The organism is Streptomyces aurantiogriseus, assembly GCF_014649375.1.
Lineage (GTDB): Bacteria > Actinomycetota > Actinomycetes > Streptomycetales > Streptomycetaceae > Streptomyces > Streptomyces aurantiogriseus.
Genome location: NZ_BMSX01000024.1, coordinates 55,911 through 112,297, shown reverse-complemented (window position 1 = coordinate 112,297; position 56,387 = coordinate 55,911). Strand labels below are relative to the sequence as shown.

Sequence of the window (56,387 nt, the reverse complement as noted above, 5' to 3'; positions counted from 1 at the left end):
CGCCGAACTCTTCGACGAACTCGAACTCCCCGACCGCGGCAGCCTCGCCGCCGACATCGAGGGCGTCGTGCTGCAGTTCGCCGCGATCCTCGCCCGCCCCGAGGCCAAGAGCGGCCTGATGGCGGTGGTCGCCGAATCCACCCGCGACGACGCCCTGCGCGAACGCATCCGCGCGTCCATCGTCGACCCCCAGAAGGACCTCGTCCTCGACGGCCGGGCCCGCGCCCAGGCCCGCGGCGAACTCCCCCCGGAAACCGACCCCGAGGAGGCCTCCCGCACCGTCGACCTCATCTTCGACGTCGTCGCCGGCGCGGTGGTCCACCGCACCCTGGTGAGCGCGGAACCAGCGGACGAGGAATGGGTACGCAGCTTCACAAAGGTGCTGCTCCTGGGCTTGACGTCAGCAGGCTCCTCAAACCTGTCCGGCATCTGAACCCGTCACCTTCGAAGCACCGGCCAGGGCAATCCAGCCCGACGGCGCCTGCCGAACGCCGGGTCAGGGCATCTCAGCCCGTCCGACGGCGCCTGCCGAGCACCCGGTCAGGGCACCTCAGCCCATCCGGGGGCGCCTGCCGAGCACCCGGTCAGGGCACCTCAGCCCATCCGGGGGCGCCTGCCGAGCACCCGGTCAGGGCACCTCAGCCCATCCGGGGGCGCCTGCCGAGCGCCGGGTCAGGGCATTTCAGCCCGTCCGGCGTTTGAGGACGAGGCCCGTTCAGGGCCGAAGCGGGGTGCGGGGCGGCAGCCCCGCGTGGGGTGCAGGGGCGCAGCCCCGCTGACGGTCCAGGGGGCGCAGCCCCTGGTGGGGTCCAAGGGGCGGAGCCCCTGGGGGATGGGACGGGTAGGGGCGGCGGGGGCGAGAACACCCTCGACGCCCCCGACCCCCGCCCCTAGAAGCCCGCCGGCTCCGTGTACACCCCCCACTCGTCCCGCAACACGTCACAGATCTCCCCCAACGTCGCCTCAGCCCGCACCGCATCCAGCATCGGCTCGATCATGTTCCCGCCGTCGCGCGCAGCGGCAATCAGCCCATCGAGTGAGCGGCGCACAGCGGCCTCGTCACGCGCCCCCCGCCGCACTCCCAACACCCGCACCTGCTCCCGCTCCACCTCATGACTGACCCGCAGAATCTCCAGATCCCCGGTCACGGAGCCGTTATGGGCGTTGACGCCGACAACCTTCTTCTCGCCCTTCTCCAGCGCCTGCTGGTACCGGAACGCCGACTCGGCGATCTCCCCGGTGAACCACCCGTCGTCGATCCCCCGCAGAATCCCCGACGTCACCGGCCCGATCGGGTGCCGCCCGTCCGGATGCGCCCGCAGCCCCCGCTCCTTGATCTGCTCGAAGATCCGCTCCGCGTCCGCCTCGATCCGGTCGGTCAACTGCTCGACGTACCAGGAACCACCCAGCGGATCCGCCACGTTGGCGACCCCGGTCTCCTCCATCAGCACCTGCTGCGTACGCAACGCGATCTCCGCGGCCTGCTCGCTCGGCAGCGCCAGCGTCTCGTCCAGCGCGTTGGTGTGCAGCGAGTTGGTGCCACCCAGCACCGCCGCGAGCGCCTCCACCGCCGTACGCACCACGTTGTTGTACGGCTGCTGGGCCGTCAGCGAGACACCCGCCGTCTGCGTGTGGAACCGCAGCCACTGCGCCTTCTCGCTCTTCGCCCCGTACACGTCCCGCATCCACCGCGCCCAGATCCGGCGCGCCGCACGGAACTTGGCGATCTCCTCGAAGAAGTCGACGTGCGCGTCGAAGAAGAAGGAGAGACCGGGGGCGAACACGTCGACGTCGAGCCCACGGCTCAACCCCAGCTCCACATACCCGAACCCGTCCGCCAGCGTGTACGCCAGCTCCTGCGCGGCCGTCGCGCCGGCCTCGCGGATGTGGTAGCCGGAGACGGACAACGGCTTGTAGGCGGGGATGCGGGTCGCGCAGTACTCCATCAGGTCGCCGATGAGGCGAAGGTGCGGCTCGGGCGGGAAGAGCCACTCCTTCTGCGCGATGTACTCCTTGAAGATGTCGGTCTGGAGCGTGCCGTTGAGGACGGACGGGTCCACGCCCTGCCGCTCGGCGGCGACCAGGTACATGCAGAAGACGGGCACCGCCGGCCCGCTGATCGTCATCGAGGTGGTCACATCCCCCAGCGGGATGTCCTTGAACAGCACCTCCATGTCCGCCGCGGAGTCGATGGCGACCCCGCAGTGCCCGACCTCGCCGAGCGAGCGCCGGTCGTCGGAGTCGCGCCCCATGAGCGTCGGCATGTCGAAAGCGACGGACAGACCCCCACCGCCGTTGGCGAGGATCATCTTGTACCGCTCGTTGGTCTGCTCGGCGTTCCCGAACCCGGCGAACTGCCGGATGGTCCACGTCCGCCCTCGGTACCCGGTCGGATACAGCCCGCGCGTGAAGGGGTACTCCCCCGGCCACCCGATCCGCTCGAAGCCCTCGTACGTGTCGCCGGGCCGGGGTCCGTACACCGGCTCCACGGGATCCCCGGAGAGCGTCGTGAAGTCAGCGTCGCGCTTGCGCGCGGCGTCGTACCGGGCCTGCCAGCGTCGGCGGCCCTCCTCGATGGCGTCAGCGTCCATACTGCCAATTTACTAGGACGTCCTAGTAAATGTCGACGGCAGACCGCCGCACGCGTGCGTGCGGCGGTGGTGACTACGCCTTGGCGACGGCCGCCGCGTCCTCGGCGACCTTGGCCTCCAGCTCGCGCGTGACGTTGCGCTCCACGAAGAAGGCGGCGGTGGGAACGGTCCCGGCCAGCAGCACCCACAGCTGCTTGCGAACCGGCCACTTCGCCTTGGACCCCAGGTCGAAGGCGAAGACGAGGTAGAGGACGTACAGCCAGCCGTGCGCGATGCCCACGACGCTGGTGAAGCTGTCGGCGCCGTCCATCTCGAGCAGGTACTTGGCGATCACGCCCAGGGTCAGCAGGACCAGCAGCACACCGGTGACGTAGGCCATGACGCGGTAGCGGGTCAGCACGCTCTTCTTCATGCCGTCGAGCGTAACCACCCGTTCCGGTAGATCTTGGGCCGGGGCACTCCTCATCCCACCGGGGCCGTCCTCACCCGCCAGGTCACTCCTCGTCGAAGTCGTGGGCCGCGATCCGCAGCGGCCGCAGCATCGCGAAGATCTCCCCGCACTCCTCCGCGTCGTACACCCCGAGCCCGAAGTCCATGGCCATCAGGTCGCGGGTGGCGGCCTCGACGACCTCGCGGCCCTTCTCGGTGATGGTGGCGAGGGTGCCGCGGCCGTCGTTGGGATTGGGGCGCTTGGCGACCAGGCCCGACCTCACCAGGCGGTCGACGGTGTTCGTCACGGACGTGGGATGCACCATGAGCCGCTCGCCGATCTTCGACATGGGCAGCTCGCCCTGCTGGGAGAAGGTGAGCAGCACCAGCGCCTCGTACCGCGCGAACGTCAGCCCGTACGGCTTGACCACCGCGTCCACCTCGGCGAGCAGGATCTGGTGGGCGCGCATGATCGAGGTGATCGCGGCCATGGACGGCACGTTTCCCCAGCGCTGCTTCCAGAGCTCGTCGGCGCGGGCGATGGGGTCGAAGGGGAGGCTGAGCGGCTTCGGCACGGCACCAGACCCTACCCGTCGGTCATATCGTGGTCAGCCCCGTCTCGGCTTTCGGTCTGCCGGGGGCCGCGGAACCGACGGCCGCACAGCCGTGCGCCGGCCCTTCCCACCGGCATCACGGGGCTCACCGTCCCCGACGACCCCTGTCGCCCCTGCTCGCCCCTAATAGATGCGGCGCAGCCCGAGGACGTCACCCCGGCCCAGAGTGCGGGCGGCCGTGGAGCACGCGAACGAGTTCGTGTACATGGTCTGGCCCTCGTGTCCGGGGCCGACGTGGGAGAGGCCGAAGACGTGGCCCGCCTCATGCGTGGCGACGCTGCGGATGTCATACGCGTTCTTGCAGTTGTCGGTGGGGTTGTTCGTGAAGGTGTAGTCGGTGGTGTTGAAGCGGACGTCGGCCTCCTTGAGCCAGTCCAGGCCCCCGTTACGCACCGTGCGGCTCCACGAGCAGGTCGTGGCGACGACGTCGCTGCTGAGGTCCCCGGCGTCCCAGACGCTCACCCCGTCCCGTGCGGTGCATTGGGCCTCACGGTCGATGTCGGCCTCGTGGAAGGTCTGGGAGTGGTACTTGGCCCGCGCTCCGACCGCGTCGCCGTACCCGCAGTCGTTGCGGGTGCCGGTGATGGTTCCGATGGCGTCCTCGAAGGTGCGGCGGGCCTCGGCGAGTGAGAGATTGCCGGGGAGGGCGTCGTCGCCGATCCACCAGTCGTACGTGCCGTACTCCTTGTGGTCGGCGACGGCGTAGGCGGTGTCGGCGCACGCGGCGCGGGCGGCGGCGGCCGGGGCGGCGGCGCGGGCGTGCCCTTCGGGCTCCGCGTCCGCCGTCAGGTCGTAGGAGACCGTGCCGTCGGTGGCGACCTCCAGGGTGAAGCCGTGCCGCGAGCCGTCCACCGACAGGGCGTCGACGGTGACCTTCATGCCCGGCTCGGGGACGGTGACGCCGGCGCCGGCGTGGGTGACGAGGCGTCCGACGGCGGCGCAGTCGAGCACGGAGGTTCCGGCGGGCAGGTCGTCGACGGTGAGCGCCCCGTGCCCGGGCCCGCATCCGCCGCCTCCCGCACCCGCGGGTGTGTCCCCGCCTCCCGCCACCGCCACGGAGACCGCCAGTGCCGTCGCCGCGATCACCCTGCCCACCAGCCCCGGCCCACGCCGCCCTGTCACTTCGCCTCCGTCTGAGTGCCTGCCCTTTGGTCGGGACGTGATCGATTGCCGCCGAGAGGTTAACCAGCCCGCGCAGTATGAAAACCTGCCTCACCACACCCGTTTGAGCGATCGCTCAAACGGGTGTACTGTCCCGTCGTGACGATTTGAGCGATCGCTCAAAGACCCGCCCGAGCTGGGGGATTCACATGGGGCTCTATGTAGAGGCGCGGATCCGCGCCGACCTGGACGACCTGTGGACGCGTACACAGGACCCGGCCCAGCACCAGCGCTGGGACCTCCGTTTCACCCGGATCGCCTATCTGCCCCGGGCGGAGGGCGAGCCGCAGCGCTTCCGCTACGCAACGCGCGTGCTGCCGTTCCTGACCATCGCGGGCACCGGCGTCTCGGCGGGGGAACGGGAGCGCCCCGACGGCACCCGCACCTCCGCCCTGCGCTTCTCCTCCCCGCACCCGCTCTCCCTGCTGGCCGAGGGCAGCGGCTACTGGCGCTACGTCCCCGACGGCGACGGGGTCCGGTTCCTCACCGGCTACGACTACCGGCCCCGCTGGGGCGCCTTCGGCGCGCTCGCCGACCGGCTGGTGTTCCGCCCCCTGATGGGCTGGGCGACGGCCTGGTCCTTCGACCGGCTGCGGCTGTGGCTGGAGCGCGGCATCACCCCGGAGCGCGCGCGGCTTAACTGGCTCACGGAACTCGCCGTGCGCGCCCTCGTCATCATCGTCGCCTGCACCGGGCTCGGCCTCGAGTCCTTGCTGCGGCTGCTCGGCCCGTTCGCGGCGTCGATGGCGTACCTGTGCCCGCTGTTGCTGAGCGTCCTCGTGTGCCTGGCGCTCTTCAAGGCGCCCCTGGCCTGCACCCCGGCCGCCCGCCGCTGCCTGCGCACGCCCCCGGCACGCGCGCGTGCGCCCCGTGTCCTGCGCACCCTGGAGAACCCGCGATGACCTCGATCTTCCGTACGGCGATGGGCGCCGACTTCGACCGGCTGCACCCGCAGCTGCGGCGCCGCTTCTCGGTGGGGCTGGCGAGCGGTCAGGCGTGCACGGGGCGGGGGGTGATGGACCGCATCTGGCACGGGCCGGCGTTCGTGAAGCCGTTCCTGGCGCTGGGCGCCACCCGCAACATCCTCGTCCCGCGCGCGGGACGCGCGGTGCCCTTCGTCATCGAGAACGTGCCGTACACCGACTCCTTCGGCCGTGAGACGGTGAGCTTCGTGCGTACTTTCGACCTGCCCGGCCGGGCCCGCCGGTTCGACGCCCAGATGGTGCTCGGCCCGAAGGGCGACCGCATCCTCGACTACCTCGGCACCCATCAGCACCTCGCCACCGACCTGCGCTTCCACGCCGAACCGGACGGCTCCCTGCTGATCCGCTCCGGTGCACACCGGTTCCGGGAAGGCGTGGTGGACGCGCGCGTGCCCGAGCTGATCGGGGCGACGGCGGAGGTACGGGAGTCGTACGACGACGCGGCCGGCCGCTTCCGGATCCGCGTCAGCGTGGTGAACCGGTACTTCGGCCCGTTGTTCGGCTACGAGGGCTCGTTCACCGCCACCTACACGGACGTCCGCCGCTGCGGTGTGCGGCCGGGACTGCGGCCCGTGCGCGAGGAGGCCCGCGCGTGAGCCCGGAGACCGCCAAGTCGCTGGAGACGAAGACAAAACTGCTGGAAGGGGCGCTGCGCACCCTCACCGAGCAGGGCATCGCCAAGACGTCGGCCCGGACGGTCGCGGCGGCCGCCGGGGTCAACCAGGCGCTGGTCTTCTACCACTTCGGCTCGGTGGACGAACTGCTCGCGGCGGCCTGCCGGTACGGGGCGGAGCGGACGGTCGCGCGCTACCGCGCCCGCTTCGAGACGGTCACCTCGCTGTCCGAGCTGCTCGTCGTGGGTCGGGAGATCCACGAACAGGAGCGGACCGGAGGGCATGTCATGCTCCTCGGTCAGCTCCTGGCCGGTGCGCAGACCCACGCGACGCTCGGGCCGGCCACGGCGGCGGGGCTCGACCTGTGGATCGCGGAGATCGAGAAGGTCCTCGACCGGGTGCTCGCGGGCACCCCGTTCGGCGAGTTCACGGACCCGAGGGGGCTGGCCCGGGCGGTGGCGGCCTCGTTCGTCGGCATCGAGCTGTACGAGGGGGTCGACGGGGCGGGGGCCGCGGCGGCGCTGGACGCGCTGGAGCAGCTGGGGGTGCTGGTGAGCGCGCTGGAGGAGCTGGGCCCGGTGGCCCAGCGAGCGGTGCGGCAGTACCTTCGGCGGGCTTCCGGGAAGCGGTGAACGCCGGGAGACGGTGACCACCGCTCCCGTGCCCGCCGGGAGACGGCGACCACAGCGACCACCGGGAAGCGGTGACCGACACCGCCTCCCGGCCGGCTCCCGCTACTCCCCCGGCTGGGCCAGGTGCCGCTCGACCGTCTCCACCTTCGAGGTCAGTGCGTCCGTCACGCCGGGCCGGATGTCCGCCTTGAGGACCAGGGACACGCGCGGTGCCCGCTGCTCGACGGCGGCGACGGCGCGCCTGACCACGTCCATGACCTCGTCCCACTCGCCCTCGATGGACGTGAACATGGCGTCCGTGCGGTTCGGCAGCCCGGACTCGCGGACCACGCGGACGGCGTCGGCGACGTACTCCCCGACGTCCTCGCCGACGCCCAGCGGCGTGACCGAGAAGGCGACGATCACGCGTTCACGGTCCCTTCCTTGCGGGCGCGCTCCGCGATCACCGCGTCCTCACTGAGGCGGCGCAGCTTGCGGTCGGCGATGAAACCGCCGCCGGGGATGATCGAGTACGAGAAGTAGAGGGCGCCGGTCTTCGCGTCCCACTTGGTGCGGTTCCAGGCGTCCAGCCAGAAGAGCACGTAGAGGATGAACAGCACGCCGTGGATCGGCCCGAGCACCGGGGCGACGTCGAAGCCCTCGGCGACGGTGTACTTGATGACCGTGCAGGCCGCGAGCACGATCCAGGAGATGCCCTCCGGGACGGAGACCAGGCGTAGGCGGCGGAGGGCGGAGGCTGTCTTGAGGTCCACGGGTCACCTTCGGTGGGAGACATCGACGGTCTGGCGTTTGTGAACGAACGCACAAGCGTCCGCCCATTGTGGCAAACGGGCGCGCGCCGACCGGCGCGGGGGTCCGGCCCGTCGCCCCTAGGGGGACGATCAGGGGTGATCTCCACCCGCGGGCTCTGTCGGCGGAGTCCCTCGGAGGCTACCTTCACAGCGTGGCGATGTTCCGACTGCAAGGCAGCAAGGTGCTCGCCGTCGACGTGACCGGGGACGCCGTGAAGGCGAAGAACGGCTCGATGGTCGCGTACGACGGTCAGATGGCCTTCAAGAAGCTCAGTGGTGGCGGCGAGGGGCTGCGCGGGATGGTGACGCGGCGGCTCACCGGCGAGCAGATGACCGTGATGGAGGTGAGGGGGCAGGGCACGTGCTGGTTCGCGGACCGCGCCTCCGAGATCAACCTCGTCAATCTCCAGGGGGACAAGCTGTACGTGGAGTCGAGCAACCTGCTCGCGACGGACGCGGGACTGCGCACGGGGACGAGCTTCACAGGCCTGCGCGGGGCCTCGCAGGGCAACGGGCTGTTCACGACCACCGTCGAGGGGCACGGACAGGCGGCGATCACCTCGGACGGGCCGGCGGTGGTGCTCAGGGTCAGCCCGCAGTACCCGCTGACGGTCGACCCGGGGGCGTACATCGCGCATCAGGGCAATGTCCGGCAGTCCTTCCAGTCCGGCGTGACGTTCCGCACGTTCATGGGGGAGGGCGGCGGCGAGGCCTTCCAGATCCGGTTCGAGGGGGACGGCCTGGTGTACGTGCAGCCGAGCGAGCGGAACACGATCGCGGGGGACGTCTGACATGCCCTTCCGTGAGATCAACTCCAGAATGGTCGAAGCGACCGTCCTGCCCGGTCAGCGCCTGTTCAGTCAGCGCGGTGCGATGCTCGCGTACAAGGGCGAGGTGTCCTTCACGCCCAACACGCAGGGCGGCCAGGGCGGCGTCATGTCGATGATCGGCCGGCGGCTCGCCAACGAGGACACCCCGCTGATGACGGTGGAGGGCAGCGGCACGGTCCTGTTCGGGCACGGCGGACACCACGTCCAGGTCATCCAGCTCACCGGCGACACCCTGTACGTGGAGGCGGACCGCCTCCTCGCCTTCGAGGGCACACTCCAGCAGGGCACGATGTTCATGGGCTCCCAGGGCGGCGTCATGGGCATGGTCCGCGGCCAGATCAGCGGCCAGGGCCTGTTCACCACGACCCTGAAGGGCCACGGCGCGGTGGCCGTGATGGCCCACGGCGGCGTCTTCGAGGTCCCGATCACCCCCCAGCGCCCGGTCCACGTCGACCCGCAGGCCTACGTCGCCCACCACGGCGACGTGCGCAACAAGCTGTCGACCGCCCTGGGCTGGCGGGACATGGTGGGCCGCGGCTCCGGCGAGGCGTTCCAGCTGGAGCTCAGCGGCAGCGGTGCGGTCTACGTCCAGGCGTCGGAGGAGAAGCTGTGACCACTTACCCGGGCACCGGCCCCACCGTCCTCGACCCGATGACCCTGCCCGTCGACGACAACGTCAACGCCTACACCTTCTGCGTGGAGCTCAAGGGGAGCCAGTGGTTCCTGCAGAAGGGGAAGATGATCGCCTACTACGGCTCGATCGAGTTCAACGGCGTCGGGCACGGCCGGCTGGACCGCCTCGTGCGCACGTCCTTCCATTCGCCTCTGCACGCGAGCGACTGGGTCGTCGCGGAGGGCTCGGGCAAGATGCTCCTCGCCGACCGGGCCTTCGATGTGAACTCGTACGACCTGGACGAGGGCAATCTGACCATTCGCTCGGGCAATCTGCTCGCTTTTCAGCCAAGTCTGTCGCTGAAGCAGTCGATCGTTCCGGGATTTCTCACGCTGATCGGAACCGGAAAGTTCGTCGCCGCATCAAACGGTCCGGTGGTGTTCATGGAACCCCCGATCCGGGTGGACCCGCAGGCGCTCGTCGGCTGGGCCGACTGCCCGTCTCCGTGCCATCACTACGACCACGGGTACATGACGGGCGTGATGGGCGGTCTACGTGCGCTGACGGGCCTGGGCGGTGCCTCCGGGGAGGAGCATCAGTTCGAGTTCGTCGGGGCCGGCACGGTGCTGCTCCAGTCGACCGAGACCCTCATGGCCGAGCAGGCCACGGGGGCGGTGCCGCACGAGGCGGGAGTGCCCGGGGGTGGCGGGGTGCCGGGCGGACACGGCGGGCAAAGCGGCACACCGCGCCTTCCCGGACAGCTGGGAGACCTCCAGCGGCGCTTCGGGCTGTGAGCGGTAGTCTGCGGAGTGTGACGTCGAACGCGTGCGCGCAGTCACACCACCCTCACTAGTTCGCCTTTCAACATTTTAGGTAGACTTCATTCATGGAGACCGAAACGGCCACGCGCTGGCTGACCGATGCGGAGCAGTGCGCCTGGCGCACCCACCTGGAGGTCAACAGGCTGTTGACGTACCAGCTCGAAAAGGACCTGCAGCCGTTCGGCCTGACGATGAACGACTACGAGATCCTCGTGAACCTCTCCGAGTCGGAGGGCGTACGGATGCGGATGAGCGACCTCGCGTCCGCCACCCTCCAGTCCAAGAGTCGCCTCTCGCACCAGATCACCCGCATGGAGAACGCCGATCTGGTGCGCCGTGAGAACTGCGAGTCGGACCGCCGCGGTCTCTACGCGGTCCTCACCGAGCACGGCATGGAGACGATGAAGAAGGTCGCGCCCCATCATGTGGCGTCTGTGCGGCGGCACTTCATCGACCTCCTCTCCCCCGAGGCCCTGGTGGAACTCGACAAGGCCCTGAAGCCCATCGCGGACCACCTGCGGGGGCAGCGGGGACGCCCGTAGCAACTCTCTGGGAGACCGGCAGGCGGAGCTCGAAAGGGCTCCGCCTGCGGGCTTCTGAGGGGCCGTGAGGGGTGCCCCTGCCCCCGGCCGTACGGCCGCGGTGACCGCCGAACGGGCGTGCCGCTGCATGGTGTCGAGCAGGTTGGCGAGCACCCGCCCCGGTTGCCCCCACGATTCGGCCACTTCCACGGACTCCACTTCCACGGACTCCGCGTCCACGGTTCACGCCCGCCCGGCGCCGGCGCTCCACGGCGGTCTCCGGCGCGGCCGGCGTCGGACGACCGGCCGCGACGTACGGACGACCGGCCGCGACGTACGGACAACCGGCCGCGACGTACGGACAACCGGCTGCGGCGTACGGCGGACCGGCCACCGCGACACGGCGGCACAGGGCACCGATCACCGCGCCGCCCCGCCCACCCGCTCCTCCGGCCGACTCCGCTCAGGGGTGCGGGCGCGGTCCCGGTGGCCGCTTTCCCGGGCGGCTACCGCCGCCGTGACATGCGCGCCACCTCAGCAGCGGGTCCGGAGAGCCGGCCACGCAGAAACGGGCGAGCTCGGAGAGTGACAACGCCTCTGCCGCCGGATCGTGCGCGGCGCCGCCGCGAAGTCCTCCCGCCACCGTTTCCTTCCCCTCCGCGTTTCCCCAGTTCACAGGCCGTATTCCGGCATCACCGGAGATGGGGTACGCGCCGCGCCTGGTGGGCCGGTTCGGGAGCGGGCACGGTGCTGTCAGCGGGCCGGATCAGCACGGTGAGTGACGGTTCCCGGGGCCCGCGTTCCCTTCCATCCATCAAGGAACGGAGGCATGTTCATGCCCGGAAAGTTCAGCATCGGCATCTCCGTCGCTGCGGCGACGGTCGCGCTCGCCGTGGCGGCACCCGCCGCGCCGGCCCAGCCCGCCGCGCCCGCCGGGGTACGGGTCTCGTGCCCCATCACCGGCGGTGAGCAGAGCGGTCTGCGGAACGTCAAGGCCGAGTTCTTCAACCGCTCGGTGAAGGTGACGGCGACGGTGATCGACGACCAGACCGGCAGCACCCGAGCGCACTTCCGCGCGATCAAGGGCAACGAGGTCCTCGACGAGGCGCTCTCGAACTGGATCGACGACAGCAGGACCCCCGTCACCGTCACCCTGGAGGCGGACCGCCGGGGCGGCGCGGACCGGATCGAGTACTGGACCGAGTCGACCTCGGCCTGGCGCGACAGCACGCACCGCTTCTGCCGACGATGAACCCCGGCGGGGCTCACCCCTCGGTGAGCCCCGCCACCAGCTCATCGGCGGCCCGGTACGGGTCCAGCTCCCCCGTGACGATCCGCTCCGCCAGCGCGCTCAGCCGCCGGTCCCCGTGCAGATCGCCGATCCGCTCCCGCAACGCCGTGACCGCGATCGTCTCCACCTCGCGGGCGGCGCGGGAGCGGCGGCGTTCGGCGAGGATCCCGTGCTCCTCCATCCACGCGCGGTGCTTCTCCAGGGCCTCCACCACCTCGTCGACGCCCTCGGCGCGCGCCGCGACCGTCTTGACGATCGGGGGGCGCCAGTCGCCGGGGCCGCGGGCCTCTCCGAGGCCGAGCATGTGGTTCAGTTCGCGGGCGGTCGCGTCGGCGCCGTCCCGGTCGGCCTTGTTGACGACGTACACGTCGCCGATCTCCAGGATCCCGGCCTTGGCGGCCTGGATGCCGTCGCCCATGCCGGGGGCCAGCAGGACCACGGACGTGTCCGCCTGGGAGGCGATCTCCACCTCCGACTGGCCGACGCCGACCGTCTCGACCAGGATCACGTCGCAGCCCGCCGCGTCGAGGACACGGATCGCCTGCGGGGCCGCCCAGGCGAGGCCGCCGAGGTGGCCGCGGGTGGCCATCGAGCGGATGTAGACGCCCGGGTCCGACGCGTGCTCGGACATGCGGACGCGGTCGCCGAGCAGGGCGCCGCCGGAGAACGGCGAGGACGGGTCGACGGCCAGGACGCCGACCCGCTTGCCCTGCTTGCGGTACGCCGTCACCAGCGCCGAGGTGGACGTCGACTTGCCCACGCCCGGCGAGCCGGTCAGGCCCACCACGTAGGCGTTGCCGGTCAGCGGGGCCAGGGCCGCCATGACCTCCCTGAGCTGCGGGGACGCCCCCTCCACCAGGGAGATCAGCCGGGCCACGGCCCGGGGCCGGCCTTCCCTGGCCTGAGCGACCAGCGAGGAGACGTCCTGCATCACAGCTCCGTTCACGAGAGAGGGGCGTCCAGAAAGCGGGACTCAGGCCTTGGGTACCCGCACGATCAGCGCGTCACCCTGGCCGCCACCGCCGCACAGCGCGGCCGCGCCGACCCCGCCGCCCCGCCGCTTGAGCTCCAGGGCCAGGTGCAGCACGACCCGGGCGCCGGACATACCGATCGGGTGGCCCAGGGCGATGGCTCCGCCGTTGACGTTCACCTTTTCCGTGGACACTCCGAGGTCCTTCATTGACTGGACCGCGACGGCGGCGAAGGCCTCGTTGATCTCGATGAGGTCGAGGTCGGAGACCCCCAGGCCCTCCTTCTTCAGGGCGTGCAGGATCGCGTTGGACGGCTGGGACTGGAGCGAGTTGTCCGGGCCCGCCACATTGCCGTGGGCGCCGATCTCCGCGATCCACTCCAGGCCCAGCTCCTGCGCCTTGGCCTTGCTCATCACGACCACGGCCGCCGCGCCGTCGGAGATCTGGGAGGAGGACCCCGCGGTGATCGTGCCGTCCTTGGCGAAGGCCGGGCGGAGCTTGCCGAGCGACTCGGCGGTGGTCTCCGGGCGGATGCCCTCGTCCTTGCTGAAGACGACCGGCTCGCCCTTGCGCTGCGGGATCTCCACCGGGGTGATCTCGGCCTCGAACAGGCCGTTCTTCTGCGCGGCGGCGGCCCGCTGGTGGGAGAGCGCGGCGACCTCGTCCTGCTCCGTTCGGCCGATGCCGAGCCGCGTGTTGTGCTTCTCCGTCGACTCGCCCATGGCGACGTTCTCGAAGGCGTCGGTCAGACCGTCGTAGGCCATCGCGTCCAGCATCTCGACCGCGCCGTACTTGAAGCCCTCGCGGGACTTCGGCAGCAGGTGGGGGGCGTTGGTCATGGACTCCTGGCCGCCCGCGACGATCACGTCGAACTCACCCGCACGGATCAGCTGGTCGGCCAGCGCGATCGCGTCGAGGCCCGACAGACACACCTTGTTGACGGTGAGCGCCGGGACGTTCATCGGGATGCCGGCCTTGACCGCGGCCTGGCGGGCCGGGATCTGGCCCGCGCCGGCCTGGAGCACCTGGCCCATGATCACGTACTGCACCTGGTCGCCGCCGATCCCCGCACGGTCGAGGGCGGCCTTGATCGCGAAGCCGCCGAGGTCGGCTCCGGAGAAGGACTTCAGCGAGCCCAGCAGACGCCCCATGGGCGTACGCGCACCCGCGACGATCACCGAGGTCGGGCTGTTCGTTCCAGTCATGAGCTGTGATCCCCTTACCGGCCTGCACGGGCCGAGGAGTGAACGAGGGTTTACTTCGAATGTACTGAGTGGCACTCCGTGCCGTCATCGGGCCGTCGGTGTGATCGCGCGCACGTTGCGTAACCACCTCCGGGGCGCTGCACTGAATCCATGCTGACGCGAATCGACCACATCGGGATCGCCTGCTTCGACCTCGACAGGACCGTCGAGTTCTACCGGGCCACCTACGGCTTCGAGGTGTTCCACTCCGAGGTCAACGAGGAGCAGGGCGTGCGCGAGGCCATGCTCAAGATCAACGATACGTCCGACGGCGGCGCCTCGTACCTCCAGCTCCTGGAGCCGACCAGGGAGGACTCCACCGTCGCGAAGTGGCTCGCGAAGAACGGCGAGGGCGTGCATCACATCGCTTTCGGTACGGCGGATGTGGACGGCGACGCCGCCGACATCAGGGACAAGGGCGTACGCGTTCTGTACGAAGAGCCGCGGCGCGGCTCCATGGGGTCACGAATCACCTTCCTGCACCCCAAGGATTGCCACGGAGTACTGACAGAACTGGTCACATCGGCCCCAGTTGAGTCACCTGAGCACTGACCCTCGTACATAGGGGCCGGTAGGGTTGGGGTCGGTCGCCGTTCATGACGGGCGACCGACGTCCTGCCGTCTCGACGGCAGGACCAGCCGGGGTCCGGGTTTCGGGGGACGAGCGTCGGGGCAGCAGCCCGTGCTCCGCCGTTGATCTGACACCATTCCCCGGGGGCCCCGTTCGGCGGATGGACGGAGCTCGTTGGAGAAGCTTGCGACCAGGGGACGGATGGGACCGCGCAGTGCGGGGCTACGAGAGCCAGGAGCGGGAGCCGGCGGCTGACGTCGACCACCTCACTCGGTTCGAAGCCGAGATGAAGCGGCTGAAGACCGAGCGGGAAAAGGCGATCCAGCATGCCGAGGACCTCGGCTACCAGGTCGAGGTGCTGCGCGCCAAGTTGCACGAGGCGCGGCGCACCATCATGTCCCGGCCCGCCTTCGACGGCGGTGACATCGGCTACCAGGCCGAGCAGCTGTTGCGCAACGCGCAGCTGCAGGCGGACCAGATCCGCGCCGACGCCGAGCGCGAGCTGAGCCAGGCGCGGGCGCAGACCCAGCGCATCCTCCAGGAGCACGCCGAGCAGGCGGCCCGGCTCCAGGCGGAGCTGCACGCGGAGGCGGTGGCCCGCCGGCAGCAGCTGGACCAGGAGCTGGCGGAGCGCCGGCAGACCGTCGAGTCGCACGTCAACGAGAACGTGGCGTGGGCCGAGCAGCTGCGGGCCCGCACCGAGTCGCAGGCCCGCCGGCTCCTCGACGAGTCGCGGGCCGAGGCCGAACAGTCCCTGACGGCCGCGCGCGCCGAGGCCGAGCGGGTGGCCACGGAGGCCCGGCAGCGGCTGCAGAGCGAGGCCGAGGCGGCCCGCGCGGAGGCCGAGCAGCTGCTGCGCCGCGCCCGCGCGGACGCCGAGCGCCTGCTGAACGCCGCCTCCACCCAGGCCCAGGAGGCCACCGACCACGCCGAGCAGCTGCGCAGCTCCACGGCGAACGAGTCCGACGCCGCCCGCCGCCAGGCCCAGGAGCTGAGCCGGACCGCCGAGCAGCGCATGGCGGAGGCCGACACGGCGCTGCGCGAGGCGCGCACCGAGGCGGAGAAGCTCGTCGCCGAGGCCAAGGCGGCCGCCGAGAAGGCGCTGCAGAGCGCCGAAACGGCGAACGAGCAGCGCGCGCGTACCGCGAAGGAGCAGGTCGCCCGGCTGGTCAGCGAGGCCACCAAGGAGGCCGAGACCACCAAGGCGGACGCCGAACAGGTCCTCGCCGACGCCCGCGCCGAGGCCGAGAAGGTCCTCGCCGAGGCCGCCGAGAAGGCCCGTACGCTCACCGCCGAGGAGAGCGCGACCCAGCTGTCGAAGGCGGCGAAGACCGCCGAGGACGTCCTGAACAAGGCGCAGGAGGACGCGCAGCGCACCACCAAGGCCGCCGCCGAGGAGGCCGAGCGCATCCGCCGGGAGGCCGAGGCCGAGGCGGACCGGCTGCGGGCCGAGGCGCACGACATCGCCGAGGAGCTCAAGGGCGCGGCGAAGGACGACACCAAGGAGTACCGCGCCAAGACGGTCGAGCTGCAGGAGGAGGCCCGCCGGCTGCGCGGCGAGGCCGAGCAGCTGCGCGCCGACGCGGTCGCCGAGGGCGAGAAGATCCGCGCGGAGGCCCGCAAGGAGGCCGTCCAGCAGATCGAGGAGGCGGCCAAGACCGCCGAGGAGCTGCTGGCGAAGGCCAAGGCCGACGCGGACGAGCTGCGTCAGAAGGCCACCACGGACAGCGAGAAGGTCCGTACGGAGGCCATCGAGCGGGCCACCACACTGCGCCGGCAGGCCGAGGAGACGCTGGAGCGCACCCGCAAGGAGGCCGAGCAGCAGCGCGACGAGGCCGTCGATCTCGCGCAGACCATCACCGACAACGCCGAACAGGCCGCGCGCGAGCTGCGCGAGGAGGCCGAGCGGGCGGTCGAGGCCCGGCGGGCGGAGGCCGCCGAGGAGCTGACGCGGCTGCATTCGGAGGCCGAGCAGCGGCTCGCCGCCGCCGAGCAGGCGCTCACCGACGCCCGGGAGGAGGCCTCGCGGGTCCGCCGCGAGACCGCCGAGGAGACCGACCGGCTGCGTACCGAGGCCGCCGAGCGGATCCGTTCGCTCCAGCAGCAGGCGGAGGCGGAGGCGGAGCGGCTGCGCACCGAGGCCGCCTCGGACGCGTCCGCGTCCCGCGCGGAGGGCGAGGCCATCGCCGTACGGCTGCGGTCGGAGGCCGCCGCCGAGGCGGAGCGGCTGAAGTCGGAGGCGCAGGACACCGCGGACCGGGTGCGCGCGGAGGCGCAGGCCGCCGCCGAGCGGCTGGCCGCCGAGGCGTCGGAGACGCTGGCCGCCGCCCAGGAGGAGGCCGCCCGGCGCCGCCGCGAGGCCGAGGAGCTCCTCGGCGCGGCCCGCCAGGAGGCCGACCAGGAGCGGGAGCGGGCCCGCGAGCAGAGCGAGGAGCTGCTGGCGTCGGCGCGCCGGCGTGTCGAGGACGCGCAGGCCGAGGCCGTCCGCCTGGTGGAGGAGGCCGACCGGCGCGCCACCGAGATGGTGTCGGCGGCCGAGCAGCACGCCCAGCAGGTGCGGGACTCCGTGGCCGGGCTGCACGAGCAGGCCCAGGAGGAGATCACCGGGCTGCGCTCCGCCGCCGAGCACGCGGCGGACCGTACGCGGCGGGAGGCCGAGGAGGAGGCGGACCGGGTCCGCACCGACGCCTACGCCGAGCGGGAGCGGGCCAGCGAGGACGCGAGCCGTGTCCGCCGCGAGGCGAACGAGGAGTCGGAGGCCGCCAGGGCGCTGGCCGAGCGGACCGTCGGCGAGGCGATCGCGGAGGCGGAGCGGCTGCGCTCGGAGGCGGCCGCACACGCCCAGCGGGTGCGCACGGAGGCCTCGGACACCATCGCCCAGGCCGACCAGGACGCGGCGCGCACCCGGGCGGACGCCCGCGACGACGCCAACCGCATCCGGTCGGACGCGGCGACACAGGCGGACACCCTCATCACGGAGGCGCGCGCCGAGGCGGAGCGCCTGCAGACGGAGACCCTCGCCGAGGCCGAGCGGCTGCAGTCCGAGACGGCCGCGGAGGCCGAGCGGGTGCGGGCCGAGTCGGTCGCCAAGGCGGAGAAGCTGATCGGGGACGCGAGCGGCGACGCGGAGCGGCTGCGCGCCGAGGCCGCCGAGACGGTCGGTTCCGCGCGGCAGCACGCCGAGCGGATCCGGATCGAGTCGGAGCGGGTCAAGGCGGAGGCGGCCGCGGAGGCCGACCGCATGCTGAGCGTGGCGCGCGACGAGGCCGACCGGACGCTGGACGAGGCCCGCAAGGAGGCCAACAAGCGGCGTTCGGAGGCGGCCGAGCAGGTCGACACGCTCATCACGGAGACCACCGCCGAGGCGGACAAGCTGCTCACCGAGGCGCAACAGCAGGCGCTGAAGACCACCGCGGAGGCGGAGGCACAGGCCGACACGATGGTGGGCGCGGCCCGCGCGGAGGCCGACCGGCTCGTCTCCGAGGCGACGGTCGAGGGCAACGCCCGGGTGGAGAAGGCCCGTACGGACGCGGACGAGCTGCTCGTCGGCGCGCGCCGGGACGCGACCGCCATCAGGGAGCGGGCGGAGGAGCTGCGCGAGCGCATCACCGCCGAGATCGAGGAGCTGCACGAGCGGGCCCGCCGCGAGGCCGCCGAGACGATGAAGTCGACCGGTGACCGCTGCGACGCGCTCATCAAGGCCGCCGAGGAGCAGCTCGCCAAGGCGCAGGCCAAGGCCAAGGAGCTGGTGTCGGAGGCCAATTCCGAGGCCGGCAAGGTCCGTATCGCCGCTGTGAAGAAGGCCGAGGGGCTGCTCAAGGAGGCCGAGCAGAAGAAGTCCGCGCTCATCAGGGAGGCCGAGGAACTCAAGGCCGAGGCGATTCGCGAGGCCCGGCGCACGGTCGAGGAGGGCAAGCGCGAACTGGAGGTGCTGGTCCGCCGCCGCGAGGACATCAACGCCGAGATCTCCCGGGTCCAGGACGTGCTGGAGGCGCTCGAGTCCTTCGAGGCGCCTTCCTCGGGCAAGGACTCAGGAGTCAAGGCGACGGTGGGCGCGCCTCGATCGGGTGGCAAGTCCTCGGAGGGCTAGCGGATCGGCCGGAATCCGTTGTTGTCTGGGGCCTTTGACCAAGTTTTTGGCAAGCCGTCCGCCGATTGGCCACCCAAAAGGGGTGTCATTCCTCAGATCAAACACGTATCCGCTCGATGACAGACCGCTTCGGCCCCTAGGATTCCACCTATCACCTCACCGGTCTCATTCGACAGGAACCCCATGAGCGACACTTCCCCCTACGGCTTCGAGCTTGTGCGGCGTGGATACGACCGCGCTCAGGTGGACGAACGGATCTCCAAGCTCGTCTCCGACCGTGACAGCGCTCTCGCCCGCATCACCGCTCTGGAGAAGCGCATCGAGGAGCTCCACCTCGAGACGCAGAACGCCCAGGCCGCCGTGACCGACGCCGAGCCGTCGTACGCCGGTCTCGGCGCGCGTGTCGAGAAGATCCTCCGCCTCGCCGAAGAAGAGGCCAAGGATCTCCGCGAGGAGGCCCGGCGCGCGGCCGAGCAGCACCGCGAACTCGCCGAGTCGGCGGCCCAGCAGGTCCGCAACGACGCAGAATCGTTCGCTGCGGAGCGCAAGGCCAAGGCCGAGGACGAGGGCGTCCGGATCGTCGAGAAGGCCAAGAGTGACGCCTCGCAGCTGCGCGCCGAGGCCCAGAAGGACGCGCAGTCCAAGCGCGAGGAGGCCGACGCCCTCTTCGAGGAGACCCGCGCCAAGGCCGCGCAGGCCGCTGCCGACTTCGAGACGAACCTCGCCAAGCGCCGCGAGCAGTCCGAGCGCGACCTGGCGTCCCGTCAGCAGAAGGCGGAGAAGCGGCTCGCCGAGATCGAGCACCGCGCGGAGCAGCTGCGCCTGGAGGCGGAGAAGCTGCGCACGGACGCCGAGCGCCGCGCCCGCCAGACCGTCGAGACGGCGCAGCGCCAGGCCGAGGACATCGTGGCCGACGCCAACGCCAAGGCCGACCGTATCCGTTCGGAATCCGAGCGCGAGCTCGCGGCTCTCACCAACCGCCGCGACTCCATCAACGCTCAGCTGACGAACGTCCGCGAGATGCTCGCCACCCTCACGGGCGCCGCGGTCGCCGCCGCCGGCTCCCCGACCGAGGACGAGCCGATCTCCCGGGGTGTGCCGGCTCAGCAGACCCGGTAGTCACCGAGTACGAGCGAGGTGAGGGGCGGCGGACCTGGTCCGGCCGCCCCTTTCGCATGCGGCCGGCCGCGGCTTTGACGGTTGTTGCCACAGGCGTTGGCCGCTGTTTGCCCGTCCGGGTGGCATCCGCCGCACGTCGGTCATAGCGTGGCCCGCATGATCGAGCTCGAGGGTCTGACCAAGCGGTACGGCGAGAAGGTGGCGGTCGACAACCTCACCTTCACCGTCAGACCGGGCATCGTCACGGGCTTCCTCGGTCCCAACGGTGCCGGCAAGTCCACCACCATGCGGATGATGCTCGGGCTCGACCGGCCGACCGCGGGCGACGTACGCATCGACGGGCAGCACTACGACCGGCTCAAGGACCCGCTGAAGTACATCGGCGCCTTGCTGGACGCCAAGGCCGTGCACGGTGGGCGCAGTGCCTTCAATCATCTGCTGTGCCTGGCGCAGAGCAACGGCATCCCGAGGAGCCGGGTGCACGAGGTGCTCGACACCGTCGGGCTCACCGCCGTCGCGAAGAAGAAGGCGAAGGGGTTCTCGCTGGGCATGGGCCAGCGGCTCGGTATCGCGGGCGCGCTTCTCGGCGACCCGCGGATCCTGATGTTCGACGAGCCGGTCAACGGCCTCGACCCCGAGGGCATCCACTGGATCCGCAACCTGATGAAGTCGCTGGCCGCGCAGGGGCGGACGGTGTTCGTGTCGTCCCATCTCATGAGTGAGATGGCGCTGACCGCCGACCATCTCGTGGTGATCGGCCAGGGGCGGCTCCTCGCCGACACCTCCATGGCCGACTTCATCGCCCGTAACTCGCGGTCCTACGTCCGGATCCGCACTCCGCAGCGCGAGCGGCTGCTCGATGTGCTGCACGCCGCCGGGATCACCGTCGTGGAGACCGGCAACGGCACGCTCGAGGTCGACGGGGACAAATCCGAGGCCATCGGGGAGCTGGCCGCGCAGCACCAGATCGTGCTGCACGAGCTGAGCCCTCAGCAGGCCTCCCTGGAGGAGGCGTTCATGCAGCTGACCGCGGAGTCGGTCGAGTACCACGCGCACACCGACCCGGCCGCGCAGCAGTGGGGCGACAGCTGGAGGAGGGGCTGAGCATGGCGGCGACCCAGGTCATCCGGTCCGAGTGGACGAAGATCCGCTCCGTCGCGTCCACCGTCTGGACGCTCTCCCTCGCCGTCGTCGTCACCATCGCCCTCGGCATGCTGATCTCGGCGCTGTCGAAGAGCGAGTTCGACAACATGAGCCGCACCGAGCGGCTCTCCTTCGACCCGACGTTCATCAGCTTCGCCGGGATGAGTCTCGGTCAGCTCGCGATGATCGTGTTCGGGGTGCTCGTGGTCTCCAACGAGTACAGCACCGGCATGATCCGCACCTCGCTGGCCGCCGTGCCGCAGCGCGGCACCTTCCTGTTCAGCAAGATCGCGGTGGCGGCCGGGCTCGCCCTCGTCGTCTCCATGGCGACCAGTTTCGTCACGTTCTTCCTGGGCCAGGCGATGCTCGGCTCCCACAAGGCGTCGCTCGGCGACACCGGCGTCCTGCGGGCGGTGATCGGCGGCGGCCTCTACATGACGCTGATCGCGGTGTTCTCCATGGGCATGGCCGCGATGCTGCGTTCGCCGATGCTGTCGCTGGGCATCCTGATGCCGTTCTTCTTCCTCATCTCCAACATCCTCGGCAACGTCGACGCGACGAAGAAGATCGGCTGGTACCTGCCCGACCAGGCCGGCAGCAAGATCATGCAGGTGGTCACCCCGATCGACGACGACACGCCGTACGGGCCCTGGGGCGGGCTCGCGATCATGGTGGTGTGGGTGGTGGCGGCCCTCGCGGGCGGCTGTCTGCTGCTGAAGAAACGCGATGCCTGAGGCCTTGGGCTTTACTTGGATTTGAGCGGAACCGTCAGCGCCTCGATATCCTCCTAACCCTTACGGGGGGCGTGCGCCCCGCTGTCCTGAACCTGTCGATGGGTGCGGAGCATGATCGAAGCAGTCGGCTTGACCAAGCGCTACGGCGACAAGACCGCTGTGTACAACCTTTCCTTCCAGGTACGACCGGGGGCCGTCACGGGCTTCCTCGGGCCGAACGGCTCGGGCAAGTCGACGACGATGCGGATGATCCTCGGCCTGGACAACCCGACCTCGGGGACGGTGACGATCGGCGGCTATCCCTACCGCAAGCTGCCGAACGCGCCCCGCCAGGTCGGCGCCCTGCTGGACGCCAAAGCCGTCCACGGCGGCCGGCACGCCCGCAACCACCTGCTGTGCCTGGCCCAGCTCTCGGGCATCCCGGCCCGGCGGGTGGACGAGGTGCTGGGCGTGGTCGGGCTCCAGGACGTGGCGAAGAAGCGGTCCAAGGGGTTCTCGCTCGGCATGGGGCAGCGGCTCGGCATCGCCGCCGCGCTCCTCGGCGACCCCCAGGTACTGCTGTTCGACGAGCCGGTCAACGGCCTCGACCCCGAGGGCATCCTCTGGGTGCGCAACCTGATGAAGTCCCTCGCGGCGGAGGGGCGGACCGTGTTCGTCTCCTCGCACCTCATGAGCGAGATGGCGCTGACCGCCGACCATCTGATCGTCATCGGGCGCGGACAGCTCCTCGCCGACATGAGCGTGAAGGACTTCATCTCGGCGAACTCCGCCGACTTCGCGCGCGTCCGCACCCCGCACACCGAGCCGCAGCTGCGCGAGAAGCTGGCCACCGCGCTCACCGAGGCGGGCGGTCATGTGCTGCCCGAGCAGGACGGCGCCCTGCGTGTCACCGGCCTGGCCCTCCCGCGCATCAGCGACATCGCCCACGACACCGACGTACGCCTGTGGGAGCTGTCGCCGCACCAGGCCTCGCTGGAAGAGGCGTACATGCGGATGACGCAGGGAGCCGTCGACTACCGGTCGACCACCGACCAGAAGGCCGGCCTCCAGCAGCCGCTCCCGCCCGGCGCCCAGCCGCCGATGCCGGTACCGGGCCAGGGCCAGCCCGGCTGGTACGCCCCGCCGCCCCCGCAGCACGGCTACGCCCCGCCGCAGCCCGCCCAGGGGGCCGCACCGGCGCAGTACGGCGCACCCGTCGCGCCGGGCGGAGCCAACCCCTACGCCCAGGCCGCCCCGGCGCAGCCGCCCGCCGCGCCCGCGCACCAGGCACCGTCCGGCCCTCCGGCAGCCGCCGCACCGTCGGCCGCCACGTTGGCCCTCGCACCGCAGGCCCAGCCTCCGGCGGCCCCGCCCGCCCCCGCGCAGGCTTCCGGGTCCTCCGCGTCCGCGGGCCAGGCCCCCGCCGCAGGCGCGGCAGCTGCGGCAGCCGCCCCGGCTCCGCAGGCTCAGGTTCCGGCGGCCCCGGCCGCCGCGCCGCAGGCGCAGCCCGCAGGCGCCCCCGCACCCGCCCCGACCAAGACCGAGGACGCCCGATGAGCACGCCCCAGACCCCGGCTCCGCAGACCGCGCCCGCCTGGCAGGGGGCACCCGGGCCCGCGTACCCCAGCTACACCTCGCCGATCCCCGTCGTGCGCACGCACCTGGGGCACGCCATCGGCTCGGAGTGGACGAAAATCCGGTCGGTGCGCTCCACGATGTGGACGCTGGGCGTGTTCGTGCTGCTCGTCGTCGGCATCGGTCTGGCGACCGCGGCACTGGTCGCCGCCAACGCCGGCGAGGGCGAGCTGTCCGGTGAGAACCCGCTGTCGTTCGGCTTCTTCGGACTGCTCCTGGGCAGCATGTGCATCATCACGCTGGGCGTGCTCACCACCGCCTCGGAGTACGGCACCGGCATGATCCGGACCACCATGGTGGCCTGCCCGTCCCGCGGCCGGGTCCTCGCGGCGAAGGGGGTCGTGTTCTTCCTGGTCGCGTTCGTGGTGACGCTGGTGTCGGCGGTCCTGGTCGCGATGGTGGACGTGGCCCTGCTGCCGGACGCCCGTGAGCCCTCCGGCAGCGAATGGCTGAAGGGCACGCTCGGTGTGTCCCTCTACATCGCCCTGCTCGGGCTGCTGTCCCTGGCCGTCGGCTCGGTCATCCGGCACTCGGCGGGCGCCATCACGATCATGATCGGCCTGGTGCTGGCCCCGCTGGTGATCGCGCTCTTCATGTTCTCGTCGTCCCTGGAGGACCTGCGTCAGGCCCTGTTCGAGTACTCGATCCCCAACCAGCTCAGCGTCTTCTACTCCACGTCGCTGACCGAGACCGGCCCGTCCGGCTGGGACCCGCTGTGGATCGCGCTCGGCGTGACGGCCGCCGCGTTCGCCGGCGCCTTCACGCTGCTGGAGAAGCGGGACGTGTGATCTTCCGGGCCTCGGCCTAGAACCTCGGCGCGTTACGGGACCGCTGCACCCCTGGGGTGCGGCGGTCCCGCGCGTTCCAGCAGGCCTTGTGCCAGTGCCGGCGGTCGTCGACGCCCGCGTGCTCGGGCCAGGCGACGACGTGCGGCACACCGTCCGGGATCATCTGGTCGCAGCCGGGGCAGCGGTACGACTTGCCCTGCGCGCTCGCGCCGGCCACGTGCCGCACGTTCCACTCCTCGCCCTGCCAGCCCACCGTGGACTGCCAGCCGCCGTAACGGCTCGCCCGGTCGTCCTCGGCGCTCCGGCCGGACGAGCCGTCACCCTTGGGTCGGTTGCGACGCGGGGACACGGGACACCTCACGGGGCTATACAGGGAGCAGGGTTGGTGTCCAGCCTACGCGGCGCCGACGGGGGTACCCGTAGGTCGCCGGTCCTCCCAAGTCCCCCTCCGATGTGCCCGATTCTGCAGACAATCCGCAAATCTCCCCACCAGGCCGTGTCCTCGGCACGTGTCAGACGGTTATGCCGAGTGGGGGAGCTCCGTGTCGGGGCCAAGGAAGCAGGAAAGTCCCATGCGTGTTGGAAGTTTCGTGTTGGCGGCCCAGTTCCCGGGGCAGGGCCAGGGGGAGGCGCTGCATCGCGCGGTCCGCTCCGCCGAGGTCGCCGAGGAGGCGGGCCTGGACTCGGTCTGGCTGGCCGAGCACCACTTCGTGCCCTACGGCACCTGCCCGTCCGCGGTCACCCTGGCCGCCTTACTGCTGGGCCGCACCCGGCGCATCCGGGTCGGTACGGCGGTGAGCGTGCTGCCCACCGCCCATCCCGTCGCCCTCGGCGAACAGGCCGCGCTGCTGCATCTGACGAGCGGCGGCCGCTTCTCGCTGGGCGTGGGGCGCGGCGGGCCCTGGGTCGACCTGGAGGTGTTCGGCTCGGGCCTGGAGGCGTACGAACAGGGGTTCCCGGAATCACTCGATCTGCTGGTGCGCTGGCTGCGCGAACCGGCCGTCGGGGCCGACGGCGAGCGATACCGCTTCCGCGACGTCCCGGTCGTCCCCCGGCCGTCGGAGGCCCTGACGGAGACCCAGGGTCCGGAGGTGATCGTCGCGTGCACCTCCCCCGCGAGCGTGCGGCTGGCCGCCGAGCGCGGGCTGCCGATGCTGCTCGGGATGCACGTCGGGGACGAGGAGAAGGCCGAGATGATCGCCCTGTGGCGCCAGCACGCGCGCGCGGCCGGGCGGTCGGCGGAGGAGATCCGCGGTGCGGGCCATGTCTCGGCCGGCGTCTGCCAGATCGCGGACCGGCGCATCGACGCGGTGGAGACGCTGGTGAAGGCGATGCCGGGCTGGCTGAAGCAGGGCCTCGACGCGCATGTGACGGTGGACGGCCGGGCCCGGTCCATGCGGGACCCGGTGGCGTACACCGAACTGCTCTGCGGGCTGCACCCGGTGGGCACCCCGCGGCTGTGCGTCGACCGCCTCGCGGCGACCAGCGAGCGGACCGGCATCTCGCGCTTCGCCCTCCTCGTCGAGGGCTCCGGCGACCTGGCGGCCACGGAGGAGAACGTTCGGCGGCTGGGCTCGGAGGTCCTCCCCCACCTCCGGTGAACGGCCCCGCCGCCGAGGAGCTTGCCGCTCCCGTACCGCTGGCACCTCCCGCTGGAGGAGCGGCAAGCAACAGGCTTTCACTGCCTCAGCAGTCTCGGAACTCCGGAGACTGGTTCAGCACCTGACTGCGGACCGAGGTGAAACGGGCGTGCGTCTCGTCGACCGAGGTGTCCAACGGGAACACCGCCACCCGGTGGCAGTTCTGGAACGCCAGCCGCACGCCGAAGTGTCGCTGCAGGGCGCCGCGAATCGCGTCACTCGCCAGCGCTCGCAACAACTGCCCGCGTGCCTGCTCGTCCGGCGGGGGCGTCTGGTTGTCGGCGAACTGTCCGCCGTCCACCTTCAGCTGGACCACCAGGGAGCTGATCATCTCCCATGCGTAAGGCAGGGAGGTCCGGACGCAGTCGACGAATTCTGCTTCGTCGACCTCGCCTCGCTCGGCCTGTTCGAGTAGGGCCGGTGAGACGTCGAGCGACATGGGTTCTCCTCTCGCACCCCCGAAGCGCAGGGGTTGCCGGACAGGGAAAGGGACTTCGCCATGCAAGAACACCGAGCACGCTGAGTACACGCATCGCGACCTCCCGTTCTCTACCGTAGGCAACGGACCGTGACCGCACCAGGAGAACGGGCACATAGGGACGGCCGGTTGGGCCCACTATCGGCCACTGTCGAACTGAGGTTTTCCAGTTCAAAAGGTGCGCCCCGTAGGGCCCCGGTTGAGGGTGAGGAGGGAAAGACAGGGGACCAGAAGGTGCGACCCGTAGGGCCTCCGTTGAGGGTGGTGGTGGGAGACGGGTGGGCGAATCGCGTGGCCCCTGGGACGTCGAGTAGCGTTGCCGACCATGCGTCTCGTCATCGCCCGGTGCTCCGTGGACTACGCGGGCCGGCTCACCGCCCACCTCCCCTCCGCCCCCCGTCTCATCCTGGTGAAGGCGGACGGCAGCGTCTCCATCCACGCGGACGACCGGGCCTACAAGCCCCTCAACTGGATGTCGCCGCCCTGCACGCTGAAGGAGGGCACCGGCGAGGAGGAAGGCGTCTGGACCGTCGTCAACAAGGCAGGCGAGAAACTGATCATCACCATGGAGGAGATCCTCCACGACTCCTCGCACGAACTCGGTGTCGACCCCGGCCTGATCAAGGACGGCGTGGAAGCACACCTCCAGGAACTGCTCGCCGACCGCATCGAGACGCTCGGTGAGGGCTACACCCTCATCCGCCGCGAGTACATGACCGCCATCGGCCCGGTCGACATCCTCTGCCGGGACGCCGAAGGCCAGACCGTCGCGGTGGAGATCAAGCGGCGTGGCGAGATCGACGGCGTCGAGCAACTCACCCGCTACCTCGAGCTGTTGAACCGCGATCCCCATCTGGCGCCGGTGCGGGGCATCTTCGCCGCCCAGGAGATCAAGCCCCAGGCCCGCGTCCTGGCCACGGACCGCGGCATCGGCTGCCAGGTCCTGGACTACGACGCCCTGCGCGGCATCGAGGACGACAAACTGCGGCTGTTCTGAGCGACGGCACGAGGAATCGGTACGACGACGAGGGCCGGGTCCGGTGGGGACCCGGCCCTCGTCCGTGCCGGGGAAACGCCGGCGGCTCAGATCACCGGGTCCGACGAGTCAGCCGTGGCCGGCGTTCCCGTGCTGCTCTGCGAGGCGGTGGTGGGGCTCACGGGAGCGGAGGAGACGGAGTTGCTGGCCGTGGACGGGACGCTGGAGCTGGGAGACTCGGACGGCCCCGGCGAGGACCCGCTCGGCGAGGGCGACGTCGAGGTACTCGACGAGCCCGAGGGCCGCGGCGACGACGACGTGGACGATGACGGCTTCGGCGTCGGGCTCGACGACGAGGACTCGGTCGGCGTCGGAGACGACCCGCCGCTCCCCGAGCTGTGCGAACTGCTCGCCCCCGGCGTCGGCTCCACCCCCGCCGCCGTCGGATCGTCCGACGTCCCCATCGCCCCGTCCGGCCCCGGATCCGTCGGCCGGCTGGTCGCCACCCCGGTGTCCCCGTTGCCGGTGTCGTCGCCCGGGTTGTCCGCGCCCAGGTCGCCGTCGTCCACGCCGACGCTGGCGGAGGGGGTGACGCCGACCTGGTCGGAGGGGTCGGTGGCGTCGTTGTTGGAGGTCGCGCCGAGCGTGACCACCGTGCCGAGCACGGCGACGAGCAGGGCGCCCGCGCCGGCCGCCACGAGGTTGCGCTTGGCCAGTCCCCGAAGGCCGCCCCGGCCGCGATGGGCGGGGGACGGGGAGGGCCGGCTGGTGACGACGGTGGGGGCGGTGGGCGGAGCCGACGGAAGGGCGGCCGTGATGCGGCGCGGCGCCGGCGCCGGCTCCTCGTGGCGGGCGTCGGGCACCTCCTCGGCGGCCATGAGCGCCGCCAGGCCGGGCACGTCGCCCGAGCGGTCGGCGACCAGGGCGAGGGCGCGGCGGCCGGCGACGGTGCCCCGCTTGTCGGCGAGAGCGCCGCGCAGGCCGACGGAGGCCTCCAGTTCGGAACGGGCCCGGTCGAGCTGTCCGGCGCAGAGCGCGAGGACGCCCAGTTCGTGGTGGAAGTAGGCCCGGTCCGCTGACTCCCCGGCGAGGCGGGCGGCCTCGGCGCCCTCGTGCAGGGCCTGCTCCCAGGCGCTCCAGTGCAGCCCGGCGGCGAAGGCGGGCGCGGCGGTGCGGGCCAGCTGGACCGCGGTGGCCTCCTCGCCCTCGGCGGGCCGCTCGGTGGCCGGGACGGTCACGGCGAGGGCGGCGAGGATCGCGTCGGCCTCCGCGCACACCCGCTCGGGCGTCACCGAGGGGTGTCCGGCCCACCAGGCGTAGTGCTGGGCGGCGGTGTGGGCGCGGGCGGCGACGTCGTCGGCGTATCCGGCGGCCTCCAGCTGGGTCTGCACACCGGCGGCGAGCCGGTAGCGGGTGCCGACCGGGGAGACGAGCCCGCAGGCGACGAGTTCACCGAGGGCGGCGTCGGCGTGGGTGTCGCCGACGAGGGCGGGCAGGTGGGCCTGGTGCGGGACCTCGCCGCCGAGGGCGACGGCGAAGCGCAGGGTGGCGCGGGCCGAGGCGCTGAGGCGGGCGGCGAGCAGCGGGGCGGGCGCGGCGGCCTCGCCCAGCGAGGGCAGGGGTATCTCCTCGCTCTCGTCGGCAGCGGCGTCGAGAGGCGAGGCGAGCGGGCGGGCGTCCTCGAAGACACCGAACTCGTCGACGGCGCCGGCGGTGGCCCGCAGCTGGTCGCGCTGGCGCAGCAGGGCGCCGGCCTGGACGAACCGCAGCGGCAGGCCCTCGGACTCGAACCAGAGGTCACCGGCCCAGTTGGCCTCCTCCTCGGTGAGGACCCGGCCGACGGCGCGCTCGATCACCTCGACGCCGCCCGCGCGGTCGAGGCCGCTCAGGACGACCTCCTCGACGGCGGAGTCGGCGGAGGGCGCCGGGGCGTCGGGGGTCGCGCCGAACAGGAAGGCGCACTCGGGGGTGGCGTCGAGCAGCTCGTCGAGGGCGGCGCCGCCGATCTCCAGGTCGTCGACCACGACGACCGCGCCGATCTCGCCGACGAGGGCACGGAGTTCGTCGTCCTCGGGGCGGTGGAGGGGGGCGTCGTAGACGGCGTGGAAGAGGTCGTGCAGCAGGTCGGCGGTGGTGCGGTGGTAGCCGACGAGGCGGACGACGCCGTCGGGGGCGAGGTCGGCGCAGTCCTCGGCGACGAGGTCGAGCAGGCTGGTGCGGCCGGAGCCGGCGGGCCCGATGAGACAGACGGACCGCCCGCGGGCGAGCAGGCGCACGAGCTGTTCCCGCTCGTCCTGGCGGCCCAGCAGCGGCTGCGCCGGCTGGGCGGGGCCGGCCGGTACGGGAGGCCTGGCCGCGCGGTCGGCCTCGGCGCGCGCCTCGGGCGTGCGCTTGGCGGGCCGTTCGGGCCGCTCGGTGGGCGGGCACAGCTCGATCTCGCTGCCGTCGACGGGGTTGACCGTGAGGAGATGGTCCCCGGAGACGAGGCGCACGGTGCGCGCGAGGGCCGGCGTGTGCTGGCCGAAGTCGGGTGTCAGGGGGTCCCTGGACGGACGCGGGCGCGACGCGTGGCCGTCGCCGTCGTGGCCGTACTCCTCGGGTCCCCGGGTGTTCGGGTCCATGGGTTCAAGCCCCCCAAAAGCGTCGTGTGGCGGTAGCCCCTCCCGGCCTTGCTGCACACTGCGCTGTCGCTTCTGGTCCGGTGCCCGCTCGAGGGCTGCGGGCGGCGGGCAGACGAACGGTAAACCTTCGCACAGTATCTACGACAGTCCGGGGTGGCGCGCCGCCCGAGACGTCACGGTCCGGTCAGGATTGCGCGGCTTCACGTTTCTTCGCGGGTCTCCCGGTCCGTGGGTCTCACACTCCGGGCAGCGACTCCACACGGATACCGCCCTCGATGGCGAGGATCCGGTGCAGCCGGGTGGCCACCAGCAGGCGCTGCATCTGGGGCGGTACGCCGCGCAGGACGAGGCGGCGGCCGCAGCGGCCGGCCCGGCGGTGGACGCCCATGATGACGCCGAGTCCGGTGGCGTCCCAGGAGTCCAGCTCGGACAGGTCGAGCACCAGGTCGCCGACGCCGTCGTCCACCGCCGTGTGCAGGACCGTACGGGCGTCCGCCGCGCTGCGGACGTCGAGGCGGCCCCCGACGACCAGCTCGACGTGGTCGCCCCTGATGTACATAGCGCTCCCCTAAGCGTGCGTCTGGTGCTCCGCGGTGTGATGTCCGGTGTTGCCTCCTCTGACTGCGTGAAGCGGCCGGAGGTTGCCGTCTGTGAGCGAACCGATACCGAATTCACCCGCAGGGGTGAGGCCGGTGGGGCCTGTGCGGTTTCAGCGCTTGTGGAAGCCCTGCCCGCTCGCGCATCCGATCTCACCGGCATCAGCCATCCGGCGCATCGGCTGCCCTCCCCACGGCTCTCGGCCGGACACTAGCGGGCGTGAGGCGCTGTGTGACCGGTTAGTAACGCGTTTCACGTCTCAGGGCGTGAGACGCCGATCACGTCGCCAACTCCTGTCCGATTCATACCGATTGGCCCCGCACTGACCAGCAGTGACGAAGGGAACGGAACGGATCCGGAAGGACGGTCTAGATTGGCCGCATGGTCAATCTGACGCGCATCTACACCAGGACCGGCGACCAGGGCACCACGGCCCTCGGCGACATGAGCCGGGTCGCCAAGACCGACCTGCGGATCGCCGCGTACGCGGACGCGAACGAGGCGAACGCGGTCATCGGTACGGCGATCGCGCTGGGCGGGCTCGACGAGGAGATCGTCAAGGTGCTCACCCGCGTGCAGAACGACCTGTTCGACGTGGGCGCGGACCTGTCGACGCCCGTGGTGGAGAAACCGGAGTTCCCGCCGTTGCGGGTGGAGCAGTTCTACGTCGACAGGCTGGAGGCCGACTGCGACCGCTTCAACGCGGAGCTGGAGAAGCTGCGCTCCTTCATCCTCCCCGGCGGCACCCCCGGCGCGGCCCTGCTGCACCAGGCCTGCACGGTGGTCCGGCGCGCCGAGCGCTCCACCTGGGCCGCCCTGGAGGTCCACGGCGAGGTGATGAACCCCCTGACGGCGACCTACCTCAACCGACTGTCGGACCTGCTGTTCATTCTGGCCCGGACTGCCAACAAGGCCGTGGGCGATGTCCTGTGGGTGCCGGGCGGGGAACGCTGAGGACACCCACCCACGGCCGGGGGTCCGGGGGTTGCCCCCGGAACATGCAGCATTCTGGCCCGGACTGCCAACAAGGCCGTGGGCGATGTCCTGTGGGTGCCGGGCGGGGAACGCTGAGGACAGGCGTGGGCGTGCTGTGTGCCGGGCGGGTGTGGTGTCCCCGCCCGGCACGGCTCAGTCGGCTTCCTTCAGTTCACCGTCCGCGGTGAGCTGCAGCGAACCGGTCAGCGCCTGGTCGCAGCCTTCCTTCGTCTGCCGCAGGGTGATCGTGCGGGAGGCCGTCAGCTCCTTCGCTCCCCGACCGCCGGAGAGCTTCAGGGTCACCGTCGGTTTCCGTTCGTCGAAGCCCTCGGGCAGGCGCACCTTGACCCGGACCAGGTCCTTGTACACCAGCGGCGCACCGCTCGCGCAGTGGGTCGCGACGCACAACCGGTACGTGGCGTCCGCACCGTAGGGCAGGGCGTCGGCCTGCCAGGTGACGGCGACCTCCGGGACGAGGTCGAGCAGTTCGCACGGCTCGGCCGGCCCGCCGCACGCGGTCAGCGTGCCCAGGGCCGCGAGCGCGGCCCCGGCGCACCGCACGACCCTGCTCACCACTTCTTCACCACACCGGGCAGCGCGTCCTCGGCCAGCTTGATGTCGGTGAAGATGATCGCGCAGTCGTAGTCGGTGGCATCGGAGCAGTCCTTGTCGTCGTTCCACCCGTCGTCGTCCCCGTCGGAACCGATGCCCCAGCCGGAGCAGAGTCCGCCGGAGATGACGCCCTTGGCGTAGATGTGGCCGTTGCTGAGGACGGTGTAGACGGGCCCGCCGGAGTCACCGGGGTAGTTGCAGGTTCCGGAGCTCTTCTTGGCGCGGGTGGCGTTCTTGATGATCGTTCCGTCGCTGTACTCGAGGGTCAGCTTGCCGCTGGTGACCTTCCAGTTGCAGACCTCGCCGGTGGTCGAGCCGCCGGAGCAGAACTTCTGCCCCACCTTGGAGCGCGTGGTCCAGCGGTCCTGGATGCGGCGGGTGGAGGTGCCGTTGGGACCGCCCTTGTAGATGCGCGCCGAGACGTTGTACTTGTTCTCCAGCACCTCGCCCGTCACCAGGTCGCCCGAGTAGTACGACTTGCCGGCCACCTTCACCGATCCCTTGCTGTTGTTCCAGTTGTCGTACGCGACGTAGGCGAAGGTGAGTTCGGGGTTCCAGCTGTTCATGTAGCCGTTGCCGGTGGTGCAGTGGCCCGCGCTGAGCATGTAGGGCTTGCCCTGGTGGGTCCAGGGGAACGCGGTGGTGCACCGCCAGCCGTCGCTCAGGCTGCCGTTGGAGGAGACCCGCACCGGTTCGTAGGCCGCTCCGCCCTTGTAGGGGGTGGCGTCACTGTAGCGGCCGGCCGAGTTCCGCAGGGCCGCGACCTCGGGGGCGACCCGCACCGCGACGGTGTCGCTGCCGTAGCGCTTGCCCAGCGCGTCGGCGACCGCGTCGTTGCCCGCGGGGACCTCGACGACGACACGATTGTTCTCCGCGTCGACGGCGGCGGTGACCAACTGCGAGGCGCCGGGCACCTCGTCGTCGGTGAGCAGCAGCACCTCGTCGGTGATGGACTCCAGTTCGGCCTGGCTGTGGTCGACCTCCTCGGTCACGGGGGTGATCGTGGTGTCCTGGGTGGCCACCGGGTCGGCCACGCCGTCCTCGCCGGTCGGGGCGGCCACGTCGGTGTCCGGGTCGCCCTCGGCGCTGCCGTCGTCGCTGCCCTGGTCCACGGGGATGTCGGTGAGCGTGATGGCGGCGGTGGCGTCGGTCTTCGCGGCGCTGTCGGTGACCGGCGCCACGATCCTGCCGGTGTCGCCGTCGAGGTACGGCGGCGCGAAGACGTCCGGGTCGGCCTCGGCGCGTGCCTCGGCGGTCTCCAGGGCGTAGGACTCGGCGGTGTCCGGCTCGGCGAGGGCGTCGAGGGCGACCGGCTGGGTGAGCACGTCGACCCGGTTGAGGACGACCCCGACCGGCTCCGAGGGGGCCGGGCTGTCCTCGCCCTCGAAGCGGACCCGCAGCTGGAGGTCCCCGTCGGTGGCGAGCGTGCCGGTGTCCCAGACCAGGCCGGACAGCGTGCCGCCGCTGATGGCGACGGGCCAGGTCACGGCCGTACCGGAGGCGCCCGTCACCTGGGCGGCCGGGATGTCGGTCCAGGCCTCGGTGTCCGCGCGGCGGTACTGGAAGGTGGCGCCGGTCAGGTCGGCGGGTCCGGCGGCCGCCAGCGGCACCTGGTGGCCGACGTCCTCGCCGGGCAGCGGGGAGACGAGGCCGGCCGTGCCGACGTGGAAGGTGTACGTGGTGGCAGCGGAGGCGTTGCCCGCCTTGTCGACGGCGACCACGGTCAGGTGGTGACTGCCCTCGTCCGGGACGGTCACCTGCACGGTGGTGGCCGCTCCGGCGGCGGCGACGGTGGTCTCGGCACCTCCGTCGAGCCGGTGGCGCAGGGCGCTCAGCCCGGCGTCGCCGGACGTCAGCTTGAAGGTGCCGGTGTCCCCCGCGTCACCGGCCCAGCCGTCACCGGGGAAGTCCGGCGAGCTGACACCGGGGGCCGCGGGGGCCACGGTGTCGACGGTGAACCGGTAGTGCGCCGCGGGACCCCAGGTCCCGGCCGAGTCGACCGCCCGGACGTGCAGGTACCAGGTGCCCTCGCCCTTGGTGACGGAGTACGAGGCCGCAGTGCCGTCGCTCACGGTGTCGGGGACGGTGGCGGCGGAGGCGTCGACCGTGTAGCTGTATCCGGCCGCGGTCCCGGCGGTCTGCCAGGCGGCCGAGAAGGCCGTGCTCCGGTAGGCGCCGGACTGGTCCGGGTGGCTGGTCGAGGTGATCGTGGGCCGCAGCGCCAGACCGGCGTCGACCTGGAACGCGAAGTGGGCGGCGGTCGCCGACCAGTTGCCGGCCCGGTCCTTGGCGCGCACGTGGAGGTACCAGGTGCCGTCGGAGGCGACGGCCGCGCGGAACGTGGTGCCCGTCTGGACGGTGCCGGTGGTGGCGGGCACGGTGCCAGCGCTCTGGTCGACGCTCACCGCGTATCCGGCGACGCCGGAGTTGTCGGTGGGCGGGGTCCACGAGAAGTCCGCGGTACGGCTCGCGTAGACGGCCGAGGTGAGCGGGTGGGTGGAGGAGCTGACGGCGGGTGCGCCGGGCAGGGTGGTGTCCACGTGGAACGTGAAGTGCCGGGTGGTCGACCACAGTCCGGCCGCGTTGCGGGCGGCGGCGTGCACGTACCAGGTGCCGTCCGCGCGGTCGGCCGCCGAGACGGTGGTGGAGGTCTGGGTGACCTCGGTGCCCGCGGGGGTCAGCGGACTCTGGTCGATCTTGACGGCGTATCCGGTGATGGCGCTGGTGTCGCTCGCGCTCAGGGTGCCGGTGAAGTCGTTGGCCCCGTACCAGGAGTCCGGGGAGGCGTGGGTGGTGCTCGCGATCACCGGGGCGGTGGGCGCGCTCGGGTCGACGGTGAGGGTGCGCCAGCTCGACCACGCCTTGGACCAGTTGACACCGTCGTAGGCCCTGGCCCGCCACTTGTACACGCCGGAGGGCAGGGTCGGCGAGGCCCAGCTCGCGATGGAGGCCGGCGACAGATAGGCCGTGGTGCCGGTGGTCCGGCGGGTGGTCAGGTCGGCGTCCCAGACCTCGAAGGTGTAGCGCAGCTCGTCGAGGTCGGCGTCGGTGGCGCGGGCCCGCAGCGTCGGCGTGGCGTCGGCCGTCGCGGTGCCGCTGACCGGCAGGAACGGCGCGGCGGTGCCCGGGTAGGCGTCGTAGGTGACGCTGAGGTGCGGCTCGGTGTCCGCGTCCTCGCCGGAGACGTGGTTGGCCGAGCGGTAGCGCCGCCAGGTCAGCGAGTCGGTCTCGTCGACGCCGCGCACCTGGACACCGTGGTTGTCCTCGCCGTCGGCCCAGGCCTGGACGATGGCGTCGACGTCGAAGTTCACGGTGCCGGCCGGGCAGTCGCTGGAGTAGCCCTTGGCGACCGTGCTGGTCACCGCGCCGGTGGTGGTGGTCGAGGGCTGCTCGCCCCAGGTGACGGCCGACGAGGTCCAGGCGGAGGTGACACGCCGGATCTGGGTACCGGAGCCCTCGGTGGAGCAGGAGGAGGACCAGGTCGAGTAGAGGGACAGGTTGGTGTCGACGATGTGCTTGCCGGCCAGGTCCGCCACGTCGAACTTCAGGTACGAGCGCGCCTTGGTGGTGCCGCCGTCGTACGTCCCGGACTTCAGCTCGGTCGAGGAGACCTGCGAGTCGGGGTAGTTGGTGGCGACCCAGGTGTCGGTGCTCGCGGCGAGCGTGGACGTCGGGTCGACGGTGACGGGATAGCGGGCGGTCGCGAGGAACTTCGGGTCCGGGGTGAGGACCAGGGTCTGCCGTCCCTCCGCGTCCTCCTCGATCTCGGTGCCGACGGGCAGTTGCCGCTCCGGTTCGCCCGAGGCCGGGTTCCGGCTGGAGTCCCACATCATCGGCGCGGGTGCCTCGGCGACGAGCCGGCCGGCGGTGTCCTTCAGCAGCAGGTGCCCGGACTCGGCCTGGGACAGGCGCAGTCCGGCGGTCCGCACCGGTATCCGGTAGGTGACCGGATCGGCGGGCGCCTCGGCCAGGACGACGTTCTGGGCGAAGCCGTCGGGCAGCGCGGTGACGGTGAGGGTCTCGGCCTGTCCCACCTCGTACGAGGCGGTGTCGCCCTCGACGGCCGGGATGGGCAACGGCTCCTGCCAGCCGAGCCCGAAGGACCGGCTGCCGTGGGTCACGGTGGCGAGCCTGGTGTCACCGCCGTCCGAGACGTCGACGTCGGTGGCGGTCGCCTCCGGGGTGAGGCTGGCGCCGGTGTCGGACAGCGTGGTGTCGATGGCGTGCCAGGTCCCGTTCTCCTTCACCCGGACGGGGGCGGGGTACGCCTCCGCGGTGAGCGTCCCGTCCGGGTTGGCCCAGACACCGCCGGTCGCGGTGCGCTCCGAGAGGATCTCGATCCGGCGGCCCTGCATCTGGGCGAGGAGCCGCGCCTCCGACTCGTCGGCGGCCTCGGCGGGTCCGAGGTCCCGCGCCGGCAGCGCGGCCGGTGCCGGTTCCGTGCCGGTGTCCGCCTGCGCCCCCTGCTCGACCACCGCGGCGAAGCCGCCGGTCAGGGCCAGCACCAGCATGGCTGCCGTGGCTCGTTTCCGACCACCCCACCGCGATCTTCGCTGGGCCCGTATGGATGCCGACAACGTCGTCTCCCTCCCTGTTGAACCCCGAACAAGATCGCCGGGAGGAGGAGTATGCAGGACGTTTGCCGGAATTTGGCATTCCGTTGGCTAGCGGGGGGCCCGCTCCCGGACTGCCGGTTCTCCCACCCTGTCGTGCACCGCGGGGCCCTTTTTCGGCCAGATCGCATAGGTCAGCGCGACCAGCCCGTGAACACCGGCGGCCCGGAGCGCCGCCCACTGGAAGCTCCGCAGGGAGGAGATGTCACCGGAGTCACCGACGTACCAGACCGCCGCCTGCAGAAGTCCGCAGGCCACCGCCGCCGCCAGGACCGTACGCAGCCACAGCCCGCCCTCGTGCCGGGCCCGGGCCATGCCGTACCGCGGCGGCTTCGGCGGGGGCGGGGCGCCGGCCAGGCGGTGGGCGGCGTGGCCGTCGAGCCAGCGGATGGTGTAGCGGCCGTAGGCCACGGTGTAGCCGATGTACAGCGCCGCCAGGCCGTGCTCCCAGCCGGGCTCGGCGCCGTTCTTCAGATCCACGGCCGTCGCCGCGAACAGGACCAGCTCCAGCACCGGCTCGCAGAGCAGCAGCACGACACTCGTACGGCGCCACTCCAGCAGGTAGCGGACGGCCAGGCCGAGCGCCAGCAGCACCCAGAAGCCGACCTCGCAGGCGACGATCAACCAGACGATCACGGTTCACTCCTCTCGCTCACCGTTCAAGGCTGGCGGCGGGACGGGCGGCATGCGTCGTCGGCGGTGACGAACCCGCGGTACATCGAAAGATGCAGTTCGGAACCGTTCCCGGGCATCAGGCGGGAAACGTGGTCGCCGTGTTGGATGGAGACATGGCCGTACGACTGCCCCGCCCCCACCGCTTCGACGTGTGCGCCGCGCTGGCGGGGCTGCTGGGTGGACTGCTGCTGTGGGGCGTCGGCCTGGCCACCCGCCCGGCCGACGAGCCGATCGTGCTCTTCGACGGCCGCTGGCCCATCCTGCTGCCGCTGGCCGTGACGGCCGGCTGCGAGGCGCTGCGCCGCACCTGGCCGCGCACCGCCCTGATGGTCGGCACCGGCGCGCTGACCGCGGACACCCTCACCCAGGGCAACCTGGTGACCCTCGTGATGTTCACCGACCTGGTGTACGCGGCCGTCGTGTACGGTCCGCCCGCCACCGCCCGCCGCGTCCCCTGGATCACCGGGCTGCTCACGGTGGTCGGCACCGTGGTGCCCGTCGCGGTGTGGCAGGTGCCGGAAGCCCTGCTGATCGGTGTGGTGGTCGGCCTGGTCGCGCTGATGCCGGCCATCACCGGCTGGATCGTCCGCAACCACCGCGAGGTGGCCGAGGCGGCCCGGCTGCGCGCCGAACAGACCGCGCTGCTCGCCGAGATGGACCGCACCCAGGCGGTCGTCGCGGAACGCGCCCGGATGGCCCGGGAGTTGCACGACATGGTCGCCAACCATCTGTCGGCCATCGCGATCCACTCCACGGCCGCGCTGTCCCTCGACGACCCGAACACCTCGAAGGAGGCCCTGTCGGTCATCCGGGAGAACAGTGTGGAGGGACTGGCCGAGATGCGGCGGCTGATCGGGATCCTGCGGGACGGCAGCGGGGACCGCGAGCCGGCCGCCGCCCCCACCCTCGACGGCCTGGCCGCGCTGGTCGAAGGCGCCCGCGCCAACGGCCTGGACGTCGTCCTGGACATCACCCCCGACGCCGGCCACGACCAGGTCCCCGTCCCGGTCGAGCTCGCGGCGTACCGGATCGTGCAGGAGTCCCTCACCAACGCCCTCAAGCACGCCTGCCCCGGCCGTGTCACCGTGCGCCTGGCCATGGGGGCACCTCCCATGCCCTCGAGGCAAGGGGGGAAGGACGGCTCCCTCACCATCGAGGTGACGAGCCCCTACGGCGACCGGGACGGGCCGGGCGCCCCCGGCTCGGGCGCCGGGCTCGTCGGGATGCAGGAGCGGGCGGCGCTGCTGGGCGGCAGCTTCGAGGCCGGTCCCGTCGAGGACCCGGCCTCGGCGGACGGCAAGATCTGGACCGTACGCGCCACCCTGCCTCTGACCGAAGGAGAACCGGCATGATCCGCGTCCTCGTCGCCGAGGACCAGTCCGCCGTCCGTGCCGGCCTGGTCCTGATCCTGCGCAGCGCACCCGACATCGAGGTGGCCGGCGAGGCGGCGGACGGGGAGCAGGCGGTGGCGCTGGCCCGGGAGCTGCGCCCGGACCTGGTGCTGATGGACGTGCAGATGCCGCGCCTGGACGGGGTGTCGGCGACCCGGAAGGTGGTCGACGAAGGGCTCGCGGACGTCCTCGTGCTGACCACCTTCGACCTCGACGAGTACGTGTTCGGGGCGCTGCGCGCGGGGGCCGCCGGGTTCCTGCTCAAGAACACCGAGGCCAAGGACCTCCTCGCGGCGGTGCGGACCGTCGCCCGCGGCGAGGGCATCGTCGCCCCGGCCGTCACCCGCCGTCTCATCGCGGAGTTCGCGGCCCGTCCGCCACGGGAGCCGAAGGCCGACCCGGCGGTTCTGGAGTCGCTGACCCGGCGCGAGCGCGAGGTCCTCGCCTGTCTCGGCGAGGGGCTGTCCAACGCGGGGATCGCGGAGCGCCTCGACATGGCCGAGGCCACCGTGAAGACACACGTCAGCCGTCTCCTCGCCAAGCTGGAGCTGCGCAGCCGCGTCCAAGCGGCCGTACTGGCACAGGAGTTGGGGATCTAGCACCGCGCGCCGCATGGTGGTCCAGACCTATTGACCCGTGGTCCAGACCTTTCTATTCTCGCGGCACCGTGGGTGTGAAGGCTCAGTCACGCCCCCCAACTCCCCCCGAGGAGGCGCAGGATGCGCTTCAGACACAGAGTTGCGGCAGGGCTCGCGACCCTGTTGCTCCCCTTCGCCGGCCTGGTCGGCCTCGCGAGCCCCGCCCAGGCCGCGACGTCCGCCACCGCCACCTACACCAAGCCCCAGGACTGGGGCACCGGCTTCGAGGGCAAGTGGACGGTGAAGAACACCGGCACCACCACCCTCACCTCCTGGACCGTCGAGTGGGACTTCCCCTCCGGCACCTCCGTCACCTCCGCCTGGGACGCCGACGTCACCTCCTCCGGCACCCACTGGACCGCGAAGAACAAGTCCTGGAACGGCACCCTCGCCCCCGGCGCCTCCGTCTCCTTCGGCTTCAACGGCACCGGCTCCGGCTCCCCGTCCAACTGCAGGCTCAACGGCGGCAGCTGCGACGGCACCTCCGTCCCCGGTGACGCGGCCCCCTCCGCCCCCGGCACCCCCACCGCCTCCGACATCACCAACACCTCGGTGAAGCTGACCTGGAGCGCCGCCACCGACGACAAGGGCGTCAAGAACTACGACGTCCTGCGCGACGGCGCCAGGGTCGCCACGGTGACGACCACCTCGTACACCGACACCGGCCTGAGTGCCGGCACCGACTACTCCTACACTGTCCGGGCCCGCGACACCGCCGATCAGACCGGCCCGGTCAGCGGCGCACGCGCCGTGCGGACCACCGGCGGCACCACGGAGCCCCCGCCCACCGGCACCAAGGTCAAGCTCGGCTACTTCACCGAGTGGGGCGTCTACGGTCGCAACTACCACGTCAAGAACCTGGTGACCTCCGGCTCCGCCGCGAAGATCACCCACATCAACTACGCGTTCGGCAACGTCAAAAACGGCCAGTGCGTCGTCGACGACACCTACGCCGCCTACGACAAGGCCTACACCGCCGACCAGTCCGTCAGCGGCACCGCCGACACCTGGGACCAGCCGCTGCGCGGCAACTTCAACCAGCTGCGCCAGCTGAAGGCGAAGTACCCGCACATCAAGGTGCTGTACTCCTTCGGCGGCTGGACCTATTCCGGCGGCTTCGCGCAGGCCGCGGCCAACCCGGCCGCCTTCGCCGCCTCGTGCAAGGCGGTCGTCGAGGACCCGCGCTGGGCCGACGTCTTCGACGGCATCGACATCGACTGGGAGTACCCGAACGCCTGCGGTCTGACCTGCGACACCTCCGGCCCGGCGGCCTTCAGGAACCTGATGTCGGCCCTGCGTTCGGCCTTCGGCTCGAACTACCTCGTCACCGCGGCCATCACCGGCGACGGCTCCTCCGGCGGCAAGCTCGACGCGGCCGACTACGGCGGCGCCGCCCAGTACCTCGACTGGTACAACGTGATGACGTACGACTACTTCGGCGCCTTCGACGCGGACGGCCCGACCGCCCCGCACTCGCCGCTGACCTCGTACTCCGGCATCCCGGCCGCCGGCTTCAACTCCGCCGACGCCATCGCCAAACTGAAGGCCAAGGGCGTTCCCTCAGCCAAGCTCCTGCTCGGCATCGGCTTCTACGGCCGCGGCTGGACCGGCGTCACCCAGTCCGCCCCCGGCGGCACGGCGACCGGAGCGGCACCCGGCACCTACGAGGCGGGCATCGAGGACTACAAGGTCCTGAAGAACTCCTGCCCGGCCACCGGCACCATCGCCGGCACCGCGTACGCCCACTGCGGCACCAACTGGTGGTCCTACGACACCCCGTCGACGATCGCCGGAAAGATGACGTGGGCCAGGAACCAGGGCCTGGGCGGCGCGTTCTTCTGGGAGTTCAGCGGTGACACGGGCAACGGAGAGCTGGTGAGCGCCATAAACAACGGCCTCTCATAGCGGCTCTCACAGCGGCCTCTCCTAAGGACGTGGGACCGCTGAACGCGGGCCGGGAGACGGGGCGGTCCCCTTCTCCCGGCCCGCACCTTGCTCGCGGAACATCCGGTACGCCCCGTCGAGATCCTGCACCCCGGGCAGGTCGTCCCGGACACGGATCTGGCCGGCGCGCACATCACGGTGAGTCTCGACCGGCTGCACATCGCCGACCACCCGGGCCCCGGCATCCACCACGTCCTCTTGAACTCCCCCGAGGCGGAGGCGGCATGACCACCCGTCAGGCGCGTTACGCCACATTCACTCGCTGTCCGGGCGGGGCTGCCTCCAGCCACGCGAGGAAACCGGTCAGCGCGTCTTCGCTCATGGCGAGTTCGAGACGCGTGCCCCGGTGGGTGCAGGCGAGGATCACCGCGTCGGACAGGAGCGCCAGCTCCTCCTCGCCCTCGGGGAGACGGCGGCCGGCCACCTCGATCGAGGCGCGCTCCAGGATGCGGCGCGGGCGGTAGGCGTAGGAGAAGACGCGGTACCACTCGATGCGGTCGCCGTTGTAGCGGGCGACACCGTAGCTCCAGCCCTTGCCGCTGGTGTCCGGTTTCTCGGGGACGTCCCAGCGCAGGGAGCAGTCGAAGGTACCGCCGGAGCGCTGGATGAGTCTGCGGCGCAGGCCGAAGACGAACAGTCCCAGCACCACCAGGGCCACGACGATTCCGCACACAGTCAGAGCGAGGACCATCGACACCGACCTCCTCGTCTCCTAGGTACCTTCAACAGAGGTAACGGAACGGAAAAAACATCCAAATCTGCCTCAGCCGCGGCCGGCTCCGGATCCCTCCGGTGCCGGCCGCGGCTGAGTGACGTCATCGCACCGCGCGTGCGTCAGCTGGCGGCCGCCGCACGCAGTCGTACGTCCGCGCGACGCTCGGCGGTGGCATCGCCCTCCGCCTTCGCACGCTCGAGCTCGCGCTCCGCGCGCTGGACATCGATCTCGTCGGACAGCTCGGCGATCTCGGCCAGCAGCGACAGCTTGTTGTCCGCGAACGAGATGAAACCGCCGTGCACCGCGGCGACGACCGTTCCACCATCACTCGTACGGATGGTCACCGGGCCCGACTCCAGCACACCGAGCAGCGGCTGGTGACCGGGCATGACGCCGATGTCGCCGGACGTGGTGCGCGCGACGACCAGGGTGGCCTCGCCGGACCAGACCTCTCGGTCGGCCGCGACCAGCGCGACGTGCAGCTCAGCAGCCAAGGTGGCTCCTCGGGTCACCACCCGGCGGGTCTGCCGGGTGTTGGTTACAAGTCTAGTGGGCGTGGAAGAGGGGGCGGGACGAACCCCGCCCCCTCAGGTGTGAGCACACGGCTCACTCAGAGCTCAGAGCTCAGGAGACGCCCAGCTCCTTCGCGTTGGCCTTGAGGTCCTCGAGGCCACCGCACATGAAGAACGCCTGCTCCGGGAAGTGGTCGTACTCGCCGTCGCAGATCGCGTTGAAGGCCGCGATCGACTCGTCCAGCGGGACGTCCGACCCGTCGACGCCGGTGAACTGCTTGGCGACGTGGGTGTTCTGGGACAGGAAGCGCTCCACGCGACGGGCACGGTGGACGACGAGCTTGTCCTCCTCGCCGAGCTCGTCGATACCGAGGATCGCGATGATGTCCTGGAGGTCCTTGTACTTCTGCAGGATCGTCTTGACGCGCATGGCGGCGTCGTAGTGGTCCTGCGCGATGTAGCGCGGGTCCAGGATGCGGGACGTGGAGTCCAGCGGGTCCACGGCCGGGTAGATGCCCTTCTCCGAGATCGGACGGGAGAGAACCGTCGTCGCGTCGAGGTGGGCGAAGGTGGTGGCCGGGGCCGGGTCGGTCAGGTCGTCGGCGGGGACGTAGATCGCCTGCATCGAGGTGATCGAGTGACCGCGGGTCGAGGTGATGCGCTCCTGGAGGAGACCCATCTCGTCGGCCAGGTTCGGCTGGTAACCCACCGCGGACGGCATACGGCCGAGCAGGGTGGAGACCTCGGAGCCGGCCTGCGTGAAGCGGAAGATGTTGTCGATGAAGAACAGCACGTCCTGCTTCTGGACGTCACGGAAGTACTCGGCCATGGTCAGGCCGGCCAGCGCGACGCGCAGACGGGTGCCCGGGGGCTCGTCCATCTGACCGAAGACCAGGGCGGTCTTGTCGATGACGCCCGAGTCCGACATCTCCTCGATGAGGTCGTTGCCCTCACGGGTGCGCTCACCGACACCGGCGAACACGGAGACACCGTCGTGGTTGTTGGCGACGCGGTAGATCATCTCCTGGATGAGCACCGTCTTGCCGACGCCGGCACCACCGAACAGACCGATCTTTCCACCCTTGACGTACGGGGTGAGAAGGTCGATGACCTTGACGCCGGTCTCGAACATCTCGGTCTTCGACTCGAGCTCGTCGAAGTTCGGGGCCTTGCGGTGGATGGACCAGCGCTCGCCGTCGTAGGTCTCGTCGACGTTCAGCACCTCACCGAGGGTGTTGAACACCTTGCCCTTGGTGAAGTCGCCGACCGGGACGGTGATGCCCGTGCCCGTGTCGGTGACGGCGGCCTGGCGGACCAGACCGTCGGTGGGCTGCATGGAGATGGTGCGGACCAGGCCGTCACCCAGGTGCTGGGCGACCTCCAGGGTCAGGATCTTCTTCTCGCCCGCGTTCGCCGGGTCGGCGACCTCGACGTGGAGGGCGTTGTAGATCTCCGGCATCGCGTCGACGGGGAACTCCACGTCGACGACCGGGCCGATGACCCGGGCGACGCGGCCCGTAGCCGTCGCGGTCTCAACAGTGGTGGTCATTAGCGGTCACTCCCCGCGGTCGCGTCGGCCAGGGCGCTCGCGCCACCGACGATCTCGCTGATTTCCTGGGTGATTTCGGCCTGGCGGGCCGCGTTGGCAAGCCGGGACAGCGTCTCGATGAGCTCTCCGGCGTTGTCGGTGGCCGACTTCATCGCGCGCCGCGTGGCGGCGTGCTTGGAGGCGGCCGACTGGAGGAGCGCGTTGTAGACGCGGCTCTCCACGTAGCGGGGCAGCAAGGCGTCGAGGACGTCCTCCGCCGAGGGCTCGAAGTCGTAGAGCGGAAGAATCTCGCCCTGCGGCTTCGCCTCCTTCGCGACCTCGTCGAGGCTGAGCGGCAGCAGACGGTCGTCGAGCGCCGTCTGCGTCATCATCGAGACGAACTCGGTGAAGACGATGTGGATCTCGTCCACGCCGCCCTCGGCCGTGTTCTTCTCGATGGCCTCGATCAGGGGGGCCGCGACCTTCTTGGCGTCCGCGTACGAGGGCTCGTCGGTGAAGCCCGTCCACGCCTCCGCGATCTTGCGCTCACGGAAGTTGTAGTGGGCGACACCGCGCCGGCCGACGATGTACGTGTCGACCTGCTTGCCCTCGCGCTCGAGCCGCTCGGTGAGCTGCTCCGCCTGCTTGATGGCGTTGGAGTTGAAGGCACCGGCGAGACCACGGTCGCTCGTCAGGAGCAGCACCGCGGACCGCGTGACCGTCTCGGCCTGCGTGGTCAGCGGGTGCTTGGTGTTCGAACCGGTACCGACCGCCGTGACCGCGCGGGTGAGCTCGGTCGCGTACGGCGTGGAGGCCGCCACCTTGCGCTGCGCCTTGACGACGCGCGAGGCGGCGATCATCTCCATCGCCTTCGTGATCTTCTTGGTCGCGGTGACGGATCGGATGCGACGCTTGTAGACCCGGAGCTGGGCTCCCATGAGTCAGGTCCCTTCCTTACGTCACTTGGAGGCGCTGGTCGCCTTCGGAGCGGCCGAAGCTTCCTCGCCGAGCAGCTTGCCGTCCGAGGTCTCGAACTGCTTCTTGAACTCCGCGACGGCGTCGTCGATCGCCTGGATGGTGTCGTCCGACATCTTCGCGCCCTCCCTGATGGAGGTCATGAGGCCCTGCTCCTTGCGGTGCAGGTACTCCAGCAGCTCCTTCTCGAAGCGGCGGATGTCGGCGACCGGGACCTCGTCCATCTTGCCGTTGGTGCCGGCCCAGATGGAGACGACCTGGTCCTCGGTGGCCATCGGCTGGTACTGGGCCTGCTTCAGCAGCTCGACCATGCGCGAACCACGCTCCAGCTGCGCCTTCGACGCGGCGTCCAGGTCGGAACCGAAGGCGGCGAACGCCTCCAGCTCACGGAACTGGGCGAGGTCGACGCGGAGACGGCCGGAGACCTGGCGCATCGCCTTGTGCTGCGCGGAACCACCGACTCGGGAGACGGAGATACCGACGTTCAGCGCGGGGCGCTGACCGGCGTTGAACAGGTCCGACTCCAGGAAGCACTGGCCGTCGGTGATGGAGATGACGTTGGTCGGGATGAACGCCGAGACGTCGTTGGCCTTGGTCTCGACGATCGGCAGACCGGTCATCGAGCCGGCACCCATGTCGTCGGAGAGCTTCGCGCAGCGCTCCAGCAGACGGGAGTGCAGGTAGAAGACGTCACCCGGGTAGGCCTCACGGCCCGGCGGGCGGCGCAGCAGCAGCGACACGGCGCGGTAGGCGTCGGCCTGCTTCGACAGGTCGTCGAAGATGATCAGGACGTGCTTGCCCTCGTACATCCACTGCTGACCGATGGCCGAACCGGTGTAGGGGGCCAGGTACTTGAAGCCGGCCGGGTCGGACGCCGGGGCGGCGACGATGGTCGTGTACTCGAGCGCGCCGTTCTCCTCCAGCGCGCGGCGGACCGACGCGATGGTCGAGCCCTTCTGGCCGATGGCGACGTAGATGCAGCGGACCTGCTTCTTCGGGTCGCCCGAGCGCCAGTTGTCGCGCTGGTTGATGATCGTGTCGACGGCCAGGGCGGTCTTGCCGGTCTGGCGGTCACCGATGATCAGCTGACGCTGACCACGGCCGATCGGGGTCATCGCGTCGACGGCCTTGTAGCCGGTCTCCATCGGCTCGTGCACCGACTTGCGCTGCGTGACCGTGGGGGCCTGCAGCTCGAGGGCGCGGCGGCCGGACGTCTCGATCTCGCCGAGGCCGTCGATCGGGTTGCCGAGCGGGTCGACGACGCGGCCGAGGTAGCCCTCGCCCACCGCGACGGAGAGGACCTCACCGGTACGGGTGACCGGCTGACCCTCCTCGATGCCGCTGAACTCACCGAGGACGATGGCACCGATCTCGCGCTCCTCGAGGTTGAGGGCGAGGCCGAGGGTGCCGTCCTCGAACTTCAGCAGTTCGTTGGCCATGGCCGAGGGGAGACCCTCGACCTTCGCGATGCCGTCGCCGGCAAGGGTGACCGTACCGACCTCCTCGCGCGAGGCCGCGTCCGGCTTGTACGACTGGACGAAGGTCTCCAGTGCGTCCCGGATCTCCTCCGGCCGGATCGTGAGCTCCGCCATCTGGGTTCCCTGCTCTCCTTGTTGGGCCCGAAGTTTCTTTGGGGGTCTGGGGGCGACCCCCAGGAATCCTCTGCACGGCCCAACCAGGGCCGTAAGCACTACTGCGTGTTCAGTTGCTGCTAGCTCGCCATGCGGCGGGCGGCGTCCTCGATGCGGTCCGCGAGGGAGCCGTTGATCACCTCGTCGCCGACCTGCACCCGGATCCCGCCGAGGACCTCGGGGTCCACGTCGAGGTTGAGGTGCATCTGACGGCCGTAGAGCTTCGCCAGGGCGGCGCCCAGACGCTGCTTCTGCCCGTCGGTCAGCGGCACCGCCGACGTGACGACGGCCACGACGCGGTCCCGGCGCTCGGCGGCGAGCTTGGACAGGGACTCGAGTCCCGTCTCCAGGCTACGTCCCCGCGGCGCGGTCACAAGGCGCGTCACCAGACGCTCGGTGGCCGCGTCGGCCCGGCCGCCGAGCAGGCTGCGCAGCAGCTCGCCCTTGGCCGAGACGGTGGCCTTCCGGTCGGTCAGTGCGGCGCGCAGCTCGGTGTTCGAGGAGACGATCCGCCCGAAGCGGAACAGCTCGTCCTCGACGTTGTCGAGCGTGCCGGCCTTCTGCGCGGCGGTGAGGTCGGCGGTGGCGGCCAGCTCCTCCAGCGCGTCCACCAGGTCGCGCGACTGCGACCAGCGGGCACGCACCAGACCGGCCACCAGATCGGCGGTGGTGCCGCTGATCTGGCCGCCGAGCAGGCGCTGGGCCAGCCCGGCCTTGGCCTCACCGGCCTGCGCCGGGTCGGTGAGGACCCGACGCAGCGACACCTCGCGGTCGAGCAGCGCGGTGACGGCCGCCAGCTCGGCGGCGAGCTGCGCCGCGTCCACGGACGTGGAGTCCGTCAGCGCGTCCAGACGCTCGCGTGCGGCTGCCAGGGCCTCGCGGCTCGCTCCGATCATCGCGCGGCCTCGGCCTTCTCCTCGAGCTCGTCGAGGAAGCGGTCGATGACGCGGCTCTGCCGGGCGTGGTCCTCGAGGGACTCGCCGACGAGCTTGCCGGCCAGCTCGGTGGCGAGCTTGCCGACGTCCTGACGCAGCGCGGACGCGGCGGCCTTGCGGTCGGCCTCGATCTGGGTGTGACCGGCGGCGACGATCTCCTCACGCTGCCGCTGGCCTTCCGCGCGCATCTCGGCGATGAGCGCGGCGCCCTGCTCCTGCGCCTCCTGGCGCAGACGCGCGGCCTCGTGGCGAGCCTCGGCGAGCTGAGCCTTGTACTGCTCAAGAACGCTCTGGGCCTCGGTCTGCGCGGCCTCGGCCTTCTCGATACCGCCCTCGATGGCCTCGCGGCGCTCTTCCAGAACCTTGTTGATGTTCGGGAGGAGCTTCTTGGCGAGGAAGCCGAAGACGATGACGAAGGCGATCAGGCCGATCACGAGCTCCGGAATCGGCGGGATGAGGGGGTTTTCGGCCTCCTCAGCCGCCAGCTGAACCAGGGGGCTCATATCAGTGCCTTTCGTCGAAAGGGGCGGTCCGACGGTTCAGGTCAGGCGCTCGGGTAAACGAACGGCATGACCAGACCGATCAGGGCCAGAGCCTCACAGAAGGCGAAGCCCAGGATCTGGTTGGCGCGGATCAGGCCGGCCGCCTCGGGCTGGCGGGCCAGGGCCTGCGTGCCGTTACCGAAGATGATGCCGACGCCGACGCCCGGGCCGATCGCGGCGAGGCCGTAACCGATCGAGCCGAGGTTGCCCTTGATCTCGACGCCGGCGGCAAGGGTCTGGAGAGCGGACATGCCGGTTCTTCCTTCTCTTTCAATGACCGGTGGGGGTTGGCCACCGGATGTCTGGGTGGGTGTGCGGGAGGCTCAGTGGTGCTCGGCGAGCGCGCCCTGGATGAAGCTGCAGGTCAGCAGGACGAAGACGTAGGCCTGCACAGCCTGGATGAAGAGCTCGAAGGCCGTCATCACGATGACCATCACGAACGAGACGGCGGAGTAGGCGATGCCGATGCCGTTCAGCATGTACCAGCTGGCGATCGTGAAGAGCAGCAGCAGGGTGTGACCGGCGAACATGTTCGCGAAGAGTCGGACGGCGTGGGTGAAGGGCCGCACGAGGAGGTTCGAGAACAGCTCGATCGTCATGGACAGCGGGAGCACCGCGCCCAGGGACTTGTCGTAGCCGGTGAAGTTCTTGAAGGCGCCGACGAAGCCGTGCCGCTTGAAGGTCAGGCCGACCCACAGGAAGTAGACGATGGCGGCCAGGACGGCGGGGTACGAGATGATCGCGGTGACCGGGAACTGGGCGATCGGGATGATCGACCAGAGGTTCATGATCCAGACGAAGAAGAAGAGCGAGACGACGAGCGGGACGTACTTCTCGCCTTCCTTCTTGCCGATGGTCTCGTAGACGACACCGCGCCGGACGAAGTCGTAGCCGGCCTCGGCGACCATCTGGAGCTTGCCGGGGACGATCTTCGGCTTGGCGAAGGCGGCCCAGAAGAAGCCCACGATGATGATCGAGCCGAGCAGAGCCAGCAGCATCGTCTTGTTGAAGTACAGGTTGCTGTCGGCGTCGCCCCAGAGCGGCTCGAACAGGAACGAGTGCAGGCCCGGAGCCGGGAAGCCACAACCGTCGAACAGGTGGCAGTCGGTCTCGAAGGCGAGCACCTGCGTCGGGTCAGCACTCACCGCGGGCTCCTTCGTCGTGGCGCATAGGTACGGCAACCTCGTTGTGTCGGCGCGGCGTACGGCCGCGTTTCGGCACGGGACTGGTGTTACGGATGTGGGGGCGGCGTGGGGGCATCTCGCCTCGCGTGTGAGCAGGCGTCAGCTCGGATGCCCGCGCCCGCGATGCCGCAGTTGGCACCGGACGATAGCAGGATCTCCCTGGCGCCTTTATCCCGGCCCTACCCCTCACGACGAGTGCCCCGTCTTTTCGGGCTTGTCGCCCGCAGAGGAGGCAGTCGAGTCGGGTTCGACGTAAAGGACCTTGGCCTTCATGTGGGCGCGCGTCTGCGCGGCGATCCAGGCGAGGGTGCCGGCGACGAGCGAGACGGCGAAGGCGCGGGGATTGAACAGCGTGGTGTTCTTGAAGGCGGCCATGAAGATGAACAGCAGCAGGATCTGCGCCGCGTAGAGCATCAGGCCCATGGCCTGGAAGAGCTGCGGAAGCGATTTGGCAGTGCGCTGCAGGACGTAGAGGCCGAGCCCCATGAACAGGATGACCACCACCGTCGCGACGACGGCTCCGATCGCTCCCTTGCCACCGGCGACGACACCACTGACGACGGCGGCAATCGCGCCGACGGCAGCCGTGGGCACGGCGGCCTGGGCCAGGATCCGGACGTCGTTGGACGGCATGGCGGCAACTCCGCTTTCAAAGGGGGCAGGGGTGTCGTCATGGACGAGCGTAGTCCCGGTCCGAGGGGAGTGAAGACCTCCCACCAATGGACCGTCGCACTACGGTCCTTCGGCTCCATCCGGGGTTCTCGTGAACCGTATCACAAACTATTTGATGAGGTCTTTACCTGATGGGTGTGCTTGCTGTCACACATGAGAGTGACCCTGCGCGTCTGTGCAGAAACAGCGCCCACTTGTCTGATATTGGGCGGTTTGCCGCCTCGCGGCTTCCCCACGACTTGGCAATGCTCTAGTCAGATTCTTACCTTGCCTCTTGCGCGGACGACGTCGGGCCTCAACGCCCGGCCCGCGCGGGCCGCTGCTCCGTCTCGCGTGCCCGGCCGCCGATCGCCGTCGCGCCGTTCAGGGACGGCGTCCACTCGGGAACCGTCTCCACGGCCACCGGGGGCACGGCGGCCCGACGGCGACGGTACCGGGGCGGCACGAAGCGCTCCGCCCAGCGCGGGGCCCGCGGTGTGAAGCGGGGCAGCAGGAGCAGCCCCAGGCCGACCGCGCTGAGGCCGACGATGCCGAGCAGGACCCACATGGACGCCGAGTGCACGGAGTAGGTGAGCATTCCGAACGCGATGAGCGCCGACCAGAAGTACATGATCAGGACGGCCCGGCTGTGCGAGTGCCCGATCTCCAGCAGACGGTGGTGCAGATGGCCCCGGTCGGCGGCGAACGGCGACTGACCGCGCCATGTACGGCGCACGATCGCGAGCACCAGGTCGGCGATCGGAATGGCGATGATCGTGAACGGCATCAACAGCGGGATGAAGACGGGCAGCATCGCGTGGGTGGCGTTCCGCGCACCGCCGAGGCCTTCGTTGAGGGCCTCGACATCCAGTTGGCCCGTGATGGACACCGCGCTGGCGGCGAGAACGAACCCGATCAGCATCGAGCCCGAGTCGCCCATGAAGATGCGAGCGGGGTGGATGTTGTGCGGCAGGAATCCGAGGCACATTCCCATGAGCAGAGCCCCGAAAAGCGTGGCCGGCGCCGCTGCGTCCGCTCCGTACCCGTACCAGAGGCGATAGGCGTAGAGGAAGAACGCCGTTGCGGCGATGCACACCATGCCCGCGGCCAGGCCGTCCAATCCGTCCACGAAATTGACGGCATTGATGGTGATGACGACGAGCGCCACGGTGAGCAGGGTCCCCTGCCACTGCGTCAGCGACACCGTTCCGACACCCGGAATGGGCAGCCAGAGAATCGTCAGGCCCTGCAGAACCATGGCGCCGGCGGCAATCATCTGGCCACCGAGTTTGATCAGGGCATCGATCTCGAACTTGTCGTCGAGCACACCGATGAGCCAGATCAGAGCCGCACCGGAAATCAGTGCACGAGGTTCGTTGGACCGCTCGAAAACAAAGCTCAGATTGGGGAGGTGATCTGCCACGATGAGGCCGGCGCACAGCCCGAGGAACATGGCGATCCCGCCGAGTCGCGGGGTGGGCTCCCGATGCACGTCGCGGGCACGGATCGCCGGCATGGCCCCGGCCACGATCGCGAACTTCCGCACCGGTCCGGTCAGCAGGTATGTCACCGCAGCCGTGACACAGAGCGTCAGCAGGTAATCACGCACGGCTTCCCCACGAGTGTCGCTGGCATCTCAGCGCCACACCCTAGCCCGCACGCTTGCCGGTAAGCATCAGGAGGTGGCGTGCAACGAGGCTACACGCCACCGGCGGACAGCATGCCTCGCTCTGGTCGTCACCAGTAACTGCTCACCGGTTTTTCGGACGGTATGCGTACCCCTGCGCACCCGTGCGTCGTTGAGGAGGGAGCGAGTTGCTCGTACTCGTCACGGCCTTGCGTGCGTGACGGGCACCCACACCGGCACGCTGCGGCCGACGGGGGCGGCAGCGCGGTCGTACCGGCCGCGGCCGGGCCGATCCGGAGCGGGAATGCGGCAGCCGCGACGGACGTGACAAAACCGCTACGAATAAGAATTCCGCTGGTCATGCCGATAATCCGCAGCGGCAACCACAAAACACCCCGCCCCTTTTTCGCCCCATTCACCCGAATCAATCGAATCAGTACGGCGGGAATTGCGCCGTGAGCTCCTGCACCTCCCGGCGGGTCTCCGCACCGCCGACCTCGTCCCGCAGCACCCCCGCCATCAGCTTGGCGATGTGGGCCATCTCCTCCTCCCCCATGCCCTGCGTGGTCACCGCGGCCGTGCCCAGGCGCAGGCCACGGACGTCGGCGTGCGGCAGCGCACAGCAGTCCAGCACCATTCCGGCGGCCGCGAGCCGTCCGCGCGCGGTGCGCCCGTCGACGCCGAGGGGCGCCGGGTCGGCGGTGATGAGGTGGGTGTCGGTCCCGCCGGAGGTGACGGCGAACCCCTCCGCCTCCATCCGGTCCGCGAGCACCCTCGCATTGGCGACCACCTGATGGGCGTACGCGGCGAAGGCCGGGGTCGCCGCCTCGCCGAACGCGACCGCCTTCGCGGCGATGGTGTGCATCTGCGCACCACCCTGGGTGAACGGGAAGACGGCCCGGTCGACCCGCTCGGCCAGATCCGCACCGCACAGGATCATCCCGCCACGCGGCCCCCGCAGCACCTTGTGCGTGGTCGCGCAGACGATGTCGGCATACGGCACCGGCGAGGGCGCCGCTCCCCCGGCGACGAGCCCGATGGGGTGGGCGGCGTCGGCGATGAGATACGCACCGACCTCATCGGCCACAGCCCGGAAGTAGGCGTAGTCCATGTGCCGTGGATAGGCGATGGACCCGCACACGATCGCCTTGGGCCGGTGACTGCGGGCCAGCGTCCGCACCTGCTCGTAGTCGATGAGCCCGGTCTCGGCGTCCACGCCGTAGGGCACGAAGTCGAACCAGCGGCCGGAGAAGTTGGCGGGCGAGCCGTGCGTGAGATGGCCGCCGTAGGGCAGGCCGAGGGCGAGGACGGTGTCACCGGGCCGCAGCAGCGCCGCGTACGCGGCCAGCACGGCCGAGGACCCCGAATGCGCCTGCACATTGGCGTGCTCGGCCCGGAACAACGCCTTGGCGCGCCCCACAGCGAGGCGCTCGGCGACATCGACGATCTCGCAACCGCCGTGATGACGAGCCCCCGGATACCCCTCCGCGTACTTGTTGGCGAGCGGCGACCCGAGCGCGGCCAGCACGGCCGGCGAGGTGAAGTTCTCGGCGGCGATCAGCTGCAACGCCGACGCCTGCCGTTCCCTCTCCCCCAGCAGAACCTCGGCGAGCTCAGGATCCTGCCGCTGCAGGACATCGGCCTCGATGGCATGGCTGACCGGCATGGTGGACTCCGGGGCGTCGACGGTGACGTAGGTCCAATGTAGGCCGGGGACGGGTGAGACGCGCGGTTGCCGCTGCGGCATTGTCGCTACGAGCCGCGGCGCGGAATCCGCAGCCGCTGCACCTACATACGTGCCGGGACACCGGTCAGCGCCGTCACCACAGGATCCAGCGCCTGATGTATCTCATCCCCGATCGACCGGAAGAACGTCAACGGAGCCCCGTACGGGTCGTACACCTCGTCCGCCTCCGCCGTCGGCGCCAACAACCACCCACGCAGAGCCGCCGCCGCACGGACCAGGGCACGGGCGCGGATGACCACTCCGTCCTCCAGCGGGGGCAGCGTGGCCGGGTCGATGGCGTTGACCAGGCGGGTGAACTCCTTGAGGGTGAAGGTGCGCAGGCCCGCCGAGTGGCCCATGGAGATGACCTGGGCGCGGTGGTCACGGGTGGCCGTCAGCACCAGATCGGCCCGGATGACGTGCTCGTCGAGAAGCTCACGCCCGGTGAAGCCGGAGGCGTCCGCGCCGAAGTCGGCCAGCACGGTCTCCGCGTTGGCCTCCATGGGCGCGCCCTCGTGGCCCCAGGTGCCCGCGCTCTCCACGATCAGCCCGCCGCCCAGCACCCCGAGTCGCTGCGACACGAAATGCCGGGTCAGCCGCTCGGTGATCGGCGAGCGGCAGACATTGCCGGTGCTGACGTGGAGGATGCGGAACGTGTCGCGCGGAAGCCCGACGAACGTCGTCGTGATCTCCGCAGCACTTTCCCCGTTGCCTATGCCACGCCCCGCGTCAGGGGCTGTCAATTGGCCACCTCGAGGTCGGGTACGACCTTCCGCAGCTCGTCCGCCGTGATGGCGCCCTCGCGCAGCAGCAGCGGCACGTCACCGCTGACGTCGACGATCGAGGAGGGGACGTTGCCGGGGGTCGGGCCGCCGTCGAGGTAGACGGAGACGGAGTCGCCGAGCATCTCCTGGGCGGAGTCACAGTTCTCCGGGGCAGGGTGTCCCGTCAGATTCGCCGAGGAGACCGCCATCGGGCCGACCTCCGTCAGCAGCTCGATGGCGACCGGGTGCAGCGGCATGCGCACGGCGACCGTGCCCCGGGTCTCGCCGAGGTCCCACTGCAGGGACGGCTGGTGCTTGGCGACGAGCGTGAGCGCGCCCGGCCAGAAGGCGTCGACCAGCTCCCAGGCCAGCTCGGAGAAGTCGGTGACGAGACCGTGGAGCGTGTTCGGGGAGCCGATCAGCACAGGGGTGGGCATGTTGCGGCCCCGGCCCTTGGCCTCGAGCAGGTCGCCGACGGCCTCCTTGGAGAACGCGTCGGCGCCGATGCCGTACACCGTGTCCGTGGGGAGGACCACCAGCTCGCCGCGGCGGACGGCGGACGCGGCCTCACGCAGACCCGTCACGCGGTCGGTCGCGTCATTGGTGTCGTATCGCCGAGCCATGTCTAGCGGGCCTCCTCGTGCACGTACTGCTGGGGGTCGGAAGTCTGGGGGGTGCTCACGGCAGTGCCCTGCGGGCCGTCGCGAAGCGCGGGCGGTTGTTGAGGTCGGGATGGTCGGCCGCGTCGGCCCAGCCCCGCTCCTCGGTGAAGATCCACGGCACCTGGCCGCCCTGCGTGTCGGCGTGCTCGATCACGACGACGCCGCCGGGGCGCAGGAGCCGGTGTGCGGTGCGTTCCAGGCCCCGGATGAGGTCGAGGCCGTCCTCGCCGGAGAACAGGGCCAGGTCGGGGTCGTAGTCCCGGGCCTCGGGGGCGACGTACTCCCACTCGGTGAGCGGGATGTAGGGCGGGTTGGAGATGACCAGGTCGGCCTGGCCGTCGAGGTCGGGGAAGGCGTCCAGGGCGTTGCCCTGACGCAGGTCGACCCTGGACCCCTCGACGTTCTTGCGGGTCCACACCAGGGCGTCCTCGGACAGCTCCACGGCGTGCACACGGGAGCGCGGGACCTCCTGGGCGAGGGCGAGCGCGATGGCGCCGGAGCCCGTGCACAGGTCGACGATGCAGGGTTCCACGACGTCCATGGCGCGTACGGCGTCTATGGCCCACCCGACCACGGACTCGGTCTCGGGCCGCGGCACGAACACGCCGGGCCCGACCTGGAGTTCCAGGTAGCGGAAGAAGGCGCGCCCGGTGATGTGCTGCAGCGGCTCCCGCTGCTCACGGCGTGCGATGACCTCCCAGTACCGGGCGTCGAAGTCCGAGTCCTTCACGGAGTGCAACTCGCCCCGCTTCACGCCGTGCACGAACGCGGCGAGCTCCTCCGCGTCGTTGCGCGGCGAGGGCACGCCGGCGTCGGCCAGCCGCTGGGTGGCCTGGGCCACCTCCGCAAGCAGCAGGTTCACGCAAGTCCTCCGTGGGGTGCTCGTACGGGCCTACGCCTCTTACGCGGCTGCCAGCTTCGCCGCCGAGTCCGCGTCGACGCAGGCCTGGATCACCGTGTCGAGGTCGCCGTCCAGGACCTGGTCCAGGTTGTACGCCTTGAAGCCGACGCGGTGGTCCGAGATGCGGTTCTCCGGGAAGTTGTAGGTGCGGATCTTCTCGGAGCGGTCGACGGTGCGGACCTGGCTGCGGCGGGCGTCGGCGGCCTCCCGCTCCGCCTCCTCCTGCGCCGCCGCGAGCAGCCTGGAGCGCAGGATACGCATCGCCTGCTCCTTGTTCTGCAGCTGGCTCTTCTCGTTCTGGCAGGAGGCGACGACTCCGGTGGGAATGTGCGTGATGCGCACCGCGGAGTCGGTGGTGTTGACGGACTGACCGCCCGGGCCGGAGGACCGGTAGACGTCGATGCGGAGGTCGTTCGGATTGATCTCGACGTCGACCTCCTCGGCCTCCGGCGTGACGAGCACACCGGCCGCGGAGGTGTGGATACGGCCCTGGGACTCGGTGGCCGGCACGCGCTGCACGCGGTGCACACCGCCCTCGTACTTCAGCCGCGCCCAGACGCCCTGACCGGGCTCGGACGCGCCCCGCGTCTTGACCGCGACCTGGACGTCCTTGTAGCCGCCCAGCTCCGACTCGGTGGCGTCGATGATCTCGGTCTTCCAGCCGACGCGCTCGGCGTAGCGCAGGTACATCCGCAGCAGGTCGCCCGCG

The 56,387-nt window shown here is 70.7% G+C and carries 54 protein-coding genes (2 of these 54 cut by a window edge); 23 read left to right on the top strand and 31 right to left on the bottom strand.

Features of this window, described 5'->3' with window-relative positions:
* Window positions 1–433: the 3' portion of a TetR/AcrR family transcriptional regulator gene (locus IE263_RS38295; protein ID WP_189942697.1), read on the top strand. It extends 209 nt beyond the left edge of the window; the window shows 433 of its 642 coding nt (coding positions 210–642); its start codon lies off the left edge, out of view; the stop codon is at window positions 431–433.
* 457 nt (window positions 434–890) lie between these two features.
* On the opposite strand, the gene icmA is transcribed toward IE263_RS38295, so the two are convergent.
* The 4 genes from icmA to IE263_RS38275 form a co-directional block, all read right to left on the bottom strand.
* Entirely contained in the window at window positions 891–2,591 is a 1,701-nt protein-coding gene (icmA, locus tag IE263_RS38290) for a coenzyme B12-dependent isobutyryl-CoA mutase large subunit (protein WP_189942696.1), read from the bottom strand.
* A gap of 73 nt (window positions 2,592–2,664) precedes the next feature.
* The gene (locus IE263_RS38285) at window positions 2,665–3,003 is read right to left on the bottom strand and encodes a DUF3817 domain-containing protein (protein WP_189942695.1); all 339 of its coding nucleotides are present in this window, start codon (window positions 3,001–3,003) and stop codon (window positions 2,665–2,667) included.
* A gap of 82 nt (window positions 3,004–3,085) precedes the next feature.
* Window positions 3,086–3,595, bottom strand: a complete 510-nt coding sequence (locus IE263_RS38280; protein ID WP_189942694.1) for a MarR family winged helix-turn-helix transcriptional regulator — start codon at window positions 3,593–3,595, stop codon at window positions 3,086–3,088.
* A gap of 162 nt (window positions 3,596–3,757) precedes the next feature.
* Window positions 3,758–4,756, bottom strand: coding sequence for a matrixin family metalloprotease (locus IE263_RS38275; protein WP_189942693.1), 999 nt, complete (start codon window positions 4,754–4,756; stop codon window positions 3,758–3,760).
* 188 nt (window positions 4,757–4,944) lie between these two features.
* On the opposite strand from IE263_RS38275, the gene IE263_RS38270 reads away from it, so the two are divergent.
* Genes IE263_RS38270 through IE263_RS38260 form a run of 3 tightly spaced genes read left to right on the top strand, consistent with a single transcriptional unit; the run spans window position 4,945 to window position 7,024 of the window.
* Window positions 4,945–5,697, top strand: a complete 753-nt coding sequence (locus IE263_RS38270) for a hypothetical protein (RefSeq protein WP_189942692.1) — start codon at window positions 4,945–4,947, stop codon at window positions 5,695–5,697.
* On the top strand, window positions 5,694–6,374 hold the full coding sequence (locus IE263_RS38265) for a DUF4166 domain-containing protein (protein WP_189942691.1): 681 nt from the start codon (window positions 5,694–5,696) through the stop codon (window positions 6,372–6,374). The genes IE263_RS38270 and IE263_RS38265 overlap by 4 nt, the downstream gene beginning before the upstream one ends.
* Entirely contained in the window at window positions 6,371–7,024 is a 654-nt protein-coding gene (locus IE263_RS38260) for a TetR/AcrR family transcriptional regulator (protein WP_189942690.1), read from the top strand. The genes IE263_RS38265 and IE263_RS38260 overlap by 4 nt, the downstream gene beginning before the upstream one ends.
* 102 nt (window positions 7,025–7,126) lie before the next feature.
* Here the strand turns inward: IE263_RS38260 and IE263_RS38255 are convergent, their stop codons facing one another.
* Both IE263_RS38255 and IE263_RS38250 read right to left on the bottom strand, forming a co-directional pair.
* Complete coding sequence (locus tag IE263_RS38255) at window positions 7,127–7,429, bottom strand: MTH1187 family thiamine-binding protein (RefSeq protein WP_189942689.1); 303 nt, start codon at window positions 7,427–7,429, stop codon at window positions 7,127–7,129.
* A complete protein-coding gene (locus IE263_RS38250; protein WP_189942688.1) occupies window positions 7,426–7,776 on the bottom strand; it encodes a DUF3817 domain-containing protein in 351 nt (116 codons plus the stop codon). Before IE263_RS38250 ends, IE263_RS38255 begins: the two co-directional genes overlap by 4 nt.
* A gap of 197 nt (window positions 7,777–7,973) precedes the next feature.
* Here IE263_RS38250 and IE263_RS38245 point away from each other — a divergent pair, with 197 nt between their 5' ends.
* The 5 genes from IE263_RS38245 to IE263_RS38225 all read left to right on the top strand — a co-directional run bounded on the left by IE263_RS38245 (window position 7,974) and on the right by IE263_RS38225 (window position 11,852).
* Window positions 7,974–8,606: an AIM24 family protein gene (locus IE263_RS38245; RefSeq protein WP_189942729.1), complete on the top strand. Its 633-nt coding sequence runs from the start codon at window positions 7,974–7,976 to the stop codon at window positions 8,604–8,606.
* A gap of 1 nt (window position 8,607) precedes the next feature.
* Window positions 8,608–9,258 (top strand): AIM24 family protein, encoded by a 651-nt coding sequence (locus tag IE263_RS38240; RefSeq protein ID WP_189942687.1) that lies wholly within the window; start codon window positions 8,608–8,610, stop codon window positions 9,256–9,258.
* On the top strand, window positions 9,255–10,052 hold the full coding sequence (locus IE263_RS38235; protein ID WP_189942686.1) for an AIM24 family protein: 798 nt from the start codon (window positions 9,255–9,257) through the stop codon (window positions 10,050–10,052). Before IE263_RS38240 ends, IE263_RS38235 begins: the two co-directional genes overlap by 4 nt.
* Window positions 10,053–10,144: 92 nt before the next feature.
* Entirely contained in the window at window positions 10,145–10,621 is a 477-nt protein-coding gene (locus tag IE263_RS38230; protein WP_189942685.1) for a MarR family winged helix-turn-helix transcriptional regulator, read from the top strand.
* An 808-nt stretch (window positions 10,622–11,429) separates the two neighbouring features.
* A complete protein-coding gene (locus tag IE263_RS38225) occupies window positions 11,430–11,852 on the top strand; it encodes a hypothetical protein (protein WP_189942684.1) in 423 nt (140 codons plus the stop codon).
* Between the two features lie 13 nt (window positions 11,853–11,865).
* On the opposite strand, the gene meaB is transcribed toward IE263_RS38225, so the two are convergent.
* Complete coding sequence (gene meaB / locus IE263_RS38220) at window positions 11,866–12,822, bottom strand: methylmalonyl Co-A mutase-associated GTPase MeaB (RefSeq protein WP_189942683.1); 957 nt, start codon at window positions 12,820–12,822, stop codon at window positions 11,866–11,868.
* 42 nt (window positions 12,823–12,864) lie between these two features.
* Window positions 12,865–14,067 carry an acetyl-CoA C-acetyltransferase gene (locus IE263_RS38215; protein WP_189942682.1) on the bottom strand — a complete coding sequence of 401 codons (1,203 nt, stop codon included), beginning with the start codon at window positions 14,065–14,067 and terminating at the stop codon, window positions 12,865–12,867.
* A gap of 150 nt (window positions 14,068–14,217) precedes the next feature.
* Between IE263_RS38215 and mce the strand changes: the two genes are divergently transcribed.
* The 7 genes from mce to IE263_RS38180 all read left to right on the top strand — a co-directional run bounded on the left by mce (window position 14,218) and on the right by IE263_RS38180 (window position 24,165).
* The gene (mce, locus tag IE263_RS38210) at window positions 14,218–14,658 is read left to right on the top strand and encodes a methylmalonyl-CoA epimerase (RefSeq protein ID WP_189942681.1); all 441 of its coding nucleotides are present in this window, start codon (window positions 14,218–14,220) and stop codon (window positions 14,656–14,658) included.
* A gap of 233 nt (window positions 14,659–14,891) precedes the next feature.
* A complete protein-coding gene (gene scy / locus IE263_RS38205) occupies window positions 14,892–18,767 on the top strand; it encodes a polarized growth protein Scy (RefSeq protein ID WP_189942680.1) in 3,876 nt (1,291 codons plus the stop codon).
* 183 nt (window positions 18,768–18,950) lie between these two features.
* The gene (locus IE263_RS38200; protein WP_189942679.1) at window positions 18,951–19,886 is read left to right on the top strand and encodes a coiled-coil domain-containing protein; all 936 of its coding nucleotides are present in this window, start codon (window positions 18,951–18,953) and stop codon (window positions 19,884–19,886) included.
* A gap of 156 nt (window positions 19,887–20,042) precedes the next feature.
* On the top strand, window positions 20,043–20,990 hold the full coding sequence (locus tag IE263_RS38195) for an ABC transporter ATP-binding protein (protein ID WP_189942678.1): 948 nt from the start codon (window positions 20,043–20,045) through the stop codon (window positions 20,988–20,990).
* A gap of 2 nt (window positions 20,991–20,992) precedes the next feature.
* Window positions 20,993–21,763, top strand: coding sequence for an ABC transporter permease (locus IE263_RS38190; protein ID WP_189942677.1), 771 nt, complete (start codon window positions 20,993–20,995; stop codon window positions 21,761–21,763).
* A 111-nt stretch (window positions 21,764–21,874) separates the two neighbouring features.
* Window positions 21,875–23,299 carry an ABC transporter ATP-binding protein gene (locus tag IE263_RS38185; RefSeq protein WP_189942676.1) on the top strand — a complete coding sequence of 475 codons (1,425 nt, stop codon included), beginning with the start codon at window positions 21,875–21,877 and terminating at the stop codon, window positions 23,297–23,299.
* Entirely contained in the window at window positions 23,296–24,165 is an 870-nt protein-coding gene (locus IE263_RS38180; protein WP_189942675.1) for an ABC transporter permease, read from the top strand. Before IE263_RS38185 ends, IE263_RS38180 begins: the two co-directional genes overlap by 4 nt.
* Before the next feature lie 16 nt (window positions 24,166–24,181).
* Here IE263_RS38180 and IE263_RS38175 read toward each other — a convergent pair whose 3' ends face one another.
* Window positions 24,182–24,514 (bottom strand): Rv1322 family protein, encoded by a 333-nt coding sequence (locus tag IE263_RS38175; protein ID WP_189942674.1) that lies wholly within the window; start codon window positions 24,512–24,514, stop codon window positions 24,182–24,184.
* Between the two features lie 223 nt (window positions 24,515–24,737).
* Between IE263_RS38175 and IE263_RS38170 the strand changes: the two genes are divergently transcribed.
* Window positions 24,738–25,766, top strand: coding sequence for an LLM class flavin-dependent oxidoreductase (locus IE263_RS38170; protein WP_189942673.1), 1,029 nt, complete (start codon window positions 24,738–24,740; stop codon window positions 25,764–25,766).
* Window positions 25,767–25,851: 85 nt separating this feature from the next.
* Here IE263_RS38170 and IE263_RS38165 read toward each other — a convergent pair whose 3' ends face one another.
* Window positions 25,852–26,244 carry an SCO5389 family protein gene (locus tag IE263_RS38165; protein WP_189942672.1) on the bottom strand — a complete coding sequence of 131 codons (393 nt, stop codon included), beginning with the start codon at window positions 26,242–26,244 and terminating at the stop codon, window positions 25,852–25,854.
* Window positions 26,245–26,608: 364 nt separating this feature from the next.
* Between IE263_RS38165 and nucS the strand changes: the two genes are divergently transcribed.
* Entirely contained in the window at window positions 26,609–27,280 is a 672-nt protein-coding gene (gene nucS, locus IE263_RS38160; RefSeq protein ID WP_103780022.1) for an endonuclease NucS, read from the top strand.
* A gap of 86 nt (window positions 27,281–27,366) precedes the next feature.
* Here nucS and IE263_RS38155 read toward each other — a convergent pair whose 3' ends face one another.
* Together IE263_RS38155 and IE263_RS38150 are read right to left on the bottom strand one after the other, a co-directional pair.
* A complete protein-coding gene (locus IE263_RS38155; protein WP_189942671.1) occupies window positions 27,367–29,880 on the bottom strand; it encodes an ATP-binding protein in 2,514 nt (837 codons plus the stop codon).
* A 235-nt stretch (window positions 29,881–30,115) separates the two neighbouring features.
* On the bottom strand, window positions 30,116–30,439 hold the full coding sequence (locus IE263_RS38150; protein WP_189942670.1) for an STAS domain-containing protein: 324 nt from the start codon (window positions 30,437–30,439) through the stop codon (window positions 30,116–30,118).
* Between the two features lie 419 nt (window positions 30,440–30,858).
* On the opposite strand from IE263_RS38150, the gene IE263_RS38145 reads away from it, so the two are divergent.
* Complete coding sequence (locus IE263_RS38145) at window positions 30,859–31,431, top strand: cob(I)yrinic acid a,c-diamide adenosyltransferase (protein ID WP_189942669.1); 573 nt, start codon at window positions 30,859–30,861, stop codon at window positions 31,429–31,431.
* 174 nt (window positions 31,432–31,605) lie between these two features.
* Here the strand turns inward: IE263_RS38145 and IE263_RS38135 are convergent, their stop codons facing one another.
* The 3 genes from IE263_RS38135 to IE263_RS38125 all read right to left on the bottom strand — a co-directional run bounded on the left by IE263_RS38135 (window position 31,606) and on the right by IE263_RS38125 (window position 37,313).
* Entirely contained in the window at window positions 31,606–32,025 is a 420-nt protein-coding gene (locus IE263_RS38135; protein ID WP_189942668.1) for a hypothetical protein, read from the bottom strand.
* Window positions 32,022–36,575: a DNRLRE domain-containing protein gene (locus IE263_RS38130; RefSeq protein WP_189942667.1), complete on the bottom strand. Its 4,554-nt coding sequence runs from the start codon at window positions 36,573–36,575 to the stop codon at window positions 32,022–32,024. The genes IE263_RS38135 and IE263_RS38130 overlap by 4 nt, the downstream gene beginning before the upstream one ends.
* A 153-nt stretch (window positions 36,576–36,728) precedes the next feature.
* Complete coding sequence (locus IE263_RS38125) at window positions 36,729–37,313, bottom strand: hypothetical protein (RefSeq protein ID WP_189942666.1); 585 nt, start codon at window positions 37,311–37,313, stop codon at window positions 36,729–36,731.
* 152 nt (window positions 37,314–37,465) lie between these two features.
* Here IE263_RS38125 and IE263_RS38120 point away from each other — a divergent pair, with 152 nt between their 5' ends.
* From IE263_RS38120 to IE263_RS38105, 4 genes are all read left to right on the top strand, one after another.
* Entirely contained in the window at window positions 37,466–38,704 is a 1,239-nt protein-coding gene (locus IE263_RS38120; protein ID WP_189942665.1) for a sensor histidine kinase, read from the top strand.
* Window positions 38,701–39,342, top strand: a complete 642-nt coding sequence (locus IE263_RS38115; RefSeq protein ID WP_189942664.1) for a response regulator — start codon at window positions 38,701–38,703, stop codon at window positions 39,340–39,342. Before IE263_RS38120 ends, IE263_RS38115 begins: the two co-directional genes overlap by 4 nt.
* A 120-nt stretch (window positions 39,343–39,462) precedes the next feature.
* Window positions 39,463–41,286, top strand: coding sequence for a glycoside hydrolase family 18 chitinase (locus IE263_RS38110; RefSeq protein WP_189942663.1), 1,824 nt, complete (start codon window positions 39,463–39,465; stop codon window positions 41,284–41,286).
* An 87-nt stretch (window positions 41,287–41,373) separates the two neighbouring features.
* A complete protein-coding gene (locus IE263_RS38105; protein WP_189942662.1) occupies window positions 41,374–41,553 on the top strand; it encodes a hypothetical protein in 180 nt (59 codons plus the stop codon).
* 16 nt (window positions 41,554–41,569) lie between these two features.
* Here the strand turns inward: IE263_RS38105 and IE263_RS38100 are convergent, their stop codons facing one another.
* The 16 genes from IE263_RS38100 to prfA all read right to left on the bottom strand — a co-directional run.
* Window positions 41,570–42,016, bottom strand: coding sequence for a DUF2550 domain-containing protein (locus IE263_RS38100; RefSeq protein WP_189942661.1), 447 nt, complete (start codon window positions 42,014–42,016; stop codon window positions 41,570–41,572).
* Between the two features lie 143 nt (window positions 42,017–42,159).
* Window positions 42,160–42,534, bottom strand: coding sequence for a F0F1 ATP synthase subunit epsilon (locus tag IE263_RS38095; protein ID WP_189942660.1), 375 nt, complete (start codon window positions 42,532–42,534; stop codon window positions 42,160–42,162).
* A gap of 130 nt (window positions 42,535–42,664) precedes the next feature.
* Entirely contained in the window at window positions 42,665–44,101 is a 1,437-nt protein-coding gene (gene atpD / locus IE263_RS38090) for a F0F1 ATP synthase subunit beta (RefSeq protein WP_189942659.1), read from the bottom strand.
* Window positions 44,101–45,018 carry a F0F1 ATP synthase subunit gamma gene (locus tag IE263_RS38085; protein WP_189942658.1) on the bottom strand — a complete coding sequence of 306 codons (918 nt, stop codon included), beginning with the start codon at window positions 45,016–45,018 and terminating at the stop codon, window positions 44,101–44,103. The genes atpD and IE263_RS38085 overlap by 1 nt, the downstream gene beginning before the upstream one ends.
* A gap of 21 nt (window positions 45,019–45,039) precedes the next feature.
* The gene (gene atpA / locus IE263_RS38080; protein WP_189942657.1) at window positions 45,040–46,647 is read right to left on the bottom strand and encodes a F0F1 ATP synthase subunit alpha; all 1,608 of its coding nucleotides are present in this window, start codon (window positions 46,645–46,647) and stop codon (window positions 45,040–45,042) included.
* 119 nt (window positions 46,648–46,766) lie between these two features.
* Complete coding sequence (locus IE263_RS38075; protein WP_189942656.1) at window positions 46,767–47,582, bottom strand: F0F1 ATP synthase subunit delta; 816 nt, start codon at window positions 47,580–47,582, stop codon at window positions 46,767–46,769.
* The gene (locus tag IE263_RS38070; RefSeq protein ID WP_189942655.1) at window positions 47,579–48,124 is read right to left on the bottom strand and encodes a F0F1 ATP synthase subunit B; all 546 of its coding nucleotides are present in this window, start codon (window positions 48,122–48,124) and stop codon (window positions 47,579–47,581) included. The genes IE263_RS38075 and IE263_RS38070 overlap by 4 nt, the downstream gene beginning before the upstream one ends.
* A gap of 41 nt (window positions 48,125–48,165) precedes the next feature.
* The gene (locus IE263_RS38065; protein WP_010357477.1) at window positions 48,166–48,414 is read right to left on the bottom strand and encodes an ATP synthase subunit C-like protein; all 249 of its coding nucleotides are present in this window, start codon (window positions 48,412–48,414) and stop codon (window positions 48,166–48,168) included.
* Between the two features lie 72 nt (window positions 48,415–48,486).
* Window positions 48,487–49,308, bottom strand: a complete 822-nt coding sequence (atpB, locus tag IE263_RS38060) for a F0F1 ATP synthase subunit A (RefSeq protein WP_189942654.1) — start codon at window positions 49,306–49,308, stop codon at window positions 48,487–48,489.
* Window positions 49,309–49,533: 225 nt separating this feature from the next.
* Window positions 49,534–49,980, bottom strand: a complete 447-nt coding sequence (locus tag IE263_RS38055; RefSeq protein ID WP_189942653.1) for a Cg1360 family ATP-synthase-associated protein — start codon at window positions 49,978–49,980, stop codon at window positions 49,534–49,536.
* Between the two features lie 334 nt (window positions 49,981–50,314).
* On the bottom strand, window positions 50,315–51,607 hold the full coding sequence (locus IE263_RS38050; RefSeq protein ID WP_189942652.1) for an MraY family glycosyltransferase: 1,293 nt from the start codon (window positions 51,605–51,607) through the stop codon (window positions 50,315–50,317).
* A 451-nt stretch (window positions 51,608–52,058) separates the two neighbouring features.
* A complete protein-coding gene (gene glyA, locus IE263_RS38045; RefSeq protein WP_189942728.1) occupies window positions 52,059–53,291 on the bottom strand; it encodes a serine hydroxymethyltransferase in 1,233 nt (410 codons plus the stop codon).
* 122 nt (window positions 53,292–53,413) lie between these two features.
* A complete protein-coding gene (locus tag IE263_RS38040; RefSeq protein ID WP_189942651.1) occupies window positions 53,414–54,094 on the bottom strand; it encodes an arsenate reductase/protein-tyrosine-phosphatase family protein in 681 nt (226 codons plus the stop codon).
* Window positions 54,091–54,738 carry an L-threonylcarbamoyladenylate synthase gene (locus tag IE263_RS38035; RefSeq protein ID WP_189942650.1) on the bottom strand — a complete coding sequence of 216 codons (648 nt, stop codon included), beginning with the start codon at window positions 54,736–54,738 and terminating at the stop codon, window positions 54,091–54,093. The genes IE263_RS38040 and IE263_RS38035 overlap by 4 nt, the downstream gene beginning before the upstream one ends.
* Before the next feature lie 55 nt (window positions 54,739–54,793).
* Window positions 54,794–55,639: a peptide chain release factor N(5)-glutamine methyltransferase gene (gene prmC / locus IE263_RS38030; RefSeq protein ID WP_189942649.1), complete on the bottom strand. Its 846-nt coding sequence runs from the start codon at window positions 55,637–55,639 to the stop codon at window positions 54,794–54,796.
* A 39-nt stretch (window positions 55,640–55,678) separates the two neighbouring features.
* Window positions 55,679–56,387, bottom strand: the 3' portion of a protein-coding gene (gene prfA / locus IE263_RS38025; protein WP_189942648.1) for a peptide chain release factor 1. It continues 359 nt past the right edge of the window; only the last 709 of its 1,068 coding nucleotides appear in the window; its start codon lies beyond the right edge, outside the window; it ends in the stop codon at window positions 55,679–55,681.

What these genes read in the sequence shown, in the direction of transcription:
- icmA (WP_189942696.1), bottom strand. Translation starts at nt 2,591, where the DNA reads ATGGACGCTGACGCCATCGAGGAGGGCCGCCGACGCTGGCAGGCCCGG.
- IE263_RS38285 (WP_189942695.1), bottom strand. Translation starts at nt 3,003, where the DNA reads ATGAAGAAGAGCGTGCTGACCCGCTACCGCGTCATGGCCTACGTCACC.
- IE263_RS38270 (WP_189942692.1), top strand. Translation starts at nt 4,945, where the DNA reads ATGGGGCTCTATGTAGAGGCGCGGATCCGCGCCGACCTGGACGACCTG.
- IE263_RS38265 (WP_189942691.1), top strand. Translation starts at nt 5,694, where the DNA reads ATGACCTCGATCTTCCGTACGGCGATGGGCGCCGACTTCGACCGGCTG.
- IE263_RS38245 (WP_189942729.1), top strand. Translation starts at nt 7,974, where the DNA reads ATGTTCCGACTGCAAGGCAGCAAGGTGCTCGCCGTCGACGTGACCGGG.
- IE263_RS38240 (WP_189942687.1), top strand. Translation starts at nt 8,608, where the DNA reads ATGCCCTTCCGTGAGATCAACTCCAGAATGGTCGAAGCGACCGTCCTG.
- IE263_RS38230 (WP_189942685.1), top strand. Translation starts at nt 10,145, where the DNA reads ATGGAGACCGAAACGGCCACGCGCTGGCTGACCGATGCGGAGCAGTGC.
- IE263_RS38225 (WP_189942684.1), top strand. Translation starts at nt 11,430, where the DNA reads ATGTTCATGCCCGGAAAGTTCAGCATCGGCATCTCCGTCGCTGCGGCG.
- meaB (WP_189942683.1), bottom strand. Translation starts at nt 12,822, where the DNA reads ATGCAGGACGTCTCCTCGCTGGTCGCTCAGGCCAGGGAAGGCCGGCCC.
- IE263_RS38215 (WP_189942682.1), bottom strand. Translation starts at nt 14,067, where the DNA reads ATGACTGGAACGAACAGCCCGACCTCGGTGATCGTCGCGGGTGCGCGT.
- mce (WP_189942681.1), top strand. Translation starts at nt 14,218, where the DNA reads ATGCTGACGCGAATCGACCACATCGGGATCGCCTGCTTCGACCTCGAC.
- IE263_RS38200 (WP_189942679.1), top strand. Translation starts at nt 18,951, where the DNA reads ATGAGCGACACTTCCCCCTACGGCTTCGAGCTTGTGCGGCGTGGATAC.
- IE263_RS38195 (WP_189942678.1), top strand. Translation starts at nt 20,043, where the DNA reads ATGATCGAGCTCGAGGGTCTGACCAAGCGGTACGGCGAGAAGGTGGCG.
- IE263_RS38190 (WP_189942677.1), top strand. Translation starts at nt 20,993, where the DNA reads ATGGCGGCGACCCAGGTCATCCGGTCCGAGTGGACGAAGATCCGCTCC.
- IE263_RS38185 (WP_189942676.1), top strand. Translation starts at nt 21,875, where the DNA reads ATGATCGAAGCAGTCGGCTTGACCAAGCGCTACGGCGACAAGACCGCT.
- IE263_RS38180 (WP_189942675.1), top strand. Translation starts at nt 23,296, where the DNA reads ATGAGCACGCCCCAGACCCCGGCTCCGCAGACCGCGCCCGCCTGGCAG.
- IE263_RS38170 (WP_189942673.1), top strand. Translation starts at nt 24,738, where the DNA reads ATGCGTGTTGGAAGTTTCGTGTTGGCGGCCCAGTTCCCGGGGCAGGGC.
- IE263_RS38165 (WP_189942672.1), bottom strand. Translation starts at nt 26,244, where the DNA reads ATGTCGCTCGACGTCTCACCGGCCCTACTCGAACAGGCCGAGCGAGGC.
- nucS (WP_103780022.1), top strand. Translation starts at nt 26,609, where the DNA reads ATGCGTCTCGTCATCGCCCGGTGCTCCGTGGACTACGCGGGCCGGCTC.
- IE263_RS38155 (WP_189942671.1), bottom strand. Translation starts at nt 29,880, where the DNA reads ATGGACCCGAACACCCGGGGACCCGAGGAGTACGGCCACGACGGCGAC.
- IE263_RS38150 (WP_189942670.1), bottom strand. Translation starts at nt 30,439, where the DNA reads ATGTACATCAGGGGCGACCACGTCGAGCTGGTCGTCGGGGGCCGCCTC.
- IE263_RS38145 (WP_189942669.1), top strand. Translation starts at nt 30,859, where the DNA reads ATGGTCAATCTGACGCGCATCTACACCAGGACCGGCGACCAGGGCACC.
- IE263_RS38130 (WP_189942667.1), bottom strand. Translation starts at nt 36,575, where the DNA reads ATGCTGGTGCTGGCCCTGACCGGCGGCTTCGCCGCGGTGGTCGAGCAG.
- IE263_RS38120 (WP_189942665.1), top strand. Translation starts at nt 37,466, where the DNA reads ATGGCCGTACGACTGCCCCGCCCCCACCGCTTCGACGTGTGCGCCGCG.
- IE263_RS38115 (WP_189942664.1), top strand. Translation starts at nt 38,701, where the DNA reads ATGATCCGCGTCCTCGTCGCCGAGGACCAGTCCGCCGTCCGTGCCGGC.
- IE263_RS38110 (WP_189942663.1), top strand. Translation starts at nt 39,463, where the DNA reads ATGCGCTTCAGACACAGAGTTGCGGCAGGGCTCGCGACCCTGTTGCTC.
- IE263_RS38100 (WP_189942661.1), bottom strand. Translation starts at nt 42,016, where the DNA reads ATGGTCCTCGCTCTGACTGTGTGCGGAATCGTCGTGGCCCTGGTGGTG.
- atpD (WP_189942659.1), bottom strand. Translation starts at nt 44,101, where the DNA reads ATGACCACCACTGTTGAGACCGCGACGGCTACGGGCCGCGTCGCCCGG.
- IE263_RS38085 (WP_189942658.1), bottom strand. Translation starts at nt 45,018, where the DNA reads ATGGGAGCCCAGCTCCGGGTCTACAAGCGTCGCATCCGATCCGTCACC.
- atpA (WP_189942657.1), bottom strand. Translation starts at nt 46,647, where the DNA reads ATGGCGGAGCTCACGATCCGGCCGGAGGAGATCCGGGACGCACTGGAG.
- IE263_RS38075 (WP_189942656.1), bottom strand. Translation starts at nt 47,582, where the DNA reads ATGATCGGAGCGAGCCGCGAGGCCCTGGCAGCCGCACGCGAGCGTCTG.
- IE263_RS38070 (WP_189942655.1), bottom strand. Translation starts at nt 48,124, where the DNA reads ATGAGCCCCCTGGTTCAGCTGGCGGCTGAGGAGGCCGAAAACCCCCTC.
- IE263_RS38065 (WP_010357477.1), bottom strand. Translation starts at nt 48,414, where the DNA reads ATGTCCGCTCTCCAGACCCTTGCCGCCGGCGTCGAGATCAAGGGCAAC.
- IE263_RS38055 (WP_189942653.1), bottom strand. Translation starts at nt 49,980, where the DNA reads ATGCCGTCCAACGACGTCCGGATCCTGGCCCAGGCCGCCGTGCCCACG.
- glyA (WP_189942728.1), bottom strand. Translation starts at nt 53,291, where the DNA reads ATGCCGGTCAGCCATGCCATCGAGGCCGATGTCCTGCAGCGGCAGGAT.
- IE263_RS38035 (WP_189942650.1), bottom strand. Translation starts at nt 54,738, where the DNA reads ATGGCTCGGCGATACGACACCAATGACGCGACCGACCGCGTGACGGGT.